Raw genomic sequence first — 57,671 nt, 5'->3', positions numbered from 1 at the left:
AAATTGTCACAAAGTTACAGGATCGTCTATCACCTACCATTGTTGATTATTTTGAAAGTCGTTATTCAAAAGCCGAACGCGAATGCGTTCAATCAGTTGTAATTGATTTAAATGCTCAATATCAAAGTTTTATCTATCGCCTTTTCCCTAATGCCAATATCATTATTGATCGCTTCCACCTTGTACAATTAGCTGGTCGCGCTTTGGACAATTGTCGTATCTCTATCCTAAAGCAACTTGATAAACAGAGCCAAGAATATAAAATTATGAAGTCACATTGGAAGCTATTCCATAAAAAAGCTGAAGATCTTCACCCTGAAGAAGTAGTTTTTCTTCGCGGCGTTAAACAATATATGACTCGCCAAAATGCTGTTGATCTCATTACTAGTAAATTTTCCAAGTTCGCTGAAGTATACCAAACTTACCAAGATATCACGAAAGCCCTAAACGAGCGCAATAGTGAATTACTAGAGTCAACCATCTTAGACTACCAAAAAACCAATACAGAAATGGATACTGCTATTCAAACCCTTCGTCAAAACAGAAAATATGTCTTAAATAGCGCTAAATTTGAATACTCTAATGGTCCTTTAGAAGGCATCAATCGCAAAATCAAAACCCTAAAACGAACTTGTTATGGTTTTGCCAATCAAAAATTTTTCTTTTTAAGAATCGATTGTATTTTTTCGTAAAAAAATACCCCCTACATTTTCGTAGGAAGTATTTTTAGTCAACCATACCAGTTGACAGATATCCCACTTAGGACATTTTCCTACAAGGGGTCCCGAGCGCTTAGTGGGAATTTGTACCCCTTATCGATACAAATTCCCCGTAGGCGCTAGGGACCTCTTTAGCTTCTTGGAAGCTGTCAGTAGTATATCTAATAATTTATCTCCATTCCCTTTAGTAACGTGTAACTTTCCAAATTTAAAAAAGCGACTCATAGAATTATTTCCTCCCGTTAAATAATAGATAACTATTAAAAATAGACAATACTTGCTCATAAGTAATGGTACTTAAATTGTTTACTTTGGCGTGTTTCATTGCTTGATGAAACTGATTTTTAGTAAACAGTTGACGATATTCTCGATTGACCCATTTTGAAACAAAGTACGTATATAGCTTCCAATATTTATCTGGAACATCTGTGGTATGGCGGGTAAGTTTTATTAAGACACTGTTTACTTTTGGTTTAGGATGAAAGCATTCCGCTGGCAGCTTAAGCAATTGCTGAATCGAGACTTGAGTGTGCAAGAGCAACCCTAGTGTTCGGTGAATATCCAAGGTACGCTTGTAGAATCCTTCTTCAACAATCAGATAGATGTCAGACGCACGGCTTTCAAAAACCACTTTTTTAATAATTTGTGTGCTTAAATGGTAAGGAATATTCCCAACAATTTTATACCTCTGTTTGTTAGGGAATTGAAACTGTAGAATATCTTGGTGAATTAAAGTGACACGAGTATTCAGTTTTAATTTTTCTGACGATAAGTTGAATAGATGACTGTCTAATTCAATAGACGTTACCTGTTTACTTATTTTAGCCAGTTTCGTCGTTAAATGCCCTTTACCTGTTCCAATTTCGTAAACGGTATCGGTTTCTTTTAAATTCAATTGTTTTATTATTTGGTTGAGTACTTTTTCACTCGTTAAAAAGTTTTGAGAATATTTTATATTTTTGTTCATGTAATCTCTCCTGAAGTGATTACATCTATAAACAAATACAGAAGTTAAACGATTTGTTTGTAATTTTAGTTATCTGTTTAAAAAGTCATAAGATTAGTCACTGGTAGGAATTAATCTAACGTATTTATTTATCTGCGTAATCACTGTTTTTAGTCTGTTTCAAAACAGTAGATGTTTTATCTACATTACGCATTTGGAATACCAACATGACGAATCCCTCCTTCTTAATTACAAATTTTTAGCATCTAATTTAACTTCAATTCCTATTATACAAAATTTTAAGATAATGCACTATCAACACACTCTTAAGTTTGCTTCTAAGTCTTATTTCCATAACTTCTTTTACGTTTCCGCCATTCTTTGCTGTTTCGATTTTTATGATATGGTGCAAGTCAGCACGAACACGAACCGTCTTATCTCCCATTATATCTTTTTTTGGATATCTGTCAACTGGTATGGTTGACAGATATCCTTTTTTTGTTGTTATCACGTCCTGTTCTTTTACTGACTGTTGCTTCAAAATCTGCTTGTGTCGGTCTGTCAGTTTCGCATGGTCGAGAATGTCTTTTACAACCTGCGTCTGGTTGATTTCATCAAGTTTAATCGCAACCTTTAAGGTCGGGGCAACTTGATGAGATAGCCAGTTCAGCGTCCTTTGGAAGGAGTAAGGCTCTGGTTTTGTGGTTAGTTTTAATCGTTCACGATTGTTCCCAATAAACCAAGCCCATTCTTCATTCAGTTTCCAATCAGAACGAGGTTTGGAATCGTCTTTATCTACAAAACGGATATACCGATTGATAATTTTAAAGGCGGTATGCTCTGGATTGTCATAGACGAGTAAATCACGGACTGCATAATAGGCACGCTCATTTTTCAATCGAATCTCAAAACGGTTTTTTACTTCTGCGTCTTCAATGGGAATATCATTTTTCTTGTACTGTTCATAGTCCTTTTCATAGATACAGAAATAAACTTCACTCTGTAATGAACCGATATAGAGGGTATTTCCCATACATTCCTTTTCATCTTTGCGTACCAGTTCGCCACTGCGATAGCTTTTAAAACTGCGGAAGACGGAGATACATTCTTCCTGTTGGCACTTTTCAGTGAGTACAGGGATATTCAAAATCCCTGTCTTATCGTTAATGGCAAGGTCAAGGCGTTTCATCACACCGCCAGCCACCAAAGCGTCCATAAAGAACTCATACCAGCTTCTTTGTTGAGCCAGAAGATAGCTTTCAAATTGCCGACACCCACGACCTTTCAATTCCACCAGAACTCCTTTGTCCAGTTCGTGGGAGCAGAGAACGAATATATCGCCTAAAGCATAATGCTCTGAATAAGAATAGAAACCATAGTCCTCATGAAGAAAATAGGACAGTTTCAGTTGTAAGATGTTTTCGACCACATGCTGTACGTCCGTTGTGGGAAAGCGAATCCTTACATAATCAAACAGCATTTCAAGGGGAGCGTCGGGATTGAAGCGTTCCAGAGCTTCCCAAAGGGACTGCTGTAAATCCTCTGATGGCTTGACTTTTCCTGTTTCAATATCGCTTAGATACTGCCTTGTAATACCAGTCGCAACAGCTAAACGGTTTTGAGATAGTCCATAAGCCAAGCGTTTTTCTTTTAAATGCTGTAACCAAGTTTGTTCATTCAGTAAAAATCCCTCCAATCAAAAAGGCGTATGTCAACTTTTAAAGCCCATTTGACATACGCTGAAATTTTGTAAATCCCTTGTAACCAAAGGATTTTCTAATGTTTTTTTGACTGTTTCCTGTCGATTTGTACCCCCCTGTTAGATATAGTGGGAAAATCTTAAAAAAAGCCCTTTAAAATAAGGCTTTTTAGATACTTATTTATTTTTTGGTAGCTCTTTTGGTAGCTAAGTAGATTTAATCAATAAAATCATTTGATATGAGATTGAGTTTATCGGTTAATTCGGTATCTGCGTTCGGGTATAAATGACTATAAATGCTAAGTGTTGTTTTGACATCAGAATGACCTAAACGTCTTTGAATATATAGGGCATTTACATTATACTCATTAATAAGCAATGATGCGTGGGAGTGCCTCAAACCTTTTGGTTGAATGTATTTAACACCAGCACGCTTAGAGTATTTTAAAATTTGGTCTCTAATACTACGTTTACGATATGGAACTCCGTCGGGCGACAGAATGAATGGTATTTTATCGACTTTTTCTTGTCTTTCTTTCCACTCCTTAAGCACTTTTAGAGTATTATCATCTAGTCCAATAGTACGCCGAGAGCTTTCAGTTTTTAGCTTGTTACGGCGTTCCCAGTTTTCACGATTTATATACTGTAAGTTGTGATTGATAGCTAGAGTTTTCTTTTCAAAATCCACATCCTCCCAATAAAGAGCAGTCGCCTCATTTACACGCATTCCCGTAAAATAATAAAGCCAAAAGAGCGTATAAATAAAATGCTCAAAATAACTCTCTTTATCAAGGGATTGTATTACTTTTTGAAATTCATCTTTTGTCCAAAAATCTATATGTTTTTTTGTTATTGGAATAGGACTGATATTACTTGTAGGTATTTCATGGAAAATTAATCCATATTTTTTTGCGGTTTTTAAAACTTGATTAAGCAATGTCATTTTGTTCCTTGCATATGAATTTGAATATTTTTCTAATAAACTATTCCTATAATTTATTACATCATAAGTTGTAATTTCTCTAGGTTTTTTCTTACCAAAATATTGGATAAATTCATCAAATATAACTTGACGTCTTCGTTCGAGGTCTGGACTTGTAGTAGCATAATAATTTGGTATAAATACTTCGTCCATAAATTGTTTAAACGTCCATTGAGTGTGTTTAATTCCACCTTTTTGATGCACTTTATTTAATGCTCTTGTACGTGCTTCGAAGGCTTCTTTTGCGGTTTCAAAACCACGTCTGCGTTCTTGATATGGTTTACCAGTAGCTAGGTCAACTCCAGCTTTAAAATAATAAGTATATTTCCCAGTTTTATCGTCTTTGGTAACACCAGTATATCTAGTTTTTGACATTTAGTTCCTCCAATCCAAGAATTTCTGATACAACTGATACGGGAACAGTTCCGAGCCCTTTATTGTTATAGAAATCGAAACCACGCTCAATCATAATATGTTTTGCTTGTCGTAGAATATTATAAGCAGTCCATTTTGAGAACCCTAAGTCCATAATATCTTGTACTGTCATAGTTAGTTTATCGTTCATAAATTATCTTCTCCTTTACTAGTAAGTTCAATGAATTCTCCTATTAATTGTTTTAATTCATTGTTTAATCGAGGTATTTGTTTTTTTAGTGCATCTTGAAGCTCTAAAGAAAATGAGTTACTATCAAATGCTTTTAGGTGTTTTCTAAGCCTAGTTTTTTTGACTCTTATAGTGTTAGGTTTCAGATAGGGGAATAATTCGGGTAAAAGAGCTGGTGCATGGAGAAAGATATAAGCAAATGCTTTGCTATCATCTGGAACACTTGAAAGACTAAAAAAACTAAAATTCTCTAGTCGTTTGGAAATCTCTGAAATGGTTTCTGAGTTTATAGCCTTTGTTCGAAGTTGAAACTCCAACCGCCACCAGAAAGGTTTACTCTCGATATTTAATTTATCGGCTCTCTTATGACTTAATACCTCTATGTTCTTATCGTATAAACGTACTTGAACATTACTACCACTAGCACCCCAGTATTTGCTTTCTATGTTTCCTCCTCTACCATAGAATATTTTATGACTAACTCCACCTTTGATATGTTGTAAAAAGACTATTTCTGGTCTGTTAAAGATATCAAAAGCAAGGTCTAAGCGTGATAGTCTAACATCTAATCCATTTAATCGAGCATAATTCATAATCTGTCGCCATACTTGAAGACCTCCAAATTCTTTAAGCGAGTTTGGGTTGAAGTCTAAACGTATGACTTGAAAACCACCATAGGTTGATAATTGGAAGAAAATTAGATTAATACTATCCTCATTTACCATTTTATAAAGTGTAAAATAATCTTCTTTTAGATTTGCTTGAATGCTAAATTCTTGAATAATAGAATCGATAGAATTTCTTAATTCCCAAAATATACGTCTTAGAGAACAGTTGTCTCTATCAAGAATTACTGTTAGTCGGTCAATACTGATATAAATAGATTTTTCTAGTTCTGATAAATCTACTTGGCTTTGATATTCTCGTAGTGCTTGAAGGTTATTTTTCATCTGTAATGCCTCCTTTCTATAATTGCTAAATGCGTAGGTCAATGTTACTATTGAGTTTTGCTGACGACACGTTACTTAGGGCGTTGCCTTAAGTGTATCTGTTTGCTGGCTGTTAGAAACGCCAGCTATTTCCTTAGAGATTGAGAGAACTGCGTGCTTCGGGCGCATTGCCTTCGGCTTGCGCCCTTGCTCTTGTCTCACAATCTCTATACTGGGCGAATGGTAGGAGTAAGTGTTGCCAATTTTTCTGACTTTTACTGTATAGAAGCCATAATGTCCTTAGCTAGCGAAATTTGGCTTCTTATGGACTTTTTATTACCATTTTGGTATAATCATATTAGTTTTAAACGAAAGCCTCAGAATGCTTTGCAGAGCTTTCTGGGGTGTTTTTGCATATTCATAAGCTAACTAGTATTACCTATTTTGTATGCTTTGTTTTTATATAACCATTTTGGTTATATAAGTATAATACAACCATTTTGGTTATAAGTCAATAGAAAAACGAAAGGAATTTTAAAATGTTAAAAGACAATATAAAAAAAGCCCGACTAGATGCAGGACTTACTCAATTAGAAGTTGCTGAAAAATTGGGTGTAGCTCAAGCCCAGTACGCTAGATGGGAAAACGGGGGAAGAAATCCAAAAGATGAAACAGTAGAAAAATTAGCTGAAATCTTTGGAACGTCTTTTGAGATTTTAAAAGGACGTGATGACGGACTAGAAGAAATTGTTAGTTTATTGAGAGAGCATGAATTAAGAGAGGAAGATAAAAACCAAATTATTAGTCTTTTACAGGACTTCTTAATAAACAAGTCAAAATAATGCATTGGTTGGAGAATTAAAAGTGAATAACATCCGAGAACAAAAAAAAGCAAGCTAAAGCATTTATTAAACGCTGGGAAAACCGTGGCAATGAAAGACAAGACAGTCAGTCATTTTGGCTTGATTTGCTCCAATCTGTTTATTGAATTGATAAATGAGAAGATTAAAGCGTTGTAGGAAAATAGATATTTTATGAGGAGGCGAGGCAACTTGAAAGAATATATTGCGAGTTTAGAAAAAGAGTTTTCTTTGATAGAAAATGGTTTCAAAGAGGAAGAGAAAAGAGCCTTAACTGATTATAAAGCTAATGATAATGAATATGCTAAGAATTTGGCATTTTTAGCATATAAATCTGATACCTATCAAGTAAGAATGTACGGTGTATTTCTTTTTGGATATTTATCAGAACAAGCTGATATTTTAGCATTTATGAGAGATGAAGTTTCCAAGGATGACAATTGGAGAGTTCAGGAAGTATTGGCAAAGGCATTTGATGAATTTTGCAAGAAAATAGGATATGAAAAAGCACTTCCAATAATTGATGAATGGTTAAAAAACAATAATCCTAATACAAGGAGAGCAGTTACAGAGGGGTTAAGAATATGGACAAGTAGACCATATTTCAAAGATAATCCGAATGAAGCTATTGAAAGAATTGCAAACTTAAAAGAAGATGCAAGCGAATATGTGAGAAAATCTGTTGGAAATGCTTTAAGGGACATTAGTAAGAAATTTCCAGAGTTGATTAAAATTGAGCTTGATAGCTGGAAATTAGAAAGTAAAAAGATACAACAGGTTTACAAATTGGCAAGTAAATTGATTGTATGACAAATTTGAATTTGTGGAGGTTTTCTATGAAGTATGAAGAAATTAAATTAAATATTTCAAATGATAAAATTAGCAATTACAAAGTATTTAAAGGGATGAAGCTGTATTCTGAAATATTTAAATCCGAAGATGAAAAGAAGTTAATAAATAAAAGAGTATTTGTAACTCCAAAAGGAAACTATGTTTATTATGAAAGGACAGATATAAATTGGAACTATTGGTCAGATAAAACAAGATATGATTCGAGTTTTGAATTAAGTGATATAAAACATAATATAGTATTTGAAGTATCAACAGAATTGACTAAGTTTACAAAATATTTAGGAGAAGAAGTAGTCAAAAAAATTATGTTTAAAGAAAAAAATGGAGAAATAGTAGAGGTACTGGATATTTAGTACATCTTGAACTCCCTACTTATTCGTATAGTTTTTCATACTATTTTGTAAGTAAAATATAAATCCCAGTTTGTTGAACTTAGCAAGGTACAAGTTTTTATGAGATGAAACCTATAAAACTTGTATGGATATTGTAGGGTAGGAAAAGAAGTCTTTCTCTATACTAAAATAAACTGAATATTGAAGATATAAGGCGATTAAGAAATAGAAATCTTAGTCGCTTTTTCTTATGCAAAAAATTAAAAGATGGAAAATTTTTGGTAGCTTTTTGGTAGCTAAACATACAAAATAAATTACTTCTTTCAAAATTAACATCAAAGGAATGTTGATTTATTAGCATTCTTTTTCATTTCAAATCAATTCTCGGAATTAGAAACGGGGGGTTAAGTGCTGGCGTGGCTATTGCCACACCAGCCAGCAAGATCAGTCCACACCTGCGACTTCCGCTTCGCACGTCGCCTGCGTGGACTGTCTGCTGTTGGATAACTTTTTAATTTCCTCCAAGAAATCATATCCTTTTGGTACAAGGGGAGTATAAAACTCTGATATGACACTTGTTCCTACATCAACATAGCCACGACCTTTGATTCGCTTTAAGAAGAAATCCTTTTGTACGTCACTGCCAAACATCATGCCATAGCCCATTTCAGACATACGACCTAAAGCCACTCTGAAATTAAACTGATCACGGATTCCGTCGCCTAAATATTTTGCGTCTGGACGTTGACAAGCCAGTATTAGAAAGAAGCCAGCTTGACGACCTAACATGACAATCTGTTTCAGCTTATTCATAACTGCGGTGTTTTCTTTTGTTCCCAGCATTTCCATGAAAGCGACGTATTCATCAAAGATTAAGAAGTGTGCCGGGAGACCTAAGTAAGCATAATTTTTGCCAGTCTTATAGTTCTTCATCTGCTTCATTTCCTCACTACGTTTCATCATTTCTTCATAGAATGTTTCAATGCAAGAAAGCAAGTCTTCTTTTCTATAGTAGACATTTGCCATCACAGAACCTAAGTCCGCAAGGTCAGCATTTTTCGGGTCAAGAATATACAGTTTTGAATCTGTATGAAGCAAGGCTTCAATCAGTGTCAGTATAAAGTAAGTTTTACCGCCACCTGTACCACCAGCAATCAACATATGAGGGAGCTTATCATATTCCCACCATACGTTTTTCATTAAGCGAAGTTTACCATCTTTAGCTTCTACTTCATCAATAGAAATACGACTGGCTATGGTGTCATAGAGCAAAGTATATTCCACATAGGAATCCTTTAACTCTTTATCCGTCAGCTCACAGTACAAGCCACTCTCTAATTTCTTTTCCAAGTGTAAGAGTTGGTCTTGATATTTTCCCAGCGTGATTTCCACCCGTATCTGTATCAAGCCATTTTTAAGTCGATAATACATTTTAGGGAAGTAGGTTATCTTTTCCTTTGTACGACCAGCACTATCTTTAAAGAAACCCTCTGTTTTGACCTGTTCAGATTCATACCACTTGTTTTCAAGTATCATCTTTGCCAGTTTTTGACGGTGGTAAAGTTGTTTAACCGTATCATAGCGAACCCGTTTGAATACAAACGCTACCAGCAAGCAGATAAGAATTGCGACACTGAAACTGATAATTAAATAGGGAATGTCAATCTTATCTGCTTGTGATAGGTTAAAATCCTGCCAGTTGATCTGCTGGATTGTCTTCACATGAAACAGTCCGACAACCAGCAGGAAAACAGGCAGGAGTGACGCTATCGTAAAATGAAAGACTAAATCTTTACCAGATGGGCGAATCCTTTTACCACGCTGTTTCATGCGAAAAAGTCTCCTTTCTACCTAGCGACTATTTGTCTTGTGTCGGTTCTTTCTTTGCTTGTGGTTGAGCTTTGAATGAACTAGAATCCTTTGTCAGCACAATATCGTCTGCCTTGATATACCAGTCAACATCTGCTCCTTGATAGGTGGCAGTAGCAACGGTGTCCGCAATGGGATTGATAAGTTCCACCCGTGCGTTATAATCAAACTCTTTCAAAGGCACGCTGGCAGGAATACTTACTTGAATCATGCGTCCTTGTCCTTTGGATTTTAAGTCATAGGTACGTTCCTTGATTTCATCTGAAACCGACCCGTCTTCATTTTGGATTCTCACTTCACGACGTAGAGCAGAGAATTTCAATTCTCCAAAAGTCGTGTCTTTATCTAATACAATGCCATTTGCTAATCTCATCATTTTTCCTCTCTTTCTTTATTCTTTTATCATGTCGTCAGCATGTAAAAGGTAATTTGTAAAACCACGAGTGCCGATTTTGTAGCCCTCTGCGGTAATACGTGGATTGACTAACTTCACACGTTCCTCAAAGCCGAAATGTTTTTCGCCAGCTTCAGCAGGAAGCACCACCACAATATCATCTGCTCTTTGAACATCAGAATAGAGATTATAGCTTCTTGATAAGACAGTTAGCCGTCCGTTGATTCTTCGCTGAACGACTTTATCCTCGCCAGCAAATTCTAAATTGCCGAATGTTTTTTCCATGTTGGGAATCACAAATTTAAGTTCCATATTTTTACCTATCCTTTCTTTTTTATTGGCTGAATGAATGTTTGATGGTCTTAAAGAGTGGGGAACGACCTTTTGATTCTTGATTTTTTGTTTTCATAAGTTCACTTCCTTTCAAAATCGGGTAAAAAAATAGACACCTCATTTTTTGAAGTGTCTACCTATTAAATATTCAAATTTTATTGGAAGTATCTTTATATCTTCACTTTTCAAGGATAAATCGTCGTATCAAAGCTCATTCATAAGTAGTAAATTAGTAGTAAATTGAGTGGTTTTGACCTTGATAAAGTGTGATAAGTCCAGTTTTTATGCGGATAACTAGATTTTTATGCTATTTTTATATTAAAAATAGTTATTTACTTTCGGTTTCTGTAAAATGAAGACATAATATAAATGCACTAAGTCCCATAACTGGATTTTTCTGTCAAACTTTTGAGGCTAGTTCATAACTTCCAGTTGTTGAAATTATGAACTAGCATCTTTTCTGCGCTATGAATCTCCGCTTTTTACTGTTTTTCTTCAGCTCGGTTGGACTACTTCCCATTTTGTAATAAAGCTCTTACCTCGTCTGCTCCAATTTTATCCTCAGCTTTTTCAAAGAGTTGAATAGATCGATAAAAATAATCTCGTGATTTATTTGAATTTTGCTTCAGATAAATCTCTCCCATCCCTCTATAGGAACAGGCTTGGGCAATGAAGTCCTCAGTTGTCAAAGCAAAATCTAGGGATTCTTGCATATAGCTTTCTGCCTCTTCTAGATTTCCCAACTTTAAACGAAGGTAGCCTTGTTCATAGTTGTTAACAGAAAATTTCAAAGCATCATTGGGAAAATATTTTTTATAATTTGCATTTCCTGATCGATATAGAGTAGAGCTTTTTGAAAATGACACATTTCCCTGTAAACCATCGCTAACTGATGATAACCAACATGTTCATTTTCTTGGTCACTTTTAATTCGGGCTAAGTCAATATAAGACTGGTAGATACTTAAGCACTCCTTATAATTTTGTTCTTCAAGATAGATATAGCCCATCAAATTTAATAAACTAAAATCTGTGCAAGTTTCCAATAAAAAGTCAGCTTCAACTAATTTTTTAGCTTCTTCAATCTTGCCCTCAAACAATAATTCCCATGCTTGATCCATTTTTATTCTCCTGCATCTTACGTTGTATAGAAAAAAATTGACAAATCGCTATCAGACTCGTATTTTTTCCAAGCTAAGCTGAAGCCATAATAATCTTCAAATTCAGGGTGCCAGTCATAATAAAGTGGGACACGACTATACTTTCTCGCAACTACTTCATCATCAAATTCTGGAGACTCCCCTGCAGTAATACCAAATTGGAGACCATTTAGTTCCCAGCTATTCCCCCAAATAGTAATTGTCCATTGTTTAAAAGCGGTAACATTTCTTGTATGATAATTGTAACTTTTGATTCCATAAATTCTCACTTTCATTATTACTCATCAATAAAAAGAGGCAATATCAGTTTCTGCATTACAGAATTCTAATATTGCCTGTTCATTTATTTTCTTATGCTCATTTCAATCCAGCATACTATCTTACTTTTTGACTTTTTCTCTGATAGAATGTTCAGAAACCCATTTAGAGTAGCTTATCATTTTTTCATCAGTTAAAGCTTCTACCTCTATAGTCACACACATATCAACCGCTTCTTCCACAGAAACAGAAAAGTGATAACCATTTAATTGTAAAAATTTCACCAAAACATAAAAGGCTGTTCGTTTATTGGCATTGGCAAAAACATGCTTCTTTATCAATTGGACAAATAATATTGTTGCTTTATCAAAAATTGTTGGATAAAGAGGTTTGCCAAAGACAAATTGTTCTGGTAAGTTCACAATCATATTTAAAGTTGAAGGACTAACTGTTTGAATTTGCTCATTTGGAGAATACCGTTGAATTACTAAAGCATTGATTTTTTCAATTTGCTTTTCTGTTAGATAGACTGTCATTTTTCCACCAAAGCTTTGAAAACATCGTCGTATTCATCAAAAATTGTATCCAATTTCAAGTCAAAGGCATCATCAGAAACATAAGAAACCTGATGATCCAATTCTTCAGGAGTAAAGATAATTTCGCCACTTGGTAACAATTTTGCTTCGTAATTAACACCACTTGGAATATTGAACTCGCTTGGAATCGTAATGGTGATTGAATTTCCTTGCTTTCTTGTTTTTACTACCATCTGATTTCCTCCTTTGAAGTATTATAACAAATAATTACCGTAATTACAATGATAGTGTAAAACTGCCATTTCATCTCAAATCTCAACCGAAATACTCCTGCATAAGTGATTTTTTCAAGATTTCCAATTCTTCCAGAGATTTTTGAATTATCAATTCTGATTTTTTAATTCGCCTGTAATCATATTAGTCTCTTTTCTTTGGTTTTTAAAGTTATTAATATCACTATTTTAACGGATTTTCAATCAAGCTTCAATTATGATTCTCTCTATAAAAATTTCTTTCAAAAATAAAAAAGCAAACACAAAATATGGTTCACTTTTTTAAATCTTCTACTCTCCATCCTTCCAGTTCCGAGCAATCTCTTCGTCTTTCTGGAGTTGGTCTACGAGCTCTTCGATGGAGTCAAATTTGACCATATCTCGGACACGGTCTAGCCAGTAGACCATGACTGTCTCACCATAAATATCATCTGAAAAGTCAAAAATATTGACTTCAAAACGTGGCTCTTCTCCATCGAAAGTAACATTTTTCCCAACACTTGCCATCCCACGATATCTCTGACGTTGTACTTCTACATCGACTACGTAAACACCGTCTGCTGGCATATAAGTTCGATCTCTCAGGACTAGATTGGCTGTTGGATAACCGATAGTACGCCCACGAGCATTTCCGTGAACGACCATCCCACGGGTTGGGAGCGGTGTGCCAAGCAAGTGACCTGCCTCCCTCACATCACCATCAAGGATAGCTTGGCGAATCCGTGTGGAACTGATCTTTCCCTTTTCGTCCTCGACCGAAGGAACAATGATAATCTCTCCATCAAAATAATCCTTCAGGTCATCCGCAGTCTTCTTGTCTGAACCAAACGTGTAGTCAAATCCTGCCACAATGACAGCTGGTTTTAAAGCTCTAACATAGGTATCAAAGAATTCTTGCCCTGTTAAGCTAGCAAACCTGCTACTAAAGTCAAGTAAGAAAAGAGCCTCTACTCCATGCCATTTCATCTTGTGCTCCCGTTCCTCGTGATTGACGATGTGAAGCATGAGCTCGGGTTGGTAAGGTTGTAAGGCAAGTTTTGGCGACTCTGTAAAGGTCATCACGACAACTGGCAGATAATCCTTCATCGAAGCCTTACTGGCCACTTCAAAAAGTTTCTGATGCCCCTTGTGGATGCCATCAAAATAACCTAGTACAAGGACTGTTTTTCCCGGTACTGCAATGTCTTTTTCGTTCTTAATAGGTACTGTTGTAATCATGAAACTATTATATCATAGAGAAAGTCTTTTCGCTAAGAGGAAATCCCAAATGTCGTTTTTTGCGCCTGAACTGACCTTGATAGACAATTCAAGGTATTCGTTTTAAAAAATAGCACCTCCTAAGAGATGCTATCGTTTGGTAACTAGTCTACTGTTTCTTCCAAGTCTTTTAACTTAACCGAAACAATTTTAGACACACCTGATTCTTGCATGGTAACTCCATAGATAGAATCCGCTGCCGCCATGGTTCCCTTACGGTGGGTCACGACGATAAACTGACTATCCTTGTCAAAGCGGTTGAGATAATCCCCAAAACGTTTGACATTGGCTTCATCAAGTGCCGCCTCTACCTCATCCAAGATAACAAAAGGAATAGTCTTGACTCGAATGATAGAGAATAACAAGGCCAGAGCCGATAGGGCTTTTTCACCACCACTCATGAGGTTGAGAGACTGGATTTTCTTACCTGGTGGTTGAACAGAAATCTCTACACCAGCTGTTAAAAGGTCGCCCTCAGTTAATATCAAGTCTGCCTGACCTCCGCCAAACATCTGTCTAAAAGTCACTTTAAAGGACTCACGAATAGCCTCAAAGGTTGATTTAAAGCGTTCCTTAACTTCATCATTCATCTCTGTGATTGTCTCAAGAAGCAGGTTTTTCGCAGACAAAATATCATCTCGTTGGCTATTTAGGAAATCCAAACGGTCATGGACCTCTTCGTACTGTTCAATAGCATCCAAATTGACTGGACCCAGTGAGCGAATAGCCTTCTCAAGATCTTTAACCTCTTGCTCTGCCAGATTGAGATTTTCCAACTCATGCGCTTTTTCTAGAGCCTCAGTGTAGCTGATCTGGTACTGGTCAGTTAATTGAGCTTGTAGATAGCGCAAGCGTTCGCTGACCTTTTCTTTCTTGGCTTCAGCACGTGTTTGTTTGCGAATCCACTCCTCATTCTGCTGACGAGCCTGGTCCAAATGGCTGGCAATATCATCCAGCTGACCTTCGATATCATCCAACTCAAACTGCTTACGAATCAAACCTTGTTGGAGGTTTGATTTCTGAGTTTTGGCCTCTTCCACTTGCTGACTTAGCAGATCCGTATCAACCTTCTCAAGATTATCAACCTTTTCTTGGAGGATACGCTGGATTTCCTCTTGTTCGATATCCAGATTATCCAGTTCCTTACCTAGACGTTCAATATCAGTCACTTCGTACCGCTTTTGTCCTTGTAGTTCTGACTTAAGCAAGCGTGCTTGCGCTACTTGTTCCTGCAAGTTTTGATAGCGTTCTTGAATAGCGTTTTTATTCGACTTAATCTCTTCAATCTCAGCTTCTAGATTTTGCTTTTCACTCGCGATAGTAGCAAGGCGCTCTTGGCATTTTTCCTTATCCGCTTGCCAATCTCCTTCAGAAAGACGATTTAATTCCTCTTCTTGAAGTTTCCAAAGAGTTTCTAACTCTTCCACTTGCTGATTGGTTTGTTGATAAGCGAGGGACAAGCCTTGCTCCTGGATACGAGCTTGCTCACCCTGAGATTTGATGGCTTCTAATCTTTCTGTTAATACCGCCATCTCATCTTGCAAAGTCTTCAAAGTCTCTTCTTCTGAACGCAGGCTTGCTTCTTCTTCAGCAATTTCTTTTTGTAATTGCTCCAGCTCTGGCTTGATGAAGATACTGTTATTCTGACGATTGGCACCACCCGCGTAGGAACCACCTGTGCGCAACTCTGTCCCATCCAGTGTCACCATACGAACCTGGTAACGAACTTGACGAGCAGCTGCACGCGCATGTTCTACGGTGTCAAAGATAGCCGTAGTAGCTAGCAAGTTCTTGAAAATGGCTTCTAGTCTCTTGTCAAACGACACCAACTCATCAGCCATACCAAGGAAGCCTGGACTTGATGCGATAACATCTTGATTCTGACTAGAAATCGTACGAGCCTTGATAGTCGTCAACGGAAGGAAGGTTGCACGACCGGCTCTGTTGCGCTTGAGGAAATCAATAGCCTTAGTCGCTGCGTTCTCATCTTCTACGATGATGTGCTGACTGCTCGCTCCAAGCGCTATTTCTAGGGCAGTTTGATAATGAACATCAAAGGTCAAATGCTCACTGACTGCACCAATAATCCCACCTAGACAGTCTTTTTCTTGGAGAACACTCTTAACACCCGCGTAAAAGTTGCTATGATTTCTAAGGATATTCTCCAAACTTTGGGCTCTAGCCTGCTTGTTTTTGAGACTATCCAAACGGTCAAAGAGTTGGCTCTGCTGGGCTTGGTAAGAAACTTTCTTTTCCTCTTGCTCCTTGGCACCAGCTTGGTAGTCAGCCAATAATTTCTGAACCTGCTCCTTGGCAGTTTCAAGCTCAGACTTTTGCTGACTGGCCTTTTCTTTAGCTGTAGCCAGTTGTTCTTTCAGTTTCTCAAGTTGATCTGCTTGTTTTTGAGATAGCTGACGGCTGTTCTCTAGTTCATTCTCGATGCGGGTCAACTGGTTTGAGACATCCGCTTCTTCTTGTAAAAGAGCGACAAAGCGTTCACGCAAGATCTCAATCATCTGGTCAGGATCATCTGAAAAAGCTAGCAATTCTGCCTCTAAACGATTGAGTTCCTTGTTGTTTTCAGCTAGACTTTCCTCTAACTGTGCCAGATTTGCTTCTTTTTCAGCCTTCTCTGTACTTAGAGTCTTTCTCTTATCTTCTAAAGATGCCAAACGAGCTTGTGCTTCTTGTTGATTGAGAGCAACTTGCTCAGATTCCAACTTCGATAGGGCTAATTTTCGCTCTAAATCACTTATCAGATTCGTCAGATCCATCAAGCTCCCTTGGTCTTTAGACATTTGAGCTTGGAGATCTTGGCGTTTCTTTTTAAGACTTTGATTTTCTTCTTCTAACTCTTCACGCTTTTGGTAATAGCTCGTCAAAAGTTCCTGAACCTGAGTTAGTTCTTCTTCCGTCAGCTCTAGTTCAGCCTTATTTTCCTTGATTTGGGCAACCAGTACATCCAAGTAAATAGCCTTGCGTTGACCATCCAGATCGAGAAACTTGCGAGCATTCTCGGCTTGTTTTGCAAGAGGCTTGATTTGATTGTCCAACTCATAGATAATGTCCTCTAAGCGATCTAGATTGTCTTGAGTTTGTTGCAGTTTGCTCTCTGTCTCTTTTCGACGAGTCTTGTATTTTAAAACTCCAGCTGCTTCTTCAAAAATAGCACGGCGTTCCTCTGGCTTGGAATTAAAAATCTCCTCAACTTTCCCTTGGGAAATGATGGAGAAGGAATCCCGTCCCAAACCGGTGTCCAAGAAAAGGTCGTGTACATCACGCAGACGGACTTTCTTGCCATCAATTCGATACTCGCTATCTCCACTACGGTAGATATGGCGTTCTACTTTAATGACTTGCCCTGCATCCTTGATAAAACCATCTTCATTATCCAAGGTCACGACAACAGAGGCATAATTGAGCGGCTTACGACTTTCGGTCCCAGCAAAAATGACATCGGGCATCTTGCCACCACGGAGACTCTTAACACTGGACTCCCCCAAGGCCCAACGCAAACTTTCTGTAATATTTGACTTCCCAGAACCATTGGGCCCAACGACAGCTGTCACGCCTTGGTCAAAGACGACCTTGGTCTTGTCAGCAAAGGACTTGAATCCCTGGATCTCAATTTCCTTTAAATACATGAATCCAGCCCTTTCTCAACGGCATTTTTTGCAGCCTCTTGCTCTGCTAACTTCTTAGAACGGCCTTGGCCCTTTCCGATGCTCTTGCCCTCAACCAGAACTTCTACATCAAAAACCTTATCATGAGCAGGTCCTATCTCAGAGATAACCTGATAGCGAATGTCCACATCCCCATTGACCTGGAGCAACTCTTGCAGGTGTGTCTTGTAATCCTTAATCATTTCAAAATCACCTGCTTCAACCTTGGGTATCATGACCTGATAGATAAACTCTTTTACCTTAGCAACATCCTTGTCCAAAAGCAAAGCACCCAGAAAAGCTTCAAAAGCATCACCAAGAATGGTGTCACGATTGCGCCCACCAGACTTTTCTTCCCCTTTTCCTAGCTTGATAAACTGATCAAACTGGCAATCACGCGCAAAACCAGCCAAACTCTCCTCGCGGACAATCATAGCACGGAGTTTAGACAAATCTCCCTCTGGTTTCTTAGGATATTTTTTATACAGATATTCTGAAATCAATAATTGCAGAACAGCGTCTCCTAAAAATTCCAAGCGCTCATTGTGTGAAATTTTTAAGAGGCGGTGCTCATTGGCATAACTCGTATGAGTAAAGGCCGTTTCCAGTAAGTTTTTGTCTGCAAATTCGATTGCAAAACGCTTCTTCAGTACAGTTTGTAATTCTTTCATACTGACCTCTTTCTAATAATTACGATCCTTTCTATTATAACAAAAAAAGCCCTCTGAGTCACTTTAAAACGGGACTAGGAAAGATTTGGGTAGTTTTTGAAAAAAGATTTCCAATTTTGGAGGAAATATAAAGAAAAAAGCCTTATTTAAAGGCTTTTTAGGCTGTTTACATCCACCCTGAGGGAATCGAACCCCCATCTCAAGAACCGGAATCTTACGTGATATCCATTACACTAAGGGTGGAAACTTGTTTTATTATAACAGAAATTTGCTCTAATAACAAGTTTTTTATGAGTAGACTAAGCGTCCATTAGTGGGAAGCATCTCCGTTCCAGATAGAATTTTTCACGATAACATAATCAACATGTTTAAGGTCGGCAACTTTTCGTCCACCTGCATAAGAGATAGCACTTTGCAAATCCTGCTCCATCTCAGTAAGGGTGTCTTGCAAATGCCCTTTAGCAGGCAGTAAGATGCGCTTACCTTCCACATTTTTGTAAGCGCCTTTTTGATACTGTGAAGCTGAACCATAGTATTCTTTGAACTGTTCGCCATTAACTTCAATCGTTTTCCCTGGACTTTCGATATGTCCTGCAAAAAGGGAACCAATCATGACCATGCTAGCACCGAAACGGATAGACTTAGCAATATCTCCGTGAGTACGAATTCCTCCATCAGCAATAATCGGTTTACGGGCAGCCTTGGCACACCAACGAAGGGCAGCCAACTGCCAACCACCTGTACCAAAACCAGTCTTGACCTTGGTGATACAAACCTTACCAGGACCGATTCCAACCTTAGTAGCATCCGCACCAGCATTTTCCAATTCACGAACAGCTTCTGGCGTTCCTACGTTCCCAGCAATGACAAAGGTATCTGGCAACTCTTTCTTGATGTGTTGAATCATAGAAATCACGCTATCGGCATGACCATGAGCAATGTCAATCGTGATGTATTCCGGAGCATCAGCCTTGAGTTGGCTAACGAAGTCATACTCGTAATCCTTGACACCAACAGAAATGGAAGCAATGAGCCCTTGATCGTGCATACGTTTGATAAAGGGAATGCGCCCCGCTTCATCAAAACGATGCATAATATAGAAGTATCCGCCTTTAGCAAGTTGCTCTGCTACGTTCTCATCCAAAATCGTCTGCATATTTGCTGGCACAACAGGTAGTTTAAAAGTGTGTTTTCCAAACGTAATACTTGTATCTGCTTCTGAACGGCTTTTAATCACACATTTATTTGGGATCAACTGAATATCTTCGTAATCAAAAATTGGAAATTCATTTAACATATCGATGTCTCGTTTCTTTTGTAATGACCTACCTATGCTTGTGCATCACTACGTCTTTTCCGACGTTTCCTCAATTAATTCTACACCAAAGTACAGATTTTGTCAAATATTTTCAACAATTAGATTATATTGTTCGGAAATTACTTGTATAAATAGCAAAAAAAGCGAAGAGATTACTTTCTCCCCACTTCTTCATCAATAATCGCTTTAAAATTTTCTTCTGAATTTTCCATCATTTTACAAAATGCACTATAGGATGAGGCATTCTGAGGGATTTGGATAGACCACTTCTTCAATTGAGCTCCATAGCCAACTACTTTTCCTATTTCACTATTTACTGACTGCTCCATACTAGGAAAAATCAGTCCAGCTTTCTCAGCTTTTAAAATATATGAATAGGAAATCAGCTGGAACAAGTCCTCGCGGTTAATTCCTTTTTCAGTGAACTCCAGTTTTTTATATTTTGCATCTAGAACAATCTTTCGTTCTCTGTCATAAAAATCTGGATATACCTTTCGTTTCCCAACAGAAAATACTGAAATTCCGTTCGTCTTATCTTTATTTCGTGGATGGATGAAACCTTTTGGCAACAAGGTATGAATATACTCTTCCCAAAGCCAGGCAACATCAAAGAGAATACCATGTACCCTTTGAGATTGAGGTCCAAGACCATGCTTTTCTCTACTTAGAATCATCAAGCAGAGTTCCTGTAACTTTCTGTACTCTCTGAAGTAGGCATGTCGGATAGGTTTGATTTTATTCATTCTGATAATCTTGGCACGATCAGCTAGTTTATAAGATGAGGTTACACGAGTAATTTCTGTCATATTTTCACGATTACTATCGAGCAGAACTCCAAAACTTTTCTGATTCTTTATGTACTCAATCGTATGCCGAATCAACTGCATGAGTGGATTATCATAGGTGAACTCCCTAGTGGTATAGGCAATATTTCCCGTAAAAGGGAGATTTTTTTTCAGATGATTTCCAACATCTAGTACACCCTTTACATGACTATCGTTATGGAAATATCGCTGGTATTCCTTATAAAGACCTTTTCTGAGAGCAGCTTGAAGATACTTGGGAAAGAGGTAAACCAAGAGTTGATAAAGCTTATCTTCAGGAGATAGACCGACATCCAAACTAGTCAGATTAATATTGAGAACCTTTTGTAAAAGATAATGCAAAAAATGGTCGTTACTTTCATCAGAAAAACGAGAGGAAATCGTCAATCTTTCCTGACCACAGCCCAGAAAACCAATCACGTTCCCTGTCTTGATTTTCTGATTAACTGTTTCAAAAATCTTTTGGTCCTTGTCTAAATCAGGAGAATTCATCAAATCATTCGGAAAAATAAAAATATTGTCCTCTCGAGAAAGGTTATCTAGTGTTCTATCAAGAAGTACTTGACTTAGGTTGGGATATTCTGCGACAAGGTCCTCTTTAGCAATTCTATACTGATTATCAGTTATTCGCATTATCATCACCAGTATCTTGCCGATCTGTTCGCTCGTTATTTGTCAGATCAAATGCTTTTTTCAATGTATCCAGAGTTTCAGCCTCTTCATAAGAACCTCGTAAGTAATCTTCCAAAAGTGGTTTGAGGTAATCAGACCAGAGTAATTCATAGTCAAAATCTACATCCTGCAACTTAAGGAAATAACTTGGTCCAATATGATAATGGCTGTTTAATTCCTGAACGTTTTCGATAGCAACATTCAAATTTCTTAGACGTTTTTTCGCTTCCTCCTCATGTCCATCTAGTTCGTTATCTAGAATGTATAGCTGGCTTTCAGCAGTAACTTCAACAAAACGGAAACGACGGCGCATAGCAAAATCAAAGGTGTCTACTGAACGATCAATATCATTCATTGTTCCGATGATGTAGACATTTTCAGGGATATAAAACTTGTCATCCGTCTCATGTAAATTAGCATACTGGGTGGAAACACTCCCCCTTTCGCCACGATATTCAGGATCAATAGAGAAAAAGAGTTCACCAAAAATCTTAGAAATCTCACCACGGTTGATTTCATCAATGATGAAAACGAATTTTTTGTCTGTGGCAATTTCTGTTGGAGAAATATAATCTTTCAGACCAAATCTTTTCTTTAAAGTTTCTAGGACTTTTTTTCCTTGATTACGATAATAGGGCTGTTTCAGATATTTTTCATCTTTATAGAGTTCATAAACATAAGATTTTGTTAAGCAAGTTCCTTGGGCTTTAGTCTCATAATTGATATTAAAATTATTTCGACTATTTACTGTGAGATAGGAAAATTCTGTCAAATATTCTTTTTCATCTCTGCTATTTACATATTCAAGATAAAGATCCCAAGCTTCATCAAAATTATCTTGTCCTCCAGTTTTTTGAGCTTCTTTAGCCTTCTGACAAAACTTCTTAAAAATACCGTCCTGCAAGCCAAAGTTAATCTGTCCATCATTTACCAGGATTGGTCTCAACCCCTCTACAAAATCCGTATAATCATAGGAAGGGTGAAACTGTACAAATTCGATTTGGTCTTCGTTGCCACCCGTTAATTCTTTGGCAATTTCTTTAGCAAGATAAGTTTTTCCTGTGCCATGAGCACCGCGGAGGATGAGGTTTTTGGATTTTTTTAATTTATCTAAATAATCGTCAATATTTTTATTCATAACAACTTTCTCTATATTTTTTCTGTATGTACCATTTAGAATGGATTTATATAAATTGATACGTTCTGAATTTCTATCCCAGTTGATGGTTTGTCTTGTACCTTTTTTTCTTTGGTATTCCCATCCACCATCTACTTTCAACCAATTAACACCAATACAATGTTTAAACTCTGTTTTTGTTTCATCAAAGTAATATGTTTTCACACATTGTCCAATACCTAAAATTTTGTTTAATCCTGAGGTAGCTATTATATAATCATTTATTTTTATGTCATGTGCAAACTTCCAAATAAATAAATTTCTCTGCTTTCCTTGCTTCAATTCTTCAGGATTATTGTAATCTAAAATATTAGATAAATTAGAATCAAAATCTATACAAGCTATATTCTCTTCTTTAAATAAAGACCAAACTTTTCCACCTCCTCCTGCAACTATCATCCAATAATTTAATTTTTCTTCCATTTTGTAGCTCCATTTTCATATTATAGGCTAGTTAGTATTTAATATTTCAAAACCCTATTTCATATATAGAATATCATATCTATTAAAAAAAGAAAAGAAATTCTAAAGAAAAAGCCCAGTGTTAGGAGCTTCAATGTCTCTTAACACTAGACTTCTTTTTTTATCTTAATAATACTCACCTTGACGGTAGTCCCATGAGTTAAAGGTATCTGACAGGTGCATCATGATTTTATCAATGTCAAGCCCTTTACGGATAACGACTGGTGCTGGTGAAGTTGAACGTGCTCCTCCTTGTTCTGGGATGAGTTTGCCATCTTTATCGACCATAGAGACCATCACACCTTGCTCGTAGCGCGTTTCAATCGTTTTGTCAGGTTGGATAGATGCCACATAGTCGTCTGCTTCGATAACAAGGTCCACTGCTCCTTCGATACGTTCTCCTATTCCTTCTACCTTACCACGGTTTCCTTTTCCAGATGGGTTGGCTGATGAGGCGTAGACCATCTTGCCTTCTTCCCAAAGTTTGGCAGCCAACTGTTCACCAGCTTTACCAAACTTGATGACAAAACAGCTAGTACCACGAACGTCAGTCATGAGTTCTTCACGGCCATCACCGTATGCTTTGAGTTTTTCAAAAGCTTCTGGTTTCCAAGGAAGGATACAACCAAGGAGAATATCTTCATCCCAATGTTTTTGGTAGAAGGCTTCAATTTCTGGGTTTAGTTGTGCTAAAGCGCGTAGCTCGTCCATGCTACCACAAAGTACAACACCTGGTTTGTTACGGTTACGCTCTTTAGCCTCAAATTTGCGTTCAAGACCTGCCTTGTCGCTGGTCATAATGATGTAACCAACTTTTGTAGGGCATACAATGCACCCACCCTCACCTTTTAAAATGTCATAGCCTTCTTGAGAAAGTGTTCCGTTCCATTGAATGTGTTTTGTCATAGTTCTATTTCCTTTTCTATTTTTTCTAATCCTGCCAGTAGGCTGGTCGTCGTTTTTCATAAGCAGCAATCAAGTCTTCATACTGCAAAGTAATTCCGATATCATCCAAACCATTTAAAAGCTTGTGTTTCCACTCGCTATCAATTTCGAAAGTGAATTCTCCAACTGGTGAGATGATTTTTTGTTGTTCCAAGTCTACAGTTACCTGGTCGGTCGGTTTGAGTTGGGCTAGCTTTTCTCTAACCTCCCTAGGCTGAACAATAGGCAACATGCCATTATTGAGTTCATTATTGTAATGAATATCACCGAAAGATCCTGCAATCACGACCTTAAAACCATAGTCAGCTAGAGCCCATGCTGCGTGTTCTCTTGAAGACCCTGCGCCAAAGTTATCCCCTGAGATGAGGATACTGGCTTTACGGTATTCAGGTCGGTTAAAGACAAAATCTGGATCCTCAGTGTAGTTATCGTCCAGATAACGCCAGGCATACATGAGGTACTTACCAAAGCCCTTCTTATCAATTAACTTGAGAAACTGCTTGGGAAGGATTTGGTCAGTGTCGATGTTATCATTCATGAGAGGAACGGTCGTTCCCGTATAAACTGTAAATTTCTCCATATCCTCTCCTTACTGGGCTTCTGGCATCTGTCGAACATCTACGAAGCGCCCTGCGATGGCTGCCGCAGCTGCCATGGCTGGACTGCAGAGATGGGTTTTAGCACCAAATCCCTGTCTATCTTCAAAGTTACGGTTACTGGTTGAGGCACAGTGGACACCATCAGGCACCTTGTCCGGATTCATCCCTAAGCACATAGAGCAACCTGGGTCTCTCCACTCAAAACCAGCGTCTAGGAAAACCTTGTCCAAGCCCAACTTCTCAGCAGCTCGTTTGACAGGACGAGAACCAGGTACTACGATTGCCGTTAGATTGGGAGCAATTTTCTTCCCTTTGACAAATCGCGCAGCCAGTTGCAAATCACTGAGACGAGCATTGGTACAAGAGCCAATAAAGATATAGCCTAGCTCAATATCTGCCGGCTTTTGACCAGGCTCCAAGTTCATGTAATGATAAGCTCGTTCATCATTCATATCCTTAATTTCTGGAAAACTACTGTCAAAGTCGACCCCCATAGCAGGATTTGTTCCCCAAGTCACCATAGGAGCCAAGTCTGAGACATCCATCCGGATAACCTTATCATAAACAGCATCATCATCGCTGACTAGGGTTTTCCAGTCAGCAATCGCCTCCTCGAAAGCTTCGGGAACGCATTCCCGTCCCTTAAGATAGTCATAGGTAGTCTGATCTGGATTCATAATTCCCATCTTGGAGCCAAACTCAATGGACATATTGCAGATGGTCATTCTCTCTTCCATGGTCAAAGCATCAATCGCTTGTCCACGATATTCAACCACATAGCCAACACCACAGGCAACGCCGTACTTGGCAATTAAGGCGAGAATGTAATCCTTAGAATAAACTCCTTTTTGAGGAACACCAGTGAATTCTACCAGCATTTTCTTGGGTTTGACCTGCCAGAGGGTCTGGGTAGCAAAGACATGCTCAACCTCACTGGTCCCAATCCCAAAAGCGATAGCTCCGAAAGCTCCGTGAGTAGCTGTGTGGCTATCTCCACAGACGATGAATTTTCCTGGTTGTGTTCTTCCAGTTTCTGGTCCAACCATGTGAACGATTCCCTGCTTTTCAGAACCATGAGCCGCATGTTCAATCCCAAATTCCTCAACATTTTCAGCCAGCTTATCAATTTGCGCCTTGGAAATGACATCTCGAATATCGTAGATATTGACAGTCGGAACATTATGATCAAAGGTTCCAAATGTCAAGTCTGGCCGTCTCAATCTTCGTCCTGCATCTCGTAATCCTTGAAAAGCTTGGGGACTGGTTACCTCATGAATATAGTGCTGATCCACGTACATGAGTTGGGGTTGCCCTTCTTCTCCTGTGATAACATGGCGGTCCCATAATTTATCAAAAATCGATTTTCCTGCCATCCATTACCTCCAAATAAAATATAAGGCCACTAGTGTGGTCACCATCCCGAGAAACCAAACTGTTTTAAAATACCATTTTCTAGTCTTGTGGTGAAAGGTGATTCCTGCTAACCAGGCACCAAAACCACCACAAGCAATGGCTAAAATGAGTAAGATTTTCTCTGGAACGCGCCAAGCACCTCTTCTTGCCTTGGATTTGTCAATGCCATAAATCAAGAAAACCATGACATTCCAAATCAAGAGGGCAAGCGTGATTCCTTCATTTATCTTCATAATCTTTCAATGATGGCTTCTGTCATTTCCTTGGTCGAAGCCTGTCCTCCAATATCTCTTGTTAAAATGCCAGCCGCTAAACTAGCTTCAACAGCACGTTCGATACGCTCTGCATCCTCATAACGTCCAAAACTATCTCTCAACATCATGGCAACTGACAAAATCATAGAGATAGGATTGGCAATTCCTTGACCTGCAATATCAGGTGCCGAACCGTGAATAGGTTCATAAAGACTTGGGCCTTTTTCAGAATGACTGGCTGATGGCATGACGCCAAGTGTGCCTGATAAAACGCTTGATTCATCAGATAAGATATCTCCGAAAAGATTTTCCGTCACAATGACATCAAACTTAGCAGGACTGGTAATCATGAGCATGGCAGCTGAGTCCACCAACTGGTGCTCCAAGGTTACATCTGGGAAATCCTGCGCGACTTCCTCAGCTACTCTGCGCCAGAGTTTTGAAGTCGCTAGAACATTTTGCTTATCGATACTAGTAACGATTTTTCTGCGATTTCTTGCAATTTCAAATGCCTTGCGAATGATCCGCTCTACTTCCTCATAGCTGTAGTCGTTGATATCACGCGCTTTCCGCTCTTCAAGGATATGATCTCCAAAGTAGATACCACCTGTCAACTCACGTACCACGACAAAGTCTACACCAGCAATTCGTTCCGGTTTGAGAGGTGACAAATGCTTGAGACTATCAAAAATCTTAACAGGGCGAATATTAGCATAGAGATTGAGTTCCTTACGAAGAGCCAGCAAGCCTTGTTCAGGCCGAACCGATGCTCCATCATACTGAGGACTACCGATAGCCGCAAGGAGAATAGCATCTGCTTCTCTACATGCCTTAAGGGTTTCATCAGGTAAGGGATGCCCCGCAGCATCAATACCCGCACCTCCAAAGGGGCGTCTGTCTATCTCATAGTCAAAGCCTGTTTTTGAAGCTAGAGCTTCCAGAACCGCTAAACCAGCTTCCATGATTTCTGGACCGATTCCATCCCCTGCTAGTGCTGCTATTTTCTTTGTCATAGCCTTCTCCTTTACACACTAGGCATGTCTCGGTAGGAAACGCTGCGCCCCATCTCACCTGCATTCTCTTTTTGAACAAAAGTATTGGCATTGATATAAGCAATAGCTGAAGCCTTTAACACATCGAAATCAAGACCTGCTGCGTTAAAAATGGTTTCTGTATCTCTGTTTTCAACAGTAACCAAGACACGAGCTTGAGCATCAATTCCATCTGTCACAGCATCAATGGTATAGGACACCAAGCGGACAGATTGGTTAAAGAACTTATCAATAGCGTTAAAGATTGCTTCAACGGAACCTTGTCCTGTCGCATTAAATTCGACTTTTTCACCATCCATATTAGCCAGACTAACAAGCGCTTCAATGTCATTATCTGCATGGGTTTGAAGTTGTAAATCATCAAAGTGGAAACCTTCTGGGTTTTCAACCATGGTTCCAGCTACCAGAGCTCGAATATCTGCATCTGTGATTTCTTGTTTCTTGTCCGCTAGTGCCTTGAACTTAGCGAAGAGTGGTTTGATATCCTCTTCTGTAAAATCTAGGGCCAGTTCTCTTAGTTTTTCTACAAAAGCGTGGCGACCTGACAATTTTCCAAGCGGAAGGCTATTACTCTTAACACCGACCAATTCAGGTGTGATGATCTCATAAGTAAGAGGATTTTTAAGAACTCCATCTTGGTGAATACCAGACTCGTGAGAGAAGGCATTTCCACCGACCACCGCTTTATTTTTAGGAACTGGTATACCTGAGAAGCGAGAAACCATTTCTGACGTATTAATGGTTTCATTTAGGACAATACTTGTTTCTGCTTGGTAGTAATCTTGGCGAATATTGAGAGCCACTGCTATTTCTTCCAAAGCAGCATTTCCAGCTCGCTCACCAATGCCATTAATAGTTCCTTCGACACGTCCTGCACCATTCTTGACAGCAGAAAGGCTGTTAGCCACTGCCATTCCGAGGTCATCGTGACAGTGAGGAGAATAGATGATCTGACGATCAGTTTTGACATTCTCAATTAAGTATTTGAAGATGGCACCATACTCCTCTGGCGTCGTAAATCCAACCGTGTCAGGGATATTGATATAAGACGCCCCTGCATCAACCGCTGTTTGAACGACTTGCAAGAGGAAATCCAACTCTGTCCTGGTCGCATCCTCTGGAGAAAATTCGACAATTTCAAACTTAGAACGTGCGTAAGAAACATGCTCCTTAATAGCTTCTAAAATCTCTTCCTTGCTCTTATTGAGCTTATACTTGCGGTGAATCGGACTGGTCGCGATAAAGACGTGAATCTGAGGATACTTGGCATCCTTGAGCGCCTCATAACAAGCATCTATATCAGACTTGACCGAACGTGCCAAACCTGTCACCGCTGTTTTTTTCAAGACTTTAGCAATCTCCTGAACTGCTGTAAATGAATCTGGGCTAGCAGCTGGAAAACCAGCTTCAATGGTTGAAATGCCCCATTTCTCCATCTGCCTTGCAATGGCAATTTTTTCCTTGATTGAAAAGTTAACGCCAGGTGTCTGCTCTCCATCTCGAAGGCTGGTATCTAGAAATTCAACTGTTCGCATAAGATTTCCCCTTTTCCAAATATAGTTTTAAAAAAACATCTCGCTCAGAAACCCAAGCGAGATGTTGATTTACTCCCGCTTGGTAAGCCAAACAGGACTAATGCTTTTGCACTAGCCCGAGTACCTCAACAACAAAGCAAATTGATTAAACTTAGCTGTTTTCATGTTTGACTTTCTCCTTCGTTTGATATCTTGTTTAGTATTCTAGCATAGGAAAAATCTCTTGTCAAGAAAAAATCCATTATTTTCTGAAAATTTCTTCAGTAAAGAATATTTTGCTAATTGAAAGTATTTGAAAACTCAAGCAAATTCCCCTATTTTTTCACGGTTAGGTTCCAACTTCTTTCCATCAATTTCAGTACCATTTCATCTGACAAAGTATCATCAAGTGTCAGACTAAGCCAGTAGCGTTTGTTCATATGAAAGGCTGGGTAAATTCCCTTTTGCGAAAGCAAGTCAGCCACTTGGTCGTGTTTGAGGTTGACTGCTTCCACTAGCCCTTCTCTCCCCTTATCTAACTTATCCCACGGAATTCTCATCAAAACAGCATACCACTTTTGATTGCCTTCATGGCGCAATACAGCAGCATCAGGTGATTTTTCCCACAGATACTCCAGCTGATTCCCATAATCTTCCTGAACCTGAGCCATGATACGCTTAGTCTGAGGGCAGATAAAATCCTGCACATCAAAACAAGCCTTCCGAATCTGGTAAAGAATCTCCAAACAAGCCTCACGGACACTTCCGACAAAACTTCCCCGCATACTTTCCATATGTACTTGAGGATAGAGGTCACCCGTTTCCTGGTCAAAGACCTGAAAGCTCACATTATCCGGAGTGATAGAAACTGTCATGAAAAAGTCACCCTGCAAAATCTGGCAACTATAGGTCCAGACTTTCCCACTTTCTACAAAACCATAGGCATGGGCTTTTTCTTTATTAAACTGATAGGATTTAAAAATTTCAAACATAAGTGAAAACTGCTACCAAAAGCTAGCAGTTCCTTTCTATTTTTTAAAAGACAACCTTGGTTCCATGCAATTGTGTCACACCCAGCTGGTCGATAAAGGCTTGACGGTTGTCAAGGTCAATCCCTCCACCTGGTAAGATTTCAATTTTACCTTTAGCATGTTCCAAAATTCTGTGATAATGGGCAAAACGTTCTTCTAGCGAGTCTCCAGACACACCAGCACGAGTTAAGATACGAGTGACACCAGCTTGGCTGAGCCAGTCAATGGCTTCCAACTGGTCTTCATCACTCAATTCATCAAAGGCCATGTGGAAGACAATTTCCATTCCTTTAGATGCGACAATCAGCTTCTCAAGATTAGCCTTATCCAACTTTTTATCAGCAGTTAATGCTCCAAAAACAACCCCTTGACTTCCAGTCTGAGCAGTCAAACGAATGTCTTCTAGCATGATTGCTATTTCAAGATCAGTATAGACAAAGTCGCCACCACGGGGACGAATCATGGTCATAATGGTCGTATCGTAGTTAGCTGCCAGTTCAACCGCTGCCTTGGTCACTCCATAGCTAGGTGTTGTTCCTCCTACTGCTAGATTGTCACAAAGTTCGATTCGACGAGCTCCAGCCTGTATCGCTTTTTCAAGCAAGGTCACATTTTCAGCACAAAATTCGTAAATCATTTGATTCTCCTTGATGTTTTCTTTAAATTTATTATATCATATTATTTTAAATAGGCTTTCATTTTTATCAAGGCAAATAACTACTATTTTTATCTATTCTTTGTCAGGAATGACTTTAAAGAGATAGTAGGTGATAAAGACAGTCAAGGCTCCCAGACCGATTTTGACTGGCAAAAGAGGAGCAAAATAAATAGAAATTCCCATCAAGATATAGATAGATACGATGATTTTTTTCTTTCGTTCTCGCGCGATTGACTTGGTTTCCCGAAAGTCAGCTACATAGGTCTGATAAAGCTTTGTATGATAAAGCCAGTCTTCAAAACGCTTAGAAGATTTTGAAAAGCAAGCGATAGCTAACAAAAGAAAGGGGGTTGTTGGTAAAAGTGGTAGGACAACTCCAATAACAGCTAAAGCCAGTGAAATAAAGCCAATACTGAGATAAATGATACGCATGATTTCTCCTAGATAAATTACTCTTCCTCTAGTTTCGCATACAAGGGGGAAATTTGTCAAGCATCAACAAAAAAGAGCCTGAAATTCATTTTCAGGGCTCTGCATTTTATTTAATTTTCTCTTCTTCGTAGTCGCCATTACTACATACAACCTGCTTGCCACCACCACGGACTTTTTTCTCCACAAGGAAGTGTCCGCATTTTGGACAGTCACGGCCAATTGGTTTGTCCCAGGAAGTAAATTCACATTCTGGGTAACGATTGCAACCATAGAAGATACGATTGCGCTTGGTTTTGCGTTCGATGATTTGTCCTTGATGGCAGCTTGGACACTCGACACCAATCTCTTTGACAATCGCTTGTGTGTGACGGCAGTCTGGGAAATTACTACAAGCATAGAATTTACCAAAACGACCGAGCTTAATCACCATTGGACTGCCACAAACTTCACAGTCAAATCCAGCTGGCTCATCCTTAATCTGGATTTTTTCCATTTCGGATTCAGCCTTGGCTACTTCTTTGGAGAATGGTTTGTAAAATTCATCAATAACACGTTGCCACTGCTCTTTACCAACTTCGACATCATCCAGTTTTCCTTCCATCTCAGCTGTGAAAGTCACATTGACGATATCTGGGAAGCATTCAACGATGAGTTTATTGACAATTTCTCCCAACTCTGTTGGTTCAAAACGTTTAGCTGCCAGACGAACGTAGTAACGTTTTTGGATGGTTTCAATGGTCGGAGCATAGGTTGACGGGCGTCCAACCCCATTTTCCTCCAAGGTCTTGATAAGGGTCGCTTCAGAATAACGAGCAGGTGGTTGAGTGAAATGTTGTTCTGGCTTGCTATTAACCTGCTTGACCACATCTCCAACTGCCATATCTGGCAACATTTTGTTCTTGTCAGAGTCATTGTAAATAGCAAGATACCCATCAAACTTAACTTGGCTTCCATTTGCCGCGAATTGGACTCCATTTTGAGAAAGCTTAACAGCAATGGTATCAAAGATAGCTCCTGTCATCTGGCTGGCCACAAAACGGTTCCAGATAAGGGTATAGAGCTTGAGCTGGTCTTTGTCCAAGTACTTAGAGATGCTTTCAGGTGTGTTAAAGACACTAGATGGACGAATGGCTTCGTGGGCATCTTGAGCACCTGAGGCATTCTTGACCTTGCTACCATGCTTGGAATACTTGCTACCAAAACGGTCGTTAATGTAGCTTGCAGCTTCGTTCTGAGCCACAGGACTGATACGAGTCGAGTCAGTACGCATATAGGTAATCAAACCTTGCACACCTGATCCGATATTGATCCCTTCATAGAGCTGTTGAGCCACCATCATGGTCTTTCGAGTACGGAAATTGATTTTGTTAGCAGCATCCATCTGCATGGTTGAAGTCGTATAAGGTAGGGGCGCATTGCGTTTGCGTTCTTTCTTATCTACTTGGTCTACTGTAAAATCTTTGCTAGTCAAATGGGACAAGACTTCTTTGACTTCTTCGTTGGTGGTCAATTTCATCTTTTTGCCATTCATACCATAGAAAGAAGCCTGAAATTGCTTGGTTCCCTTCTTAAAGACACCATCAATTGTCCAGTATTCTTCCGGTTGAAAGGCATTGATTTCATTTTCACGGTCAATGATGAGCTTAAGGGCAACAGACTGCACGCGTCCTGCTGATAAGCCCTTCTTGACCTTTTTCCACAAAATAGGCGAAATCGAATACCCTACCAAGCGGTCTAAGACTCGACGAGCTTGTTGGGCGTCGACCAAGTCCATGTCAATCTTGCGAGGTTCTTTAAAAGCATTTTTTACTGCGTCCTTGGTAATTTCATTAAAGACCACACGGTTGGCATCATTCTCGTCCAAGTTGAGAATGTGAGCCAAATGCCAGGAAATTGCTTCTCCTTCACGGTCCGGGTCACTCGCCAGAAAGACTTTATTGGCCTTTTTAGCTTCTTTTTTCAAGTCATTAATGAGAGGGCCTTTTCCACGGATATTGATATACTGCGGTTCATAGTTATTTTCAATGTCGACTGACATACTGGATTTTTTCAAATCACGGATATGTCCGACACTGGCTAAAACCTTGTAATTTCTGCCTAGATATTTTTCAATCGTTTTCGCCTTAGCAGGCGACTCCACGATGACTAGATTTTTCTTAACTGTTGATTTTTTCTTCTTTGTTGCCGTAGCCACACTATCACACCTTTTCAAAGTAATAAACTTTATAAAGTGTAAACCATTTTTAAAGACCTGTCAAGACTTAACTCCTATAGTATAGAAGAAAAGTTTATCTGAGTGAACCATTTCTCCTTAAAATTCAAACTCTGCTAGTACATCTTGCCCACTTGTGACCAGTTTTGCTCCCTCTTGGATCAGGTGGTGACAGCCATCTGAATGGCCATCTAAAATGTTTCCTGGAATAGCAAAGGCATCGCGCCCTTCCTCCATAGCACGCTCACAGGTGATGAGACTGCCTGAACGCATCCTTGCCTCTGCTACAATAACCCCACGACAAAGTCCTGCTATGATACGATTTCGAGCTGGAAAATGAAATTTCAGAGGTTGCTCGCCAGGTCCATATTCGCTGAGAACCAGATGATCATTGCCAATGTACTCCTGCAAGCGTTTATTGGCTTTAGGATAAAATACATCCAATCCTGTTCCAATCACAGCAATCGTTTTTCCACCATTTTGGAGTGTAGCCATATGGGCAGCGGTATCAATTCCTTTGGCCAAACCACTGACCACGATTAACTCGTTTTCCAAACCTTGAATGACTTTCTGAACCGACTTTGCTCCCTGACTCGAACATGAACGACTCCCTACAACAGCAACCTTTGGAAATTTCAATAAGTCTAGATTTCCTTTATAAAATAAGAGCGCTGGAGCATCATAAATCTCACTCAGATCCCAAGGATAACAGTCATCAAGAATAGAAAAGGATGGAAATTTTTGGAACTCCTTCTCCAACTGTGCATCATCTATCTGGAAATAGCGTTCCATAAAGACAGCAGGATTACGGCACCCAGATATTTCAGCAATATCACCTAGCAAGAGCTCCTGATCTACAGTCTCGTCATATTCAAGAACAGTTAAAATCTGTTGATTGGTCAGTCCAGCTTTGCGCAATTTGTAAATCTCATAGTTTGTGATCTTCATATACAACTCCATTTCTTTTTCTACTCATCTATCTATTCGAAAAAATAATAAAAAGAAGACCAGTTGATCTTCTTTTTTCATTTATTCAACTTTTGTATGTGATAACTTGTTTCATCAAAAACATAAAAAACTCTTGAGAAATCTTCAAGAGTTTTGTTTTTTATTTCTATTCTTCATCCATACTCAAGACGCTGAGGAAGGCTTCTTGAGGGACTTCGACAGAACCAATGGCTTTCATACGCTTCTTACCAGCTTTTTGTTTTTCAAGAAGTTTGCGTTTACGCGAAACGTCACCACCATAACACTTGGCAAGTACGTTTTTACGAAGGGCCTTGATATCCGTACGAGCCACAATCTTGTGCCCGATTGCTGCTTGAATTGGAACCTCAAATTGTTGACGAGGGATGATTTTCTTGAGCTTATCAACGATGAGTTTCCCACGTTCGTAGGCAAAGTCCTTATGAACGATAAAGCTGAGGGCATCGACCTTGTCTCCATTGAGAAGGATATCCATTTTCACCAGCTTAGATGGACGGTACTCTGACAATTCATAGTCAAAGCTTGCATAACCACGCGTCGAAGACTTAAGCTTATCAAAGAAGTCAAAGACAATTTCAGCAAGTGGGATTTGATAGATAACATTAACACGATTGTCATCAATATAGTCCATGGTCACAAAGTCCCCACGTTTGCGTTGAGCCAATTCCATTACTGCCCCAACAAACTCCTGTGGTACCATGATTTGCGCCTTGACATACGGTTCTTCAATGGTCGCGATCTTAGTCGGATCAGGAAACTCAGACGGGTTAGAAACATCCATAGACTCACCGTCAGTTTGGTTAACCTTATAGATAACAGACGGAGCTGTCATGATGAGGTCAATGTTGAACTCGCGCTCTAAACGCTCTTGGATAACATCCATATGGAGAAGTCCAAGGAATCCACAACGGAAACCAAATCCCAGCGCCTGCGATGTTTCTGGTTCAAATTGAAGACTGGCATCGTTGAGCTGCAATTTTTCAAGGGCTTCACGAAGGTCATTGTACTTGTTTGATTCGATTGGATAAAGACCTGCAAAGACCATAGGATTCATCTGCTTATAGCCATCCAATGGGTCGGCAGCAGGATTGCTTGCTAGGGTCACTGTATCTCCGACACGAGTGTCTTGAACCGTCTTGATAGAAGCCGCAATATAACCAACATCACCAGTCGCAAGGAAATCGCGCCCTACTGCTTTCGGAGTGAAAATTCCGACCTCCGTCACATCAAAGGTCTTTCCATTGCTCATGAGCTGAATCTTATCGCCAGGTTTGACAACTCCGTCCATGACACGCACTTGGAGGATAACCCCACGGTAAGCATCGTAGACAGAGTCGAAAATCAAGGCCTTGAGTGGCGCCGTTACATCACCAGTTGGTGCTGGCACTTTTTCCACGATTTGCTCAAGAATTTCTTCGATCCCAATACCAGCCTTAGCAGAAGCTAAGACAGCTTCACTGGCATCCAGTCCAATGACATCCTCAATCTCTGTACGAACGCGCTCTGGATCAGCTGCTGGTAGGTCAATCTTGTTAATGACGGGCAAGATTTCCAAATCATTATCCAAGGCTAGATAAACGTTGGCAAGAGTTTGCGCTTCAATCCCTTGGGCCGCATCGACCACCAAAATCGCCCCTTCACAGGCTGCTAGCGAACGCGACACTTCATAGGTAAAGTCCACGTGCCCCGGTGTGTCAATCAAGTGGAAAATATAGGTCTCCCCATCTTTCGCAGTATAATTCAGCTCGATGGCATTCAACTTAATGGTAATCCCACGTTCCCGCTCTAGATCCATACTATCCAAAAGTTGAGCCTGCATTTCACGACTAGAAACCGTCTCAGTCTTTTCCAAAATGCGGTCTGCCAGCGTTGACTTCCCGTGGTCAATATGGGCGATAATAGAGAAGTTTCGAATCTTCTCCTGTCGTTTCTTTAATTCTTCTAAGTTCATGATGCTCTTCCTTTCAGGGTATCTATTAATTATAAATTGTTTTTAACATTTTGACAAGACCATACCCTGCTAGGAGTACTAATCTTCGGCAATAAAACCATCATTTTCGATAAAGTGGTGTTCTGTCATTCCTTGGTCTGTAAAGACGATTCCATGAAGGACACCACCATAGACAGCTCCTCCATCCATGCCAATCTTGCCATCTTCTGTCATCCAAAGCTCAGCAGTACCTCGGTCTTGCTTGAGCAAACCATAAACCGGTGTATGCCCAAAGACAATGGTTTTTCCTGTATGATTGGCCGCTTCGTGGAATGGTTTTCTGAGCCAGACTTTCTTGTAATCAGTCGTTTCATGCCAGTCATCCAAGGTCAAATCAATACCCGCATGAACAAAGATATACTTGTCTGTCTCTACCACAAATGGCATTTGGCGGATAAATTCGACCAAATCCGCTGCTTCTGTCGCAACCCGTTTGGCATCTTCTACGCCATCAACTGGTGCATCCAAAGGACGTCCTAGGATTGAGTTAATGGTTGTGTCTCCACCATTGCGACGATAATGGTCATAGCTTTCTTCTGGATCATCGAGCCAAGTCAGAAACATATACTCGTGGTTTCCTGATAGACAGATAGCTCCATGATTGTCAACTAAATCCTTGACCATTTCTAAAACACGGCGACTATCTTCACCTCGATCAATCAAATCCCCTAGAAAGAGCAACTGAGTTTGACCATCCCAGGTTTTGAGCAGATCTTCTAGCATACCTGCTTTCCCGTGAACATCTCCAATTACATAATAGTCTGTCATCTTACTTCTCCCTCGTTTGCAATAATTCTCTGGCTTGGGTAAGGGCCGCTTCTGTTACATTCTCCCCAGCCAACATCTTAGCTACTTCCTCTACTCGCTCTTCTAAAGTCAAGAGACGAACAGTCGAAACAGTTGAGTGTTCATCGCTAATCTTTTCAATGAAGAATTGATAATCCGCGATGGCAATCACTTGTGGAAGGTGAGAAATAGCTAAAACCTGACCATGCTGGCCAATCTTATGAATCTTTTGAGCAATGGCTTGGGCCACACGACCTGAGACTCCCGTATCCACCTCATCAAAGACAATACTGGTCTTACCTTCCTTACGAGAAAAGGCAGACTTGATAGCCAACATGAGACGGGATAATTCCCCACCAGACGCAACCTTAACCAAAGGCTTAAAGTCTTCACCAGGGTTGGTCGAAATGTAAAACTCGACCATTTCATTACCTTCTCGACTGAATTTGCCCTTACTAAAGCGAACCTGGAACTGTGCTTTCTCCATATAGAGGTCTTGCAATTCTTGCTTAATCTCAGCTTCAAGCTGCTGGGCTAAGTTATGACGAGCAGATGCAAGCTGACCTGCCAAATCGACAAGATCGACTTCCAATTTTTTGAGCTCTGCTTCCATGTCTTCGGAAGAAAAATTATTACCTGTCAAGAGATTGTACTCATCCGTAATCTTAGCAAAATAAAGCAAAACATCGTCCACAGTCCCACCGTACTTGCGGGTAATAGTATTCAGAAGATCTAAGCGATTTTCAACCTGCATGAGGCGATTACCATCAAAATCTAGATCTTCAATAATATCTTCCAAACGCTTGGTAATATCTTCTAGAACATAGTAGGTCTCTGATAGAGAACTTGAAATTTCACGGTATTCAGGGTCATATTCTTCGACACTTTCCATGTCATTCATGGCCGAACGCACATTGGCAAGACTGGAGAATTCCTCATTGTCCAACATAGAGTAAGCATTTGTCAAGGTATCTGCTATATTCTTGTGGTTTAGGAGTTTATCTCGTTCTTTGTTGAGAGCCAAGTCTTCACCAGCCTGCAAGTTTGCTGCTTCAATCTCTGCCATTTGAAATTCCAACATCTCAATGCGAGACTTGTGTTCCTGCTGGTTTTTCTTGACTTCAAGAACTTGTTTACGCATTTTGCGATAGGCATCAAAACTCGTCTGATAGGTCTCTTTCAACTCCAAGAAAGCTGCATCACCAAACCCATCCAACATCTGGATGTGCAGTTGAGGACGCATTAACTCCTCTTGGTCATGCTGACCATGGATATCTACAAGATGTTGGCCGATTGCGCGCAAGACAGAAAGATTGACCATCTGCCCATTCACGCGACTTACACTTCGCCCATTTTGAAGAATTTCACGACGGATGATAATCTCATCCCCCAACTCCAACCCTTGCTCTTCAAAGAGTTCTTGTAAAGAACGGCTATTCTCAACAGAGAAAAGCCCTTCAATCTCAGCTTTGGGAGCACCATGACGAATAACATCTGTCGTCGCACGAGCCCCCAACATCATATTCATGGCATCGATGATGATCGATTTCCCAGCACCTGTTTCACCAGTTAGGACTGTCATGCCTTTTTCAAAATTGAGTGAAATCGCCTCTATAATGGCAAAGTTTTTTATCGAAATTTCAAGTAACATATAAACCTACCAATTTTTTACTTGTTCAAATATTTCCTTGGCATCTTCTTCATTTCTCAAGATAATCAAAATTGAGTTGTCGTCTGCCAGACAGTTGAAAATTCTCTCTGAGAAAGTATTCATCAGCTGACTCTTGACAAAGGCAGTATTCCCAGGAATGACATCCAGATTGATCATATTTCCCATGCGCTCAGAACCTATTATGTTATTCTCAGCCAACTGCAAACTTCTTACAATTGTTTTTGGCAATTCATAGATGTATTTATTGTTCTTCAAGGGAATTTTTACGATACCCAGTTCCTTAATATCTCGTGACACCGTCGCTTGAGTGGCAGAGATACCTGCTTCTTTTAAATGCTCAACGATTTCTTCCTGAGTCCCTATTTGATAATCTGTTACAAATCTTCTAATTTTTTCAAGTCTTTCTTTTTTATTCATCTTTAAATTCTCTATGTGCTCTCTCTACAACTTTTTCTATTTCTGGGGCAACTTGATTGCTTGCTCCCTCTTCCTTTTTCAAATATGCTAGAAATTCAATGTTTCCATGTCCACCTTGGATTGGTGAATAGTCTAATCCAAGCACTGAAAAACCTTGATCAACTGCCATGGCAGTGACTGATTCAAGGACATGTTGATGGACCTTGGCATCGCGAATGATTCCATTTTTCCCGATTTGCTCACGACCAGCTTCAAACTGAGGTTTGACAAGTGCTACCACCTGACCTTGTTCGGCCAACACACGATGCAAGGCTGGTAAGATCAGACTAAGGGAAATGAAACTCACATCAATACTGGCAAAACTTGGTTCCTGCTCAAAGTCAGTCTTTTCAGCATAGCGGAAATTAAACTGCTCCATACTGACAACCCGTGGATCTTGACGCAATTTCCAAGCCAACTGATTGGTACCAACATCGACTGCAAAGACAAGCTTAGCACCATTCTGAAGCATGACGTCGGTAAATCCTCCAGTGGAGGCCCCAATATCAATCGTGGTTGCGCCATCCACTGATAAATCAAAGACCTGCAAAGCCTTTTCCAGTTTTAGACCACCTCGACTGACATACTTGAGTTTTTCACCCTTGAGTTTTAACTCAGTGTCATCTGGGATTTTCTCTCCTGGTTTGTCAAAACGCTCCCCATTAAGGACTGCTACGACTAGACCTGCCATGACACCGCGTTTAGCCTGTTCTCGCGTTTCAAACAAGCCCTGTTTATAAGCTAGTACATCCACTCTTTCCTTAGCCATTGATTCTCAAACTTTCTACTATTTTCACAATCGGCTCTGTTTCAAAGCTGACTTGCTGGGCGATTTCTTCTAATTTATCCTCGGCTTGATCAAGAGTTTGGTTACAAAAGGCCTTGGCCTCTTCCAAGCTCAACAAGGCTGGATAGGTTGACTTTTCTGCCTGCAAGTCCTTTTGTGGTGTCTTGCCGATTTCCTCAAAACTAGCTGTCACATCCAGCACATCATCTCTGACCTGAAAAGCAAGCCCGATCAATTCACCAACCGTTTTCAGTTTTGCTTGGGTTTCAGGAGCTAATTCAGCTATGATAGCAGCTGCTTGGAAAGGATAAGCTAGTAACTTACCTGTTTTATTGGCATGAATGGTCTGAAGTTCTTCCAAAGACAAGTGCTGATGTTCGCCTTCCATGTCCAAAACCTGCCCTGCAACCATTCCCAGACTTCCTGAAGCAAGGGATAAGTTGGCAATCAAGTCCACCTTGATCTGACTGGGCAAATCTGCCTGCGCTATCAAAGCATAGGGATCTAGGAACAAGGCATCTCCTGCTAAAATCGCCATTGCTTCACCAAATTTCTTGTGATTGGTCAAGCGTCCCCGACGGTAATCATCATCATCCATGGCAGGAAGATCATCGTGAATCAAGCTCCCTGTATGAATCATCTCCAAAGCCGCAGCCACCTGCGCGTGAGCTGGTTGGATTGCGACTTGCAAGGCTTCCAAAACTTCTAACAAGAGAAAAGGGCGAATACGCTTGCCACCAGCATGAATGGAATAGAGAACGGACTCTTGTAAACTAGAAGCAAACTGCTGGTCTCCATAAAAATCTTCCAAAGCCGACTCCACAAGAGCTAATTTTTCTTGCTTCTTCATTCAAAATCACTTTCTGTTCCGTCTTCTTGCATGACCTTGACCAAGGTCTTTTCAGCCTTGTCTAGCGTCGATTGGAGCTCTTTTGACAAGACCATGCCCTTTTGAAAGGCAGCAATCGCATCTTCCAAAGCAATTTCACCATTTTCTAAACTTTGGACAATGGTCTCCAGTTCTGCTAGATTTTCCTCAAATTTCTTTGGTTTTGACATCTTTAACCTCTAATTCTACTTGACCATCTCGCATCAAAAGCGTCACTTGGTCTTTTTTCTTCAAACTCTCAACTGAATCCACAACAGAATCTTCTTTTTTGACAATAGCATAACCACGCGCCACGATTCGACTGGTATCCAACATCAACAAAGCTTCTGAAAGTCGCTTCACCTCAGCAACCTTGGCATCATAAACTAGCGCCATTTGGCTACGTAGGAGCTTGTCCAACTGACCTAGACGGTCTTGATAACGCTGGATTTTGGTAACAGGCGATAATTGGACTAGTTGATGCGTCCTTGCTTGGACTAATTGGTTGTTATCAGAAATTCGTGTTCGCAAACTTTGTTTTAATCGCAGTTGCAGTTGGTCTAACCGTTGCAAATAGCCATCATACAAGCGCTCTGGCTGTCTAAAGATGACTGACTGACTGCATTTTTTCAGAGCTTCTTTTTTTCTTGACAGGACATTCTGAACTGCTGTTGCCATCCGTTTTTCCTGATTTTGCAAATGAGCTAATAGATCCAACTTGGTTACAGGTGTTGCCAGTTCAGCTGCAGCTGTTGGTGTCGCCGCCCGACGATCCGCTACAAAATCTGCCAAGGTCACATCCGTTTCATGTCCCACACTAGAAATGATTGGCAAACGAGATTCAAAAATAGCCCGTACCACAATTTCTTCGTTAAAGGCCCAGAGATCCTCGATCGAACCACCACCTCGACCAATAATGAGCAAATCCAAATCGTCCCGTTGATTAGCACGCGCAATATTTCGAGCAATTTCCTCCGCAGCTTCATCACCTTGTACCTTAGTCGGATAAAGAAGGATATCGATACCAGGAAACCGTCTGCTCACGGTCGTGATAATATCTCGAATAACGGCTCCACTGCGACTGGTCACCACACCAATTCTCTTAGAAAATTGGGGAAGAGGTTGCTTGAACCGTTCTTGAAAGAGGCCTTCCTCAGTTAGTTTTTTCTTGAGTTGTTCAAACTGAATCGCGAGCGCCCCAACTCCATCAGGTTCAGCCTTCTCAATGATGATAGAGTAGCTCCCGCTCGGTTCATAGACCTGCACACGCCCAATCACATTGATCTTCATCCCCTCTTCGAGGTCGAAACCTAATTTCTGATAAATCCCAGACCAGATGGTCGCTTGAATAACCGCATGGTCATCTTTTAAGGAGAAATATTGGTGAGTAGGTCGTTTACGAAAGTTGGAAACTTGACCAGTTAAATAGACCCGTTCCAAGTAAGGGTCTTTATCGAATTTCATTTTCAGATACTTGGTCAAAGTTGTTACCGATAAATACTTTTCCATCTCCACCTACTATTCATTTTCTTGCTTTTCCATGGGTATTATTATACCAAAAACATGCTTAAAAATCACCTTTTTCCTACTGAAACTAAAGGAAAAATAGAAAAAGGAGGCATGGCCTCCTCATCTGATTATTTACTGTTTCTCGCTTCTTCCAAAATCTTAGAAATTTTGGTGGTCAAAAGGTCGATAGCAACGGTATTGCTGACTCCTTCAGGAATGACGATATCAGCATATCGTTTGGTCGGCTCGATAAACTGGTGGTACATAGGTTTTACCACACCAAGATATTGGTCAATCACACTATCCAGACTACGACCACGCTCTTCCATATCACGCTTGATACGACGAATAATGCGCACATCATCATCCGTATCCACAAAAATCTTGATGTCCATCAAATCGCGCAAGCGCTTGTCCTCCAAGACCAGAATCCCCTCAACGATAAAGACATCCTGAGGCTCCTGACGATAGGTCTTGCTACTCCGTGTATGCGCTGTATAGTCATAAGTTGGGATGTCCACCGGACGCCCTGCCAACAATTCCTTAATCTGCTCAATCATCAAGTCTGTATCAAAGGCAAATGGATGATCGTAGTTGGTTTTGACACGCTCTTCAAAGGTCAAATGAGACTGATCCTTGTAGTATGAATCATGCTCAATCATGGAAATCTTTTCATCAGGAAAGTGAGATAAAATGGCTCTTGAAACACTGGTCTTACCACCACCAGAACCACCTGTCACTCCGATAATGATTGGTCTATTTTGCATGCTATCCTCCATTTTTTTTATCCGTCGTCTATTCTATCACATTTTTTGCAAAATTTATAGTCTGATTTGGATAGTCTAGGGGAAACAAATCCATCCCCACAATCTAGTTAAACTAGACAAAAACCTTCCTTGGCTTATAGAGATTGCCTCGTTTTTCTAAAATGGCTAGCAATTTATCACCTTCAAAGGCAGCCAATTCTTTGTCTGTTTGTTCTAACTCGATAAAACGACCAAAGCGCACTTCTGTAGCCTCTTCTGGACTTAGGAAAACTTTGACAAGATTCCCTATTCCAATCTCTAGAGGATGGAGAAAGTCCAGTTTGCCAGCCTCCACTTTTTCAGCAATTTCTTCCAAGGTAAGAGCATCCTCCAGTTGTAAACCTGCAGCACTGGTCCGTGTCAGATGGGACATATGAGCTGCATAACCCAGCTTCTCTCCCAAGTCAACTGACAAGGTACGGATATAAGTCCCCTTGCTGCATTTTACACGAAAAGTGAATCGTGCAAGATGACCATCATAAGAAATCGGACTTGTCCTCTCAAATTGATAAATGGTCACCTGACGTTCTGGACGCTCCACTTCCTGACCAGCACGCGCATACTCATAGAGCTTACAACCATTGACCTTGACAGCCGAATACATAGGCGGAATCTGAGTAATAGGGCCAGTCAAACTCGCAATCGCTTCGTCGACAATGATTTCATCTAAGGGCGACAAAACAGGGGTCTCTGCGACCACTTCTCCACTGGCATCCTCAGTCGTCGTTGAATAACCAAGAGTGATTTCCCCCTCATAGACCTTGCCCTGATCCTGCATAAACTCGACCATGCGTGTCGCCTTGCCCACCGCAATCGGCAAAACCCCGACCACATCTGGATCCAAGGTCCCACCATGACCAATTTTCTTGGTTCCCAAAATCTTACGCAGCTTAAAAACCGCATCATGCGAGGTCATCCCCGCTTCTTTTTTTAAGTTGATAATACCGTTCATGTGTTGCTTTCTGATTTCATTCATGAAATATCTTCTTCAAGAATTGTAATGTAATTATCTTTTGTAACAAAAGATTTGCTGCTTTTCTTCTAGTGATGGATATACCTCGTTTATTTCCTTCTCCCGTTTTCATCAAAGTTTTTCTTCAATGCAATCTCTGTTGAAATCATCGCGCCAACTAAAGGGATTGTCTGAATCATCGTGATAATAAAGCCAACAGTACTCATTGTCTCCGTTCCCTTTTCAAAAACAATGGCCATGGCAATCACGGAGAGAGGTGCTGAAAGTAGTCCGCAAAGATACCATACTTTCCCAAAATATTGATTCGCAAACTTCCATGTTTCTTCATTCCTCATGGACCTTTTTGTTCGGTATCCGAATACATAATTGATTTCTTTCGGTGTTCTCCTGAAAAATAGCCAGCCAAATAAAAGCATAGTTAACGGAATAAGTAAAACTACGATTAGCATGAATATCCTAAATCCCATTTAAATTCCCTCCATTACTTTTACCTCTAAATGATAGATTCCGATCATGTTAGCAATCTGCTTGTCTTTTTGATCGATTTGATCCACTAGTTGAGTACGTTCACGCTCAAAATCATCGCGCAATTGCTCAATTTGACTTTGTAGCATTTTTTTACACGTGCGCTAGAACGTGCTATCCTATCAAATACATTTCTTACAAATCGCCCATTTGCATTTTTATTTTCAGGATTGTTACTATGTAATTCTAAATATTTTTTTAATGTTTCTTTTGCAGAATCATGCAAAATGTATTTATCATTTAATCTTTTTTCGTTTATAGCTTTAAGATTTCGTTTTTCGGAATCTGAAATATCCTTCTTGTCAATTTTTTTATTAGCTCTTTCAACTTGTTCTTTTAGATTTTTTTCTCTTACTTCTCTATCCTTTATATACTCGCTATTAGATTTTGCACCTTTACTTTTATTAAGTGATTCATTAGTTGCTGCAAAATTTTCCTTTTTATTTGCTAAATCAGCAGTATCTATATCAGCAATCTTTCTCCAAGAATTTTCAAAAATTTGTTTACGTGCTACAACGTGATCCAAATTTGCGTTTTCATTTAATTTTAAAGTTTTTCCAGTATATTCATCCTTTAAATTTCCAGATTTTTGTTTTTCTTTCATAGCATTATTTGCATCAGTATACCTTTTATCACCCATTATTGTAGCACCCTCTTTTTTTGTATAACCATTAGGATGCATGTCATTATACTGTTTAAGGAGCGTGTCACTTGTCATATCCAAACCAATTTGATTCGCAAATTGATTCCAAATTTCATCTAAAATAACATCCCCTAATTTATCCGGTGAACTAATTTCTTTACATTCTAGTTCTAATTTTTCAAGATTAGAAAACTCCATTGTAAATTGCTGTTCTAACAGTTCTTCTAACTCATCATAGTTTAAATTTTCGGACTCATTTACTTCTTCAGTATTCAATACTAATAATTCATTTTCCACTGCTTTCTACTCCCCCTTCGGCGCTTCAAATTTCGCTTTCATGGTTGGATTTTTTCGGGTCAATTTTTTAACTGAGACATCTTCCAATTTATTGTTTGCGAGGCGGAGTTGGTTTTCAGATGTGGTCAGGAACTTCTTGACCTCTTCCATGCGTTTGATAGCCTTGTCAATTTCATCAATAGCTTTACCAAAGTTGGTCGAAGCGGAGTTGTAGTTCTTAGTAAAGGCTTGCTTAAAGGCGTCCAAATCTTCCTCAAAATGTGTAATATCGATATTTTGCTCGCGAACCAAGGCCAACTCTTGCTTATATTTCAAAGAATTAAGCGCAGCATTTCGCAAAAGACCAATCAACTGGATAAAGAACTGGGGACGGACGACGTACATTTTCTCATACTCGTGGCTGACGTCAACAATTCCTGTATTAAAGTAATCGTTATCGGCCTCAAGCATGGTCACCAGAACCGCATATTCACAGTTCTTCTCCCGACGGTCCTTGTCTAATTCCTTGTAAAAATCCACATTCTTATGCTTCTTCTCTGTCCCGTCCGCTTCATTTTTCATCTCAAACATGATGGAAATGATTTCGATACCATTTTCATCACATTCACGGAAGATAAAGTCCCCCTTAGAACCACGCGCAGAAACCTTGTTATCCTTCTCAAAGTAGGCATTTGGAAAGGCAAAACTACGAACCTTGTTAAACTCACTCTCTGCATATTGTTCCAAACTTTCACCGATAGCTTTTGTGGATTGTTGAGCTTTGAAATTCTTGTAGAATTCGACTTGTTCACTGGCTGCCTTAAGCTGGGCTTCGTAATTTTGCTTAACAGAAGCCAAAGACAACTCATTTTCCTTTTCTTGCAAGAGGAGCTGGTTTTTGACCTGATCGCGTTCTTTTTCTAAGTCAGAAAGGGTCTTTTGCAGTTGGTTTTCATGCTCCAAGCGCAAGGTAGCCAATTGGTTTTCCAAGGCCTGAACTTCCTTGTCCTTGGCTAAGAGAGCCTCATGACTTGACTGTTCAACCTCTTTCTTAGCCAGTTCTTTCTCTGTATCAAAGTTTTGGATTTGACTCTGCAATTGTGCAATTTCTTGGTCTTTTTGAGCTAGTTTTGCCTGTTGTTCATTCATAGCCTTCTGCTCAGCCAAGGCCAGCTCCTGCTTCATTCGCTCGTGCAATTCCTTATCAAACTCAACAGTTCTCACTTGGGATAAAAGTTCGGCATACTGACTTTCATTTACTGTAAAGACTTCCCCACAGTTGGGACATTTGATTTCGTTCATATCGTTCCTCTTTCTAGACTTCTGTAACCATTATATCATGCCTAAGGGAAAATCAAAAACAGTGAGTCGAAACCCACTGTTTATATCTTTTACTTTAAATTTTTTCCAAGGCCAAGCGCAAATCTTCAATCAAATCCTCTACATTTTCAAGACCGATAGACAAACGGATTTGGTTTGGTGTGACACCTGCTGCTTCTAGATCTTTTTCTGACAACTGACCGTGAGTGGTTGTTGCGGGATGGACAACAAGAGATTTGGCATCCGCTACGTTTGCAAGGTCAGAGAAGATTTCCAAATTATCAATCACCTTGCGAGCTTCTGCTTCTCCACCTTTGACATGGAAGGTAAAGATTGAACCCACACCTTTTGGCAAATATTTCTCAGCCAAAGCATGGTAAGGACTATCTGGAAGTTTTGGATAATTAACTTTTTCAACCTTAGGATGGTTGACAAGGAAATCAACAATTTTCTCTGCATTTTGCACATGGCGTTCAACACGAAGAGAGAGAGTTTCAAGACCTTGAAGCAAGAGAAAGGCATTAAATGGCGACAAGGCCGCACCAGTATCACGAAGTAATTGAACACGAACGGCGATAATAAAGGCTGCTGCCCCAACATCACGAGTATAGCTCAAGTTATGGTAACTTGGGTCTTCCTCAACAAATTGAGGGAATTTACCTGAAGCTGCCCAGTCAAAACGACCACTGTCGACAATCACTCCTCCAATAGTCGTACCATGCCCACCGATAAACTTAGTTGCTGAGTGAATGGCAATATCTACACCGTGAGAAAAGACGTTAATCAAATATGGTGTGGCAAAAGTATTGTCCGAAACGAGAGGAATCTGGTGTTTATGCGCAATCTCAGCCAATTTTTCCAAGTCAGGAATGTTAATCAAGGGGTTCCCCAAGGTTTCAATCAAGACAAGCTTGGTATTGTCATTGATAGCTGCTTCTACTTCTTCCAAATTATCCACATCGACAAAGGTTGTTGTAATCCCATAACGAGGAAGGGTTTCTTTCAAGAGATTGAAGGTCCCACCGTAAATAGTTGACGCAGCCACCACATGGTCACCTGCGTGAGCAAGCGCCAAAATAGTGTAGGTTACAGCAGCCATACCTGATGCTGTTGCAAGGGCTCCAACACCACCTTCAAGAGCAGCGATTCTTTCTTCAAATGCCGCTGTTGTAGGGTTGGTAATACGAGTATAAATGTTCCCTGGTTTTCTCAAGGCAAACAGATCGGCACCTTCTTGCGTGTCATCAAAAACGAAGGATGTTGTTTGATAAATCGGTACTGCACGAGACTTAGTTGCTGGATCAACTACTTGCCCAGCATGTAATTGTAGAGTTTCAAATTTAAAATCACGAGTCATATGACGACCTCCAAATAGCTTCATTAGGGATATTGTATCATCTTGGGCTAGTCTTTTCCAATACCGTTTTTCTATATTTTGATATAAGGAACAACTATGACTAGTCTTACACATCAAACAAAAAAGCACGATTCACTCGTGCTCATTTCTTTAATCGACATAAGTATCTTCGTTTTTATTGAGGAAGGCGTAAGGCAAGCCCATCAAGAGACCTCCTCCGATAAAGTTTCCGACAAAGGTTACACCCCAGTGACGAAGAATATTAGGTATGTCAAAGTTAGCAATTGAATCTGCTGCAACACTGAACTTAACAATCGCAAAAGAAGCAAAGTTCGCAGCAATGTGTTCGTTTGTTAAGAATACAAACATGTAAATTGCTGATAAGACAAGCCAAAGTTTAGCCCCACCATCTTTCACCAAAACAAAGGAGAGAATGGCAATGTTTACAAAGACGTTTGCTAAAATACCTTCAAGTAAGACTAATTCATTGGAACGGCCTAATTTCATCTCAACAACTCCTGAAATGAAGCTGTCATGTGTCAGATTTGCGTAGGCTGCTGAGTGAGCAAATCCCCAACCTGCTATCAAAGCTCCTATGATATTGAACAAGGTACAGTAAAGTAAAATCTCAGCTGTTTTTCTCCAAGAGATTTTTTTCAAGAAACTACCAGCAGTCAAAAACATCATGTTGGAAGTTACCAACTCAGCATTTAAGAAAACAATGTAAGCCAATCCCCAAGCAAAAACGAATGGGAAAAGAAAACGTCCACTACCTGGAGCGATCTTATTAATCAAGTCAGCCCCAACTGCACCTGCAGCCGTACTAAATGTAAGAAAGGCACCTGCAAACATGGAACGAATCGCATACTTGAATTTGCTTTGGCTATAAAGACCTTCTTTCTTCTTGCAAGCAAATTCAATCTTTGAGATAAATTCTGAAGAGACCATAAAAAACTCCTAAAACTTTTATTTGTGAATATTATAACATAAAGCACGCATTTTGAAAAGCCTTTCTTGTATACGTTTTCTACAAAGAAAATCAAGGCATTGGGGGAATTCCATAAATCTCTCCTTTACCCATTAACAGAAAAACATTTCAATGTTTCAAATTGATCATCCCAAAATTCAAACTCAAATGGGTGCCAGTCATCGAAGGTTTGCTCACAATAACTAACTGTTCCTTGATTGTAGTCAATGATAGGTTTCCCCAGCTTGTTCTTCACATCTTCCTCGCTGACTTCTCCATACATTTCCTTAAGATCAGCTAGCATGAAGTTGATAATTCTATTGAGATTTTCCTGATAATTTTTTGATAACAGTTCAACTTTATCTATAAAGTCACAATCAGGCTCTTCGTCCCAAACAAAGGTCACTCCCTCATGTTCATAAGTGTATTGCTGTAAACTCTCATCAAAATTCATTGTTCACTCTCCAAATCATTATCATTTACTAAAAATTTAGTAACATTAATCAAAATGTTCAAATAATTTCATAAAAATGTCTTCCACACACGCGTACGATAAAATAACAACACTTGCAATGATTAGAAGATATCATCATAATGTTCACTCGCTTGTTGCACAAACTCGAAAATATTCAAAGATATGGGTTTCATTTCCAGTGAACCTAATGCCCCCAAATCATTCATATAAATAGTGTCGTCAGAATCTTTCTTTATAAAAAAAGCGACATCCCCCTCTTGCCCAATCAGGAAAAAATCAGGTTCCCACTCTTCTATTTGGTAGGTGGAGTTTCTTTCTAGCAAATCTAACCTCGAATATAAGGTGATACCTGTATTCTCTATTACAAACTCTCCTACCTTGTCAATTTTACTCAAGAATTCTGCGTATAGGTTTGGAAGTACCAAGTCAATCTGATTATTCATTCTCAACTCCTCATCTATTTTTCCTACTGCGAAAGTCCTATATCTCATCTTCACTTAGTTCTCTAAAATGTGAAATATGATATCCAAAATAAGACTTCCCCTATTTTCCTATGAAGATTCCGTGTCCAGCCATATTGGCAATTTCTCCCAAGAATATCACAGGAAGATCCTTGTCAAATGGAAAACTACTTGTTATGTCTTCTTTGAGCGTAACTAAAGACTTTTCTCTTAACTGACTCATTATCTATCCTCTCTTATACTAGACATCCTTCGGTTTATTACAATAAATCTTTCAACCTACTGACCAGTTTCCTTTCACATTGAAAAGATACCATTAAAGTTGAATGTTCATCTTGCGAGTATCATACATTATCAAATTTTATAGTTTTCAATTTCTTCTCTACTCATGCCTACAAGTTCTGTCGTCCACAAGCCCACAATGTCCGACAAGACTGAATCGCAGGTATACTCTTCTTCACCGTCTATATACTTACAGGAAAAGACAGGCTCCCTTGTCGCCGCTTGATAAAATGCCATGGCTACTTCTTCTAGTTTTTCAGGATTGAAATCAAGTGATAGATTTTGCGCCATATCTCTTCGTACTTGATCCCAATTCTCCTGCTTAGCCTGATAACTTTCTCGAATTTTAGACACATAGCCCCTACAAAATGCTTTCAATAAGTCTGTGTTCTGATAAAGATACCGACAGCTAAAATCCGAAATACAACCTGCGTGAAGTAGGAATGTCAGTAAGTCATCCAGACTTTCTGCTACTCTCCCCACTTGGCCCTCACTTCCGATAAAGCCTATGCTGTTATCTTCGAGAAAAACATATTCTCCCCCACTACCGTCTTGAGCAAAAGCCTTACAGGCAAGAGAGTATTCCTCATTGTTCCCTGAAAACTGGACTTCACTTATCTTGTCATAAAAATAAATATCACATTCAGTCATCAGTAAGGTCCTTAACTGTTCATTTTCTCTGACTTCTTGTAGCTTATCCATGATCATTCCTTTCTTAAACTAAACACTTATCCATCTATTACAATTCTAATATGGTAGTTTTTAGTTTCATTCTTTAGATTCTTCACAAGGAGATCATTCTGTTTTGATTTGCCACAGAAAAACGATAGGGGCTTTCTGTCTTTCTGTTCAATACACACATGATACCTTGCCCCATTCAATTTGACACTTCGAATATATTTGACTTCAATCCTTCTGATGTTATTCAGCGGAATGATTCTCTTCACAAATACAAAAGCATTGTGAATATAAAATCTCCCATTGGCAATGTGAAACGGGGCAAAAAAATCACCACCACTACGACGGACAATTATAAAACGTCGCCAAAAGATTAGTAAAAGAATAGAGGCTAATAAGTAAAAGGCAAAACTAAAAACAGGACTTTCCCACAACGTTTTCATACCAATCCAAAAATATTCGAACATGCATTATTCTCCTTTGACTGACGGTTCTATTTGACAAAAACCAGTGAAAAATACAATTCACTGGTTTTTGAGGTTAATAACGTTGTTTGTATGGTTTATTGAAGGCACTAAGGATATCATCAGATGTTTCAGAATAAGCTTTAACTTCTTTAAAATCACCTTTAACAATAATCCGCTCTGTCGCATCATAGTCGACACAGGTCACCAATGTGATTTCTTTGATACCATCACGGTCTTCAATTTCATCAACGCGATCAGGCGTTACGTGCTTCACCTCACGAATCTCATAGGTGTATACTTTATCTTTATCAGTCAGATAGATTTTCATCCCCGCTTTGGCATTGACCAAAGGCGAAAAGAGCATCTGACTCGCATTTTCAGCAGTAAAGATATGGTGGCTGGCTAGAGAATAGTTGCCTTCCCCCATTTTCTGATTTGCTTTCATGGTCCCTGCTCCGTAGAACAAGTTTACATTATCCAAACCTTTAAAAATAGGCAGGTTAATCTCTACTTCAGGAATGGCAATTCCTCCGATAACTGGAAGTTGCTGAGCATCCCACTGGGCGGCTAATACCGCTTCCGATGAAATAGATTTGACAGAATCAAAATCGAAATTTCCCTCTGTCTCTTTATTCTCTTCAATCTTTTCCTTAGTGACCTGACTGACTTGATATTTATTAGTATTCCAAACCATAAACATGTTTCGAATCGTTGAATTAAAAATCAAGACCAAGGACAAGAGGATGAGAAAGACTGCTAGGATATTGGTCAGCAGGTTCCTACGTTTCTTTTTACTATTTTTTTCAGACATTATACTTCACTCTCTGTTTCAATTTCAGTCCCAACTTCTTCTTTTTCTGCCGCGGCAACCGTTGTAAAGGTCACAATCTTAGCATCCTGATCCAGACGCATCACCTTAACTCCCATAGTTGAGCGTCCTGTTTGTGAAATATTGGCAACATTTGTTCGAATCATGACACCTGTATCGGTGATAATCATCAGGTCTTCATCACCTTTAACAGTGAGGAGACCTGCAAGAGGACCATTTTTCTCAGCAACATTGGCTGTTTTCATCCCTTTACCACCACGGCCTTTAGTAGGATATTCTGTAGCTAGGGTACGTTTACCGTATCCTTTTTCAGTGATGATAAGGACCTCGTCCTGGTCAGTGATGACACTAGCACCAACTACAGTATCTCCTTCACGAAGGTTAACTCCTCGGACACCTGTGGCAATTCGACTCATTCCACGAACAGCTGACTGATTAAAACGAACAGCATAACCAAACTTGGTACCAATGATAATATCCGTGTCTTCTTCTGTCAGCAAGACATTAATTAGTTCATCTTCATCCTTGAGATTCAAGGCCTTCAGCCCATTTTGACGAATATTAGCGAACTCTTTGACACTGGTTCTCTTCACAATACCGTGACGAGTTGTAAAGAAGAGATAGGCATCATCACTACGTTCAGACTCAACATTGATAATGGTCTGAATGCTTTCACCCTCGTCCAACTTCAAAAGATTGACAACTGGCAAGCCCTTGGCTGTACGACCATATTCAGGAATTTCATAACCTTTCAGTCGATATACGCGCCCTTTATTCGTAAAGAAGAGCAAATGATCATGGGTGCTGGTTGAAACCAACTCACGCACAAAGTCATCATCCTTAACTCCCGTACCTTGGACTCCACGCCCACCTCGTTTTTGGGCAGTGAACTCACCTTGGTCCAGACGTTTGATGTATCCCTTGTTAGAGAGAGTAATCAAGACATCCGTTTCTTCAATCAAATCTTCATCTTCAAGAGTTAAGACTTCTCCGATCATCAACTCTGTACGACGCTTGTCGCCAAACTTGCGTTTGACTTCGTCCAATTCTTCTTTGATAATTTGCGCCACACGCTCAGGTTTGGCAAGAATATCAGCCAAATCTGCAATCAAGGCAATCAATTCATCATATTCAGACTGAATCTTATCACGTTCCAATCCTGTCAAACGACGAAGACGCATATCAAGGATTGCCTGACTTTGACGTTCAGAAAGCTTAAACTTGCTCATCAACTCAGCTTGCGCTTCCGCATCCGTTTCACTAGCACGGATAATACGAATCACTTCATCGATATGGTCTAGTGCAATTAAAAGACCTTCTAAGATGTGCGCACGCGCTTCTGCTTTTTCCTTGTCAAAACGAGTACGGCGAACAACCACTTCTTTTTGGTGCTCGATATAAGCATCCAAGATTTGACGAAGGGACAAGATTTTTGGCACGCCATTTTGAATCGCCAGCATGTTGAAACCAAAATTGGTTTGCATCTGGGTCATCTTGAAGAGATTGTTAAGGATAACGTTGGCAGATGCGTCGCGCTTGACCTCTATCACAAAGCGAACCCCTTCACGGTTGGACTCATCACGTACGGCTGTAATGCCCTCAAGGCGTTTTTCCTGAACCAAACGAACAATATGTTCATGCACCTTGGTTTTATTGACCATGTAAGGGAATTCCGTTACAACAATCCGTTCGCGACCCGTCTTAGTGGTTTCAATCTCTGTACGAGAACGAAGGACAATGGAACCTTTACCAGTCTCATAGGCCTTATGAATCCCTGATTTCCCCATAACAAGAGCACCAGTTGGAAAATCTGGACCAGGCAAGACTTCCATCAAGTCCTTAGTCGTCACTTCAGGATTATCCATAACCAACTTCACTGCATCAATGGTCTCTCCTAAGTTGTGAGGTGGAATATTGGTAGCCATCCCTACGGCAATCCCAGTTGCCCCATTGACCAAAAGGTTTGGAAAACGAGCTGGCAAGACCAAGGGCTCACGTTCGTTAGCATCGTAGTTGTCTACGAAATCAACGGTGTTTTTATTGATATCACGAAGCATTTCAAGAGCAATCTTGCTCATACGTGCCTCAGTGTACCGCTGCGCGGCAGCACCGTCTCCATCCATAGAACCAAAGTTTCCATGCCCATCCACAAGCATGTAACGGTAGCTCCACCACTGAGCCATACGAACCATGGCTTCGTAAATTGAGGAATCTCCGTGCGGGTGGTATTTACCCATAACATCCCCTGTAATACGGGCTGATTTTTTATGAGGTTTGTCTGGAGTAACACCTAATTCATTCATTCCGTAAAGAATACGGCGGTGAACAGGCTTCAAGCCATCTCGAACATCAGGAAGGGCCCGCGCTACGATAACACTCATGGCGTAATCGATAAAGCTGGTCTTCATCTCCTTTGTCAGATTGACATTCACTAAATTTTTATCCTGCATTAATAAATGCCTCATTTCACTATTAGTAATTAGATATATTATACCATAAAATGTCCTTTATTTCAGGCTTCCGAAACTACTAAAACGTTTACATCAATAACCGAATAGAATATTCGTGACAAAGCTTTTTAAAAGTGATAGAATGAAAGTGTCTGGGGATTCCCCTAAAAAAAATGAAGGAGATGTTTAGATAATGACTTCAACTAAACAACACAAAAAAGTGATCCTTGTTGGTGACGGTGCCGTAGGTTCATCTTACGCTTTCGCACTTGTTAACCAAGGAATTGCACAAGAGCTTGGAATTATCGAAATTCCACAATTACACGAAAAAGCTGTTGGTGATGCGCTTGACCTTAGCCACGCCCTTGCCTTCACTTCACCTAAAAAAATCTACGCTGCACAATACTCTGACTGTGCAGACGCTGACCTTGTTGTTATCACTGCAGGTGCTCCTCAAAAACCAGGTGAAACTCGTCTTGACCTTGTAGGTAAAAACTTAGCTATCAACAAATCAATCGTAACACAAGTTGTTGAATCAGGTTTTGATGGTATTTTCCTTGTTGCGGCTAACCCAGTTGACGTTTTGACTTACTCAACTTGGAAATTCTCTGGATTCCCTAAAGAACGCGTTATCGGTTCAGGTACTTCACTTGACTCAGCTCGTTTCCGTCAAGCACTTGCTGAAAAATTGGATGTTGATGCTCGTTCAGTTCACGCCTACATCATGGGTGAACACGGAGATTCTGAATTTGCCGTTTGGTCACACGCCAACATCGCTGGTGTAAACCTTGAAGAATTCCTTAAAGACACTCAAAACGTTCAAGAAGCTGAATTGATTGAATTGTTCGAAGGTGTTCGTGATGCTGCTTACACAATCATCAACAAAAAAGGAGCTACATACTACGGTATCGCCGTAGCACTTGCTCGTATCACAAAAGCAATTCTTGATGACGAAAATGCAGTACTTCCACTTTCTGTATTCCAAGAAGGTCAATACGGTGTTAAAAACGTCTTTATCGGTCAACCAGCTGTTGTTGGTGCACACGGTATCGTTCGTCCAGTAAACATCCCATTGAACGATGCGGAAACTCAAAAAATGCAAGCATCTGCTAAAGAATTGCAAGCAATCATTGATGAAGCATGGAAAAACCCTGATTTCCAAGCAGCTTCTAAAAACTAATTAAAAGAAGGTTCTCATTTCATGGGAGCCTTTTTCTTTTTGCACAGAACGATAAAATCATATTTTCCAAAACAAAAAAGCCTATCAACCAAGCAATGAAGCTTGATACAATAGGCTTTTTCTAAATTCATTATTTAACAGCGTCTTTAAGAGCTTTACCAGCTTTGAATGCTGGAACTTTAGAAGCTGCGATTTTGATTTCTTTACCAGTTTGTGGGTTGCGACCTTTACGTGCAGCACGCTCACGAACTTCAAAGTTACCAAAACCGATCAATTGAACTTTTTCACCAGCTGCAAGGTATTCAGTTACTGCTGCAAATACAGCATCAACTGCTGCTGCTGAATCTTTCTTAGTCAATTCTGTAGCTTCTGCTACTTTAGCGATCAAATCTTGTTTGTTTGCCATGTTAATAATTCCTCCAAATAATTTCTAATTAACAAATATAATCATATCCTAAAATTGCCCACAGGTCAAGTCAAAAACGCTATTTCTAACGATTTTTCTCTATTTTTTTAGGAATGATATCGAACCAAGATGGCCCACGCATTTTCACCTGTGTGGGTTTGAATGATGGAGCCTGTTTCCAGTACTGAGATTGGTTTTTCGACATAAGTTTGTAAAACATTCTTCATCTCATTGGCCCATTCATTGGTACCAGCGTAGGAAATTCCAATCTCTGCAACCGATTTATGAGAAAGGGTCTCGACCAACTCGTCAAGCCATTTTTTAAATGTCTTAGCACCGCGCCCTTTTACAATAGGTTGCAGTTCGTGGTTTTTCATCTGCATTACTACACGAATATTTAACAGAGAACTGATCAAGCCTGTCACACGCCCAATACGACCACCTTTGACTAAATTTTCCAAAGTCGAAACACCGATATAAAGTTCAGTATGATTTTTCACATCTTCCACACGTGCCAAGATAGTTTCTAAATCTTTGCCTTCTTGGGCAAGTTTAGCAGCTTCAACAACTTGAAACTTCATCGCCTGATCTGTAAAAGAACTATCAATAACGATCACATCAGCGCTAGAGAGGCTTGCTCCTTGGCGAGCAGCTTCAACAGTTCCAGACAAAGCATGGGACATGTGAATAGCGAGTATCTGACTGCCGTCTTTACCTAGTTCTTCAAAAACTTCAGCAAATACTCCCACTGGAGGCTGACTGGTTTTGGGTAGGTTTTTACTTTGCTGCATAAGATGAAGGAATTCTCCCTCTTTCAAATCTGCATCAGAATAAAGGATACCATCAATCATCACAGATAAAGGAACAACGGTGATATTTAATTCTTTAACCACTTCTGGTTCAATAGTAACAGAGGAATCCGTTACAATTTTTACTTGTGTCATATCTTCAATCTTTCTATTCTTCTCAATAAGATAGGGATTTATCACCTTTATTATATCAAAAAATTGTTAAAAAATCATAATGAATCCAATGAAAAAGCTTGGAATTTTGGTATAATCTATCTATAGAAAAGCGAGGGAGAATCATGATCCGAAAAGTTCAGCCTATTGTCACTATCATACTTGGGGCAGCTATTTATGCCTTTGGTCTCACCTATTTTGTAGTTCCTCATCATTTGTTTGAAGGCGGAGCAACTGGTATCACATTGATTACCTTCTATCTCTTTAAAATTCCTGTCTCAGTGATGAATCTCTTGATTAACATCCCTCTCTTTATCTTGGCCTGGAAGATTTTTGGTCCTAAAACGCTCTACTCCAGCCTTTTGGGAACCATTTCCCTCTCGATCTGGCTTGCTGTCTTTGAACGAATTCCTTTACAATTTGACTTGCAAGGTGATCTCATTATTGTCTCTTTAGTTTCTGGTGTTTTACTGGGAGTTGGTTTAGGAATTATCTTTAATGCTGGTGGTACAACAGGTGGATCAGATATTGTTGCTCGCATCCTCAACAAATACACCAATATCTCAATTGGAAAATTGCTTTTCTCGCTTGATTTCATTATTCTAATGTTGATTTTGATTATCTTCCAAGATTTGCGCCTAGTGACTTATACCCTCTTATTT

Annotated in this window: 59 protein-coding genes, 1 tRNA gene and 6 pseudogenes (2 of these 66 cut by a window edge); 7 read left to right on the top strand and 59 right to left on the bottom strand. The window is 39.7% G+C overall.

The window, feature by feature from the left end:
• Positions 1–692, top strand: the 3' portion of a protein-coding gene (locus tag GOM48_RS04335) for an ISL3 family transposase (RefSeq protein ID WP_000019067.1). It extends 556 nt beyond the left edge of the window; the window shows 692 of its 1,248 coding nt (coding positions 557–1,248); its start codon lies beyond the left edge, outside the window; its stop codon occupies positions 690–692.
• 256 nt (positions 693–948) lie between these two features.
• Here GOM48_RS04335 and erm(B) read toward each other — a convergent pair whose 3' ends face one another.
• From erm(B) to GOM48_RS04295, 8 genes and pseudogenes are all read right to left on the bottom strand, one after another.
• Entirely contained in the window at positions 949–1,686 is a 738-nt protein-coding gene (gene erm(B), locus GOM48_RS04330) for a 23S rRNA (adenine(2058)-N(6))-methyltransferase Erm(B) (protein WP_001038795.1), read from the bottom strand.
• A gap of 124 nt (positions 1,687–1,810) precedes the next feature.
• Positions 1,811–1,894 (bottom strand): 23S rRNA methyltransferase attenuation leader peptide, encoded by an 84-nt coding sequence (locus GOM48_RS04325; RefSeq protein WP_001814874.1) that lies wholly within the window; start codon positions 1,892–1,894, stop codon positions 1,811–1,813.
• Between the two features lie 48 nt (positions 1,895–1,942).
• Positions 1,943–2,110 carry an MLS leader peptide gene (locus GOM48_RS04320; RefSeq protein WP_000502600.1) on the bottom strand — a complete coding sequence of 56 codons (168 nt, stop codon included), beginning with the start codon at positions 2,108–2,110 and terminating at the stop codon, positions 1,943–1,945.
• A gap of 48 nt (positions 2,111–2,158) precedes the next feature.
• Positions 2,159–3,361: pseudogene (mobT, locus tag GOM48_RS04315) on the bottom strand (MobT family relaxase); the annotation flags it as partial.
• A 22-nt stretch (positions 3,362–3,383) separates the two neighbouring features.
• Positions 3,384–3,503: a conjugal transfer protein gene (locus GOM48_RS04310; RefSeq protein WP_080982676.1), complete on the bottom strand. Its 120-nt coding sequence runs from the start codon at positions 3,501–3,503 to the stop codon at positions 3,384–3,386.
• 78 nt (positions 3,504–3,581) lie between these two features.
• The gene (locus GOM48_RS04305; protein WP_049533345.1) at positions 3,582–4,721 is read right to left on the bottom strand and encodes a tyrosine-type recombinase/integrase; all 1,140 of its coding nucleotides are present in this window, start codon (positions 4,719–4,721) and stop codon (positions 3,582–3,584) included.
• Positions 4,708–4,911, bottom strand: a complete 204-nt coding sequence (locus tag GOM48_RS04300) for a DUF3173 family protein (RefSeq protein WP_049533344.1) — start codon at positions 4,909–4,911, stop codon at positions 4,708–4,710. Before GOM48_RS04300 ends, GOM48_RS04305 begins: the two co-directional genes overlap by 14 nt.
• Positions 4,908–5,900: a replication initiation factor domain-containing protein gene (locus GOM48_RS04295; protein WP_138099492.1), complete on the bottom strand. Its 993-nt coding sequence runs from the start codon at positions 5,898–5,900 to the stop codon at positions 4,908–4,910. Before GOM48_RS04295 ends, GOM48_RS04300 begins: the two co-directional genes overlap by 4 nt.
• Positions 5,901–6,418: 518 nt before the next feature.
• On the opposite strand from GOM48_RS04295, the gene GOM48_RS04290 reads away from it, so the two are divergent.
• From GOM48_RS04290 to GOM48_RS04280, 4 genes and pseudogenes are all read left to right on the top strand, one after another.
• Positions 6,419–6,721, top strand: coding sequence for a helix-turn-helix transcriptional regulator (locus GOM48_RS04290; protein ID WP_049533342.1), 303 nt, complete (start codon positions 6,419–6,421; stop codon positions 6,719–6,721).
• 26 nt (positions 6,722–6,747) lie between these two features.
• A pseudogene (locus GOM48_RS09905) lies at positions 6,748–6,864 on the top strand (methylase); the annotation flags it as partial.
• 67 nt (positions 6,865–6,931) lie between these two features.
• Entirely contained in the window at positions 6,932–7,549 is a 618-nt protein-coding gene (locus tag GOM48_RS04285; protein ID WP_049533341.1) for a DNA alkylation repair protein, read from the top strand.
• Positions 7,550–7,575: 26 nt separating this feature from the next.
• The gene (locus tag GOM48_RS04280; protein ID WP_003042548.1) at positions 7,576–7,944 is read left to right on the top strand and encodes an EXLDI protein; all 369 of its coding nucleotides are present in this window, start codon (positions 7,576–7,578) and stop codon (positions 7,942–7,944) included.
• Positions 7,945–8,367: 423 nt separating this feature from the next.
• Here GOM48_RS04280 and GOM48_RS04275 read toward each other — a convergent pair whose 3' ends face one another.
• The 49 genes and pseudogenes from GOM48_RS04275 to gyrA form a co-directional block, all read right to left on the bottom strand.
• Positions 8,368–9,753, bottom strand: a complete 1,386-nt coding sequence (locus tag GOM48_RS04275) for an FtsK/SpoIIIE domain-containing protein (RefSeq protein WP_000813488.1) — start codon at positions 9,751–9,753, stop codon at positions 8,368–8,370.
• Positions 9,754–9,781: 28 nt separating this feature from the next.
• Positions 9,782–10,168, bottom strand: coding sequence for a YdcP family protein (locus GOM48_RS04270; RefSeq protein WP_000985015.1), 387 nt, complete (start codon positions 10,166–10,168; stop codon positions 9,782–9,784).
• Positions 10,169–10,183: 15 nt separating this feature from the next.
• On the bottom strand, positions 10,184–10,498 hold the full coding sequence (locus GOM48_RS04265) for a YdcP family protein (protein WP_000420682.1): 315 nt from the start codon (positions 10,496–10,498) through the stop codon (positions 10,184–10,186).
• A gap of 530 nt (positions 10,499–11,028) precedes the next feature.
• Positions 11,029–11,639, bottom strand: a pseudogene (locus GOM48_RS04260) (tetratricopeptide repeat protein).
• Between the two features lie 17 nt (positions 11,640–11,656).
• Positions 11,657–11,872: pseudogene (locus GOM48_RS04255) on the bottom strand (hypothetical protein); the annotation flags it as partial.
• A pseudogene (locus GOM48_RS04250) lies at positions 11,872–11,937 on the bottom strand (integrase); the annotation flags it as partial. The pseudogenes GOM48_RS04255 and GOM48_RS04250, both read right to left, overlap by 1 nt.
• A 121-nt stretch (positions 11,938–12,058) precedes the next feature.
• Entirely contained in the window at positions 12,059–12,472 is a 414-nt protein-coding gene (locus GOM48_RS04245) for a type II toxin-antitoxin system death-on-curing family toxin (protein WP_235098558.1), read from the bottom strand.
• Positions 12,469–12,705: an AbrB family transcriptional regulator gene (locus GOM48_RS04240; RefSeq protein ID WP_235098556.1), complete on the bottom strand. Its 237-nt coding sequence runs from the start codon at positions 12,703–12,705 to the stop codon at positions 12,469–12,471. Before GOM48_RS04240 ends, GOM48_RS04245 begins: the two co-directional genes overlap by 4 nt.
• A gap of 82 nt (positions 12,706–12,787) precedes the next feature.
• Positions 12,788–12,877: pseudogene (locus GOM48_RS04235) on the bottom strand (restriction endonuclease subunit S); the annotation flags it as partial.
• 158 nt (positions 12,878–13,035) lie between these two features.
• Positions 13,036–13,962, bottom strand: coding sequence for a bifunctional riboflavin kinase/FAD synthetase (locus GOM48_RS04230; RefSeq protein ID WP_235098554.1), 927 nt, complete (start codon positions 13,960–13,962; stop codon positions 13,036–13,038).
• Positions 13,963–14,105: 143 nt separating this feature from the next.
• Positions 14,106–17,645 (bottom strand): chromosome segregation protein SMC, encoded by a 3,540-nt coding sequence (gene smc, locus GOM48_RS04225; RefSeq protein ID WP_235098552.1) that lies wholly within the window; start codon positions 17,643–17,645, stop codon positions 14,106–14,108.
• The gene (rnc, locus tag GOM48_RS04220) at positions 17,636–18,334 is read right to left on the bottom strand and encodes a ribonuclease III (RefSeq protein ID WP_000661470.1); all 699 of its coding nucleotides are present in this window, start codon (positions 18,332–18,334) and stop codon (positions 17,636–17,638) included. The genes smc and rnc overlap by 10 nt, the downstream gene beginning before the upstream one ends.
• 171 nt (positions 18,335–18,505) lie before the next feature.
• Positions 18,506–18,577 (bottom strand) — tRNA-Arg (locus GOM48_RS04215).
• Positions 18,578–18,644: 67 nt separating this feature from the next.
• The gene (locus GOM48_RS04210; RefSeq protein WP_235098549.1) at positions 18,645–19,631 is read right to left on the bottom strand and encodes a GMP reductase; all 987 of its coding nucleotides are present in this window, start codon (positions 19,629–19,631) and stop codon (positions 18,645–18,647) included.
• Between the two features lie 173 nt (positions 19,632–19,804).
• Entirely contained in the window at positions 19,805–21,109 is a 1,305-nt protein-coding gene (locus tag GOM48_RS04205) for an McrC family protein (RefSeq protein ID WP_235098739.1), read from the bottom strand.
• Positions 21,096–22,748, bottom strand: a complete 1,653-nt coding sequence (locus GOM48_RS04200; RefSeq protein WP_235098545.1) for an AAA family ATPase — start codon at positions 22,746–22,748, stop codon at positions 21,096–21,098. The genes GOM48_RS04205 and GOM48_RS04200 overlap by 14 nt, the downstream gene beginning before the upstream one ends.
• Positions 22,749–22,913: 165 nt before the next feature.
• Entirely contained in the window at positions 22,914–23,693 is a 780-nt protein-coding gene (locus GOM48_RS04195; protein WP_000160505.1) for an L-threonylcarbamoyladenylate synthase, read from the bottom strand.
• A 25-nt stretch (positions 23,694–23,718) separates the two neighbouring features.
• Positions 23,719–24,312, bottom strand: a complete 594-nt coding sequence (gene leuD / locus GOM48_RS04190; RefSeq protein ID WP_235098544.1) for a 3-isopropylmalate dehydratase small subunit — start codon at positions 24,310–24,312, stop codon at positions 23,719–23,721.
• A 9-nt stretch (positions 24,313–24,321) separates the two neighbouring features.
• Positions 24,322–25,704, bottom strand: a complete 1,383-nt coding sequence (gene leuC, locus GOM48_RS04185; protein WP_235098542.1) for a 3-isopropylmalate dehydratase large subunit — start codon at positions 25,702–25,704, stop codon at positions 24,322–24,324.
• A 3-nt stretch (positions 25,705–25,707) separates the two neighbouring features.
• The gene (locus GOM48_RS04180; RefSeq protein ID WP_235098539.1) at positions 25,708–25,977 is read right to left on the bottom strand and encodes a DUF1294 domain-containing protein; all 270 of its coding nucleotides are present in this window, start codon (positions 25,975–25,977) and stop codon (positions 25,708–25,710) included.
• The gene (gene leuB / locus GOM48_RS04175) at positions 25,974–27,011 is read right to left on the bottom strand and encodes a 3-isopropylmalate dehydrogenase (protein ID WP_235098537.1); all 1,038 of its coding nucleotides are present in this window, start codon (positions 27,009–27,011) and stop codon (positions 25,974–25,976) included. Before leuB ends, GOM48_RS04180 begins: the two co-directional genes overlap by 4 nt.
• 11 nt (positions 27,012–27,022) lie before the next feature.
• On the bottom strand, positions 27,023–28,585 hold the full coding sequence (locus GOM48_RS04170; RefSeq protein WP_235098535.1) for a 2-isopropylmalate synthase: 1,563 nt from the start codon (positions 28,583–28,585) through the stop codon (positions 27,023–27,025).
• Between the two features lie 314 nt (positions 28,586–28,899).
• Positions 28,900–29,556: an MmcQ/YjbR family DNA-binding protein gene (locus GOM48_RS04165; protein ID WP_235098533.1), complete on the bottom strand. Its 657-nt coding sequence runs from the start codon at positions 29,554–29,556 to the stop codon at positions 28,900–28,902.
• Positions 29,557–29,599: 43 nt separating this feature from the next.
• Complete coding sequence (locus GOM48_RS04160; RefSeq protein WP_235098531.1) at positions 29,600–30,232, bottom strand: copper homeostasis protein CutC; 633 nt, start codon at positions 30,230–30,232, stop codon at positions 29,600–29,602.
• Positions 30,233–30,325: 93 nt separating this feature from the next.
• Complete coding sequence (locus GOM48_RS04155) at positions 30,326–30,685, bottom strand: YbaN family protein (RefSeq protein WP_061420861.1); 360 nt, start codon at positions 30,683–30,685, stop codon at positions 30,326–30,328.
• A gap of 106 nt (positions 30,686–30,791) precedes the next feature.
• Positions 30,792–32,879, bottom strand: coding sequence for a type I DNA topoisomerase (topA, locus tag GOM48_RS04150; protein WP_235098529.1), 2,088 nt, complete (start codon positions 32,877–32,879; stop codon positions 30,792–30,794).
• A gap of 117 nt (positions 32,880–32,996) precedes the next feature.
• Positions 32,997–33,845, bottom strand: coding sequence for a DNA-processing protein DprA (gene dprA / locus GOM48_RS04145; RefSeq protein ID WP_235098528.1), 849 nt, complete (start codon positions 33,843–33,845; stop codon positions 32,997–32,999).
• A gap of 166 nt (positions 33,846–34,011) precedes the next feature.
• Positions 34,012–35,835 (bottom strand): translation elongation factor 4, encoded by a 1,824-nt coding sequence (gene lepA / locus GOM48_RS04140; RefSeq protein WP_125399597.1) that lies wholly within the window; start codon positions 35,833–35,835, stop codon positions 34,012–34,014.
• Positions 35,836–35,913: 78 nt separating this feature from the next.
• On the bottom strand, positions 35,914–36,642 hold the full coding sequence (locus tag GOM48_RS04135; protein ID WP_235098526.1) for a metallophosphoesterase family protein: 729 nt from the start codon (positions 36,640–36,642) through the stop codon (positions 35,914–35,916).
• Position 36,643: 1 nt separating this feature from the next.
• A complete protein-coding gene (recN, locus tag GOM48_RS04130) occupies positions 36,644–38,311 on the bottom strand; it encodes a DNA repair protein RecN (protein ID WP_235098524.1) in 1,668 nt (555 codons plus the stop codon).
• 6 nt (positions 38,312–38,317) lie between these two features.
• Positions 38,318–38,749, bottom strand: a complete 432-nt coding sequence (locus tag GOM48_RS04125; RefSeq protein ID WP_125415990.1) for an arginine repressor — start codon at positions 38,747–38,749, stop codon at positions 38,318–38,320.
• Positions 38,742–39,557: a TlyA family RNA methyltransferase gene (locus GOM48_RS04120; RefSeq protein ID WP_125415993.1), complete on the bottom strand. Its 816-nt coding sequence runs from the start codon at positions 39,555–39,557 to the stop codon at positions 38,742–38,744. The genes GOM48_RS04125 and GOM48_RS04120 overlap by 8 nt, the downstream gene beginning before the upstream one ends.
• Positions 39,550–40,425 (bottom strand): polyprenyl synthetase family protein, encoded by an 876-nt coding sequence (locus tag GOM48_RS04115; RefSeq protein ID WP_125415996.1) that lies wholly within the window; start codon positions 40,423–40,425, stop codon positions 39,550–39,552. The genes GOM48_RS04120 and GOM48_RS04115 overlap by 8 nt, the downstream gene beginning before the upstream one ends.
• Positions 40,422–40,634 (bottom strand): exodeoxyribonuclease VII small subunit, encoded by a 213-nt coding sequence (locus GOM48_RS04110; RefSeq protein WP_125415999.1) that lies wholly within the window; start codon positions 40,632–40,634, stop codon positions 40,422–40,424. Before GOM48_RS04110 ends, GOM48_RS04115 begins: the two co-directional genes overlap by 4 nt.
• Entirely contained in the window at positions 40,612–41,952 is a 1,341-nt protein-coding gene (gene xseA, locus GOM48_RS04105) for an exodeoxyribonuclease VII large subunit (RefSeq protein ID WP_125416002.1), read from the bottom strand. Before xseA ends, GOM48_RS04110 begins: the two co-directional genes overlap by 23 nt.
• 128 nt (positions 41,953–42,080) lie before the next feature.
• On the bottom strand, positions 42,081–42,719 hold the full coding sequence (gene udk / locus GOM48_RS04100) for a uridine kinase (RefSeq protein WP_001181370.1): 639 nt from the start codon (positions 42,717–42,719) through the stop codon (positions 42,081–42,083).
• Between the two features lie 112 nt (positions 42,720–42,831).
• Complete coding sequence (gene truB / locus GOM48_RS04095) at positions 42,832–43,710, bottom strand: tRNA pseudouridine(55) synthase TruB (RefSeq protein ID WP_235098737.1); 879 nt, start codon at positions 43,708–43,710, stop codon at positions 42,832–42,834.
• A 110-nt stretch (positions 43,711–43,820) separates the two neighbouring features.
• Positions 43,821–44,180 carry an SdpI family protein gene (locus GOM48_RS04090; protein WP_225901023.1) on the bottom strand — a complete coding sequence of 120 codons (360 nt, stop codon included), beginning with the start codon at positions 44,178–44,180 and terminating at the stop codon, positions 43,821–43,823.
• Between the two features lie 104 nt (positions 44,181–44,284).
• Positions 44,285–45,196: a hypothetical protein gene (locus GOM48_RS04085; protein ID WP_235098522.1), complete on the bottom strand. Its 912-nt coding sequence runs from the start codon at positions 45,194–45,196 to the stop codon at positions 44,285–44,287.
• A gap of 6 nt (positions 45,197–45,202) precedes the next feature.
• Positions 45,203–46,477, bottom strand: coding sequence for a DUF2130 domain-containing protein (locus tag GOM48_RS04080; RefSeq protein WP_235098520.1), 1,275 nt, complete (start codon positions 46,475–46,477; stop codon positions 45,203–45,205).
• Positions 46,478–46,571: 94 nt separating this feature from the next.
• Complete coding sequence (locus GOM48_RS04075; RefSeq protein WP_235098736.1) at positions 46,572–47,852, bottom strand: O-acetylhomoserine aminocarboxypropyltransferase/cysteine synthase family protein; 1,281 nt, start codon at positions 47,850–47,852, stop codon at positions 46,572–46,574.
• A gap of 150 nt (positions 47,853–48,002) precedes the next feature.
• On the bottom strand, positions 48,003–48,800 hold the full coding sequence (locus tag GOM48_RS04070; RefSeq protein WP_125425682.1) for a formate/nitrite transporter family protein: 798 nt from the start codon (positions 48,798–48,800) through the stop codon (positions 48,003–48,005).
• A 125-nt stretch (positions 48,801–48,925) separates the two neighbouring features.
• Positions 48,926–49,273: a hypothetical protein gene (locus GOM48_RS04065; protein ID WP_235098518.1), complete on the bottom strand. Its 348-nt coding sequence runs from the start codon at positions 49,271–49,273 to the stop codon at positions 48,926–48,928.
• 122 nt (positions 49,274–49,395) lie between these two features.
• Positions 49,396–49,737 (bottom strand): hypothetical protein, encoded by a 342-nt coding sequence (locus tag GOM48_RS04060; RefSeq protein ID WP_235098516.1) that lies wholly within the window; start codon positions 49,735–49,737, stop codon positions 49,396–49,398.
• Between the two features lie 100 nt (positions 49,738–49,837).
• Entirely contained in the window at positions 49,838–49,978 is a 141-nt protein-coding gene (locus GOM48_RS04055) for a hypothetical protein (protein WP_235098514.1), read from the bottom strand.
• 131 nt (positions 49,979–50,109) lie between these two features.
• Positions 50,110–50,739, bottom strand: a complete 630-nt coding sequence (locus GOM48_RS04050; RefSeq protein ID WP_235098512.1) for a hypothetical protein — start codon at positions 50,737–50,739, stop codon at positions 50,110–50,112.
• Positions 50,740–50,765: 26 nt separating this feature from the next.
• A complete protein-coding gene (locus GOM48_RS04045; RefSeq protein WP_235098510.1) occupies positions 50,766–51,182 on the bottom strand; it encodes a hypothetical protein in 417 nt (138 codons plus the stop codon).
• 73 nt (positions 51,183–51,255) lie between these two features.
• Positions 51,256–51,993: a class A sortase gene (locus GOM48_RS04040; RefSeq protein ID WP_235098508.1), complete on the bottom strand. Its 738-nt coding sequence runs from the start codon at positions 51,991–51,993 to the stop codon at positions 51,256–51,258.
• Positions 51,993–54,461 carry a DNA gyrase subunit A gene (gyrA, locus tag GOM48_RS04035; RefSeq protein ID WP_235098506.1) on the bottom strand — a complete coding sequence of 823 codons (2,469 nt, stop codon included), beginning with the start codon at positions 54,459–54,461 and terminating at the stop codon, positions 51,993–51,995. The genes GOM48_RS04040 and gyrA overlap by 1 nt, the downstream gene beginning before the upstream one ends.
• Positions 54,462–54,654: 193 nt before the next feature.
• Here gyrA and GOM48_RS04030 point away from each other — a divergent pair, with 193 nt between their 5' ends.
• Positions 54,655–55,641, top strand: coding sequence for an L-lactate dehydrogenase (locus GOM48_RS04030; RefSeq protein ID WP_000204721.1), 987 nt, complete (start codon positions 54,655–54,657; stop codon positions 55,639–55,641).
• 130 nt (positions 55,642–55,771) lie between these two features.
• Here the strand turns inward: GOM48_RS04030 and GOM48_RS04025 are convergent, their stop codons facing one another.
• Both GOM48_RS04025 and GOM48_RS04020 read right to left on the bottom strand, forming a co-directional pair.
• Complete coding sequence (locus tag GOM48_RS04025; RefSeq protein WP_001284636.1) at positions 55,772–56,047, bottom strand: HU family DNA-binding protein; 276 nt, start codon at positions 56,045–56,047, stop codon at positions 55,772–55,774.
• 107 nt (positions 56,048–56,154) lie between these two features.
• Positions 56,155–56,991, bottom strand: coding sequence for a DegV family protein (locus GOM48_RS04020; protein WP_000195450.1), 837 nt, complete (start codon positions 56,989–56,991; stop codon positions 56,155–56,157).
• A gap of 143 nt (positions 56,992–57,134) precedes the next feature.
• Here GOM48_RS04020 and GOM48_RS04015 point away from each other — a divergent pair, with 143 nt between their 5' ends.
• Positions 57,135–57,671: the 5' portion of a YitT family protein gene (locus GOM48_RS04015; RefSeq protein ID WP_038805389.1), read on the top strand. Its footprint extends 312 nt past the window's final position; 537 of the gene's 849 nt are visible here — the first part of the coding sequence; it begins with the start codon at positions 57,135–57,137; the stop codon falls past the right edge of the window.

This window comes from Streptococcus oralis, from assembly GCF_021497885.1.
GTDB classification, from domain to species: Bacteria; Bacillota; Bacilli; order Lactobacillales; family Streptococcaceae; genus Streptococcus; species Streptococcus oralis_BQ.
The sequence above is the reverse complement of the archived record's forward strand: the minus strand, read 5'-3'. Positions and strand labels throughout refer to the sequence as shown.

Excerpts from the sequence above, each read along its gene's own strand:
- GOM48_RS04325 (WP_001814874.1), bottom strand. The coding sequence starts at position 1,894 with ATGTTGGTATTCCAAATGCGTAATGTAGATAAAACATCTACTGTTTTG.
- GOM48_RS04320 (WP_000502600.1), bottom strand. The coding sequence starts at position 2,110 with ATGGGAGATAAGACGGTTCGTGTTCGTGCTGACTTGCACCATATCATA.
- GOM48_RS04305 (WP_049533345.1), bottom strand. The coding sequence starts at position 4,721 with ATGTCAAAAACTAGATATACTGGTGTTACCAAAGACGATAAAACTGGG.
- GOM48_RS04300 (WP_049533344.1), bottom strand. The coding sequence starts at position 4,911 with ATGAACGATAAACTAACTATGACAGTACAAGATATTATGGACTTAGGG.
- GOM48_RS04295 (WP_138099492.1), bottom strand. The coding sequence starts at position 5,900 with ATGAAAAATAACCTTCAAGCACTACGAGAATATCAAAGCCAAGTAGAT.
- GOM48_RS04290 (WP_049533342.1), top strand. The coding sequence starts at position 6,419 with ATGTTAAAAGACAATATAAAAAAAGCCCGACTAGATGCAGGACTTACT.
- GOM48_RS04280 (WP_003042548.1), top strand. The coding sequence starts at position 7,576 with ATGAAGTATGAAGAAATTAAATTAAATATTTCAAATGATAAAATTAGC.
- GOM48_RS04275 (WP_000813488.1), bottom strand. The coding sequence starts at position 9,753 with ATGAAACAGCGTGGTAAAAGGATTCGCCCATCTGGTAAAGATTTAGTC.
- GOM48_RS04270 (WP_000985015.1), bottom strand. The coding sequence starts at position 10,168 with ATGATGAGATTAGCAAATGGCATTGTATTAGATAAAGACACGACTTTT.
- GOM48_RS04265 (WP_000420682.1), bottom strand. The coding sequence starts at position 10,498 with ATGGAACTTAAATTTGTGATTCCCAACATGGAAAAAACATTCGGCAAT.
- GOM48_RS04245 (WP_235098558.1), bottom strand. The coding sequence starts at position 12,472 with ATGACAGTCTATCTAACAGAAAAGCAAATTGAAAAAATCAATGCTTTA.
- GOM48_RS04240 (WP_235098556.1), bottom strand. The coding sequence starts at position 12,705 with ATGGTAGTAAAAACAAGAAAGCAAGGAAATTCAATCACCATTACGATT.
- GOM48_RS04230 (WP_235098554.1), bottom strand. The coding sequence starts at position 13,962 with ATGATTACAACAGTACCTATTAAGAACGAAAAAGACATTGCAGTACCG.
- smc (WP_235098552.1), bottom strand. The coding sequence starts at position 17,645 with ATGTATTTAAAGGAAATTGAGATCCAGGGATTCAAGTCCTTTGCTGAC.
- rnc (WP_000661470.1), bottom strand. The coding sequence starts at position 18,334 with ATGAAAGAATTACAAACTGTACTGAAGAAGCGTTTTGCAATCGAATTT.
- GOM48_RS04210 (WP_235098549.1), bottom strand. The coding sequence starts at position 19,631 with ATGTTAAATGAATTTCCAATTTTTGATTACGAAGATATTCAGTTGATC.
- GOM48_RS04205 (WP_235098739.1), bottom strand. The coding sequence starts at position 21,109 with ATGCGAATAACTGATAATCAGTATAGAATTGCTAAAGAGGACCTTGTC.
- GOM48_RS04200 (WP_235098545.1), bottom strand. The coding sequence starts at position 22,748 with ATGGAAGAAAAATTAAATTATTGGATGATAGTTGCAGGAGGAGGTGGA.
- GOM48_RS04195 (WP_000160505.1), bottom strand. The coding sequence starts at position 23,693 with ATGACAAAACACATTCAATGGAACGGAACACTTTCTCAAGAAGGCTAT.
- leuD (WP_235098544.1), bottom strand. The coding sequence starts at position 24,312 with ATGGAGAAATTTACAGTTTATACGGGAACGACCGTTCCTCTCATGAAT.
- leuC (WP_235098542.1), bottom strand. The coding sequence starts at position 25,704 with ATGGCAGGAAAATCGATTTTTGATAAATTATGGGACCGCCATGTTATC.
- GOM48_RS04180 (WP_235098539.1), bottom strand. The coding sequence starts at position 25,977 with ATGAAGATAAATGAAGGAATCACGCTTGCCCTCTTGATTTGGAATGTC.
- leuB (WP_235098537.1), bottom strand. The coding sequence starts at position 27,011 with ATGACAAAGAAAATAGCAGCACTAGCAGGGGATGGAATCGGTCCAGAA.
- GOM48_RS04170 (WP_235098535.1), bottom strand. The coding sequence starts at position 28,585 with ATGCGAACAGTTGAATTTCTAGATACCAGCCTTCGAGATGGAGAGCAG.
- GOM48_RS04165 (WP_235098533.1), bottom strand. The coding sequence starts at position 29,556 with ATGTTTGAAATTTTTAAATCCTATCAGTTTAATAAAGAAAAAGCCCAT.
- GOM48_RS04160 (WP_235098531.1), bottom strand. The coding sequence starts at position 30,232 with ATGATTTACGAATTTTGTGCTGAAAATGTGACCTTGCTTGAAAAAGCG.
- GOM48_RS04155 (WP_061420861.1), bottom strand. The coding sequence starts at position 30,685 with ATGCGTATCATTTATCTCAGTATTGGCTTTATTTCACTGGCTTTAGCT.
- dprA (WP_235098528.1), bottom strand. The coding sequence starts at position 33,845 with ATGAAGATCACAAACTATGAGATTTACAAATTGCGCAAAGCTGGACTG.
- lepA (WP_125399597.1), bottom strand. The coding sequence starts at position 35,835 with ATGAACTTAGAAGAATTAAAGAAACGACAGGAGAAGATTCGAAACTTC.
- GOM48_RS04135 (WP_235098526.1), bottom strand. The coding sequence starts at position 36,642 with ATGACAGACTATTATGTAATTGGAGATGTTCACGGGAAAGCAGGTATG.
- recN (WP_235098524.1), bottom strand. The coding sequence starts at position 38,311 with ATGTTACTTGAAATTTCGATAAAAAACTTTGCCATTATAGAGGCGATT.
- GOM48_RS04125 (WP_125415990.1), bottom strand. The coding sequence starts at position 38,749 with ATGAATAAAAAAGAAAGACTTGAAAAAATTAGAAGATTTGTAACAGAT.
- GOM48_RS04120 (WP_125415993.1), bottom strand. The coding sequence starts at position 39,557 with ATGGCTAAGGAAAGAGTGGATGTACTAGCTTATAAACAGGGCTTGTTT.
- GOM48_RS04115 (WP_125415996.1), bottom strand. The coding sequence starts at position 40,425 with ATGAAGAAGCAAGAAAAATTAGCTCTTGTGGAGTCGGCTTTGGAAGAT.
- GOM48_RS04110 (WP_125415999.1), bottom strand. The coding sequence starts at position 40,634 with ATGTCAAAACCAAAGAAATTTGAGGAAAATCTAGCAGAACTGGAGACC.
- xseA (WP_125416002.1), bottom strand. The coding sequence starts at position 41,952 with ATGGAAAAGTATTTATCGGTAACAACTTTGACCAAGTATCTGAAAATG.
- udk (WP_001181370.1), bottom strand. The coding sequence starts at position 42,719 with ATGCAAAATAGACCAATCATTATCGGAGTGACAGGTGGTTCTGGTGGT.
- truB (WP_235098737.1), bottom strand. The coding sequence starts at position 43,710 with ATGAACGGTATTATCAACTTAAAAAAAGAAGCGGGGATGACCTCGCAT.
- GOM48_RS04090 (WP_225901023.1), bottom strand. The coding sequence starts at position 44,180 with ATGCTAATCGTAGTTTTACTTATTCCGTTAACTATGCTTTTATTTGGC.
- GOM48_RS04080 (WP_235098520.1), bottom strand. The coding sequence starts at position 46,477 with ATGAACGAAATCAAATGTCCCAACTGTGGGGAAGTCTTTACAGTAAAT.
- GOM48_RS04075 (WP_235098736.1), bottom strand. The coding sequence starts at position 47,852 with ATGACTCGTGATTTTAAATTTGAAACTCTACAATTACATGCTGGGCAA.
- GOM48_RS04070 (WP_125425682.1), bottom strand. The coding sequence starts at position 48,800 with ATGGTCTCTTCAGAATTTATCTCAAAGATTGAATTTGCTTGCAAGAAG.
- GOM48_RS04065 (WP_235098518.1), bottom strand. The coding sequence starts at position 49,273 with ATGAATTTTGATGAGAGTTTACAGCAATACACTTATGAACATGAGGGA.
- GOM48_RS04060 (WP_235098516.1), bottom strand. The coding sequence starts at position 49,737 with ATGAATAATCAGATTGACTTGGTACTTCCAAACCTATACGCAGAATTC.
- GOM48_RS04055 (WP_235098514.1), bottom strand. The coding sequence starts at position 49,978 with ATGAGTCAGTTAAGAGAAAAGTCTTTAGTTACGCTCAAAGAAGACATA.
- GOM48_RS04050 (WP_235098512.1), bottom strand. The coding sequence starts at position 50,739 with ATGGATAAGCTACAAGAAGTCAGAGAAAATGAACAGTTAAGGACCTTA.
- GOM48_RS04045 (WP_235098510.1), bottom strand. The coding sequence starts at position 51,182 with ATGTTCGAATATTTTTGGATTGGTATGAAAACGTTGTGGGAAAGTCCT.
- GOM48_RS04040 (WP_235098508.1), bottom strand. The coding sequence starts at position 51,993 with ATGTCTGAAAAAAATAGTAAAAAGAAACGTAGGAACCTGCTGACCAAT.
- gyrA (WP_235098506.1), bottom strand. The coding sequence starts at position 54,461 with ATGCAGGATAAAAATTTAGTGAATGTCAATCTGACAAAGGAGATGAAG.
- GOM48_RS04030 (WP_000204721.1), top strand. The coding sequence starts at position 54,655 with ATGACTTCAACTAAACAACACAAAAAAGTGATCCTTGTTGGTGACGGT.
- GOM48_RS04025 (WP_001284636.1), bottom strand. The coding sequence starts at position 56,047 with ATGGCAAACAAACAAGATTTGATCGCTAAAGTAGCAGAAGCTACAGAA.
- GOM48_RS04020 (WP_000195450.1), bottom strand. The coding sequence starts at position 56,991 with ATGACACAAGTAAAAATTGTAACGGATTCCTCTGTTACTATTGAACCA.